Source organism: Stenotrophomonas sp. 80084_Sma (assembly GCF_056481995.1).
The window spans coordinates 280,959-322,500 of sequence record NZ_CM151177.1; the positions used below are offsets into that span (position 1 = coordinate 280,959).

At 68.0% G+C, this 41,542-nt stretch carries 40 protein-coding genes (2 of these 40 only partly in view); 13 read left to right on the top strand and 27 right to left on the bottom strand.

Annotation, left to right across the window (positions count from 1 at the left end):
* From ACZK3W_RS01255 to ACZK3W_RS01290, 8 genes are all read right to left on the bottom strand, one after another.
* Positions 1 to 496: the beginning of a catalase family peroxidase gene (locus ACZK3W_RS01255; RefSeq protein ID WP_478450318.1), read on the bottom strand. It extends 608 nt beyond the left edge of the window; only the first 496 of its 1,104 coding nucleotides appear in the window; it begins with the start codon at positions 494 to 496; the stop codon falls past the left edge of the window.
* Positions 497 to 631: 135 nt separating this feature from the next.
* A complete protein-coding gene (locus ACZK3W_RS01260; protein WP_049398105.1) occupies positions 632 to 1,999 on the bottom strand; it encodes a leucyl aminopeptidase family protein in 1,368 nt (455 codons plus the stop codon).
* Positions 2,000 to 2,002: 3 nt separating this feature from the next.
* Positions 2,003 to 2,722 (bottom strand): HAD family hydrolase, encoded by a 720-nt coding sequence (locus ACZK3W_RS01265; protein ID WP_478450319.1) that lies wholly within the window; start codon positions 2,720 to 2,722, stop codon positions 2,003 to 2,005.
* A gap of 31 nt (positions 2,723 to 2,753) precedes the next feature.
* Positions 2,754 to 3,863, bottom strand: a complete 1,110-nt coding sequence (locus tag ACZK3W_RS01270; RefSeq protein ID WP_032128161.1) for an AI-2E family transporter — start codon at positions 3,861 to 3,863, stop codon at positions 2,754 to 2,756.
* A 67-nt stretch (positions 3,864 to 3,930) separates the two neighbouring features.
* Entirely contained in the window at positions 3,931 to 4,392 is a 462-nt protein-coding gene (locus ACZK3W_RS01275; RefSeq protein ID WP_478450320.1) for a protein sip-5, read from the bottom strand.
* Entirely contained in the window at positions 4,389 to 4,859 is a 471-nt protein-coding gene (locus tag ACZK3W_RS01280) for a phage holin family protein (RefSeq protein WP_010486934.1), read from the bottom strand. Before ACZK3W_RS01280 ends, ACZK3W_RS01275 begins: the two co-directional genes overlap by 4 nt.
* 8 nt (positions 4,860 to 4,867) lie before the next feature.
* Positions 4,868 to 5,233: a hypothetical protein gene (locus tag ACZK3W_RS01285; protein ID WP_032128158.1), complete on the bottom strand. Its 366-nt coding sequence runs from the start codon at positions 5,231 to 5,233 to the stop codon at positions 4,868 to 4,870.
* Between the two features lie 101 nt (positions 5,234 to 5,334).
* Complete coding sequence (locus tag ACZK3W_RS01290; RefSeq protein ID WP_032128157.1) at positions 5,335 to 6,768, bottom strand: Do family serine endopeptidase; 1,434 nt, start codon at positions 6,766 to 6,768, stop codon at positions 5,335 to 5,337.
* A gap of 490 nt (positions 6,769 to 7,258) precedes the next feature.
* Between ACZK3W_RS01290 and ACZK3W_RS01295 the strand changes: the two genes are divergently transcribed.
* Positions 7,259 to 8,137 carry a histone gene (locus tag ACZK3W_RS01295; protein ID WP_478450321.1) on the top strand — a complete coding sequence of 293 codons (879 nt, stop codon included), beginning with the start codon at positions 7,259 to 7,261 and terminating at the stop codon, positions 8,135 to 8,137.
* A gap of 107 nt (positions 8,138 to 8,244) precedes the next feature.
* Positions 8,245 to 8,937 carry a hypothetical protein gene (locus ACZK3W_RS01300; RefSeq protein WP_478450322.1) on the top strand — a complete coding sequence of 231 codons (693 nt, stop codon included), beginning with the start codon at positions 8,245 to 8,247 and terminating at the stop codon, positions 8,935 to 8,937.
* Positions 8,938 to 8,952: 15 nt separating this feature from the next.
* On the opposite strand, the gene ACZK3W_RS01305 is transcribed toward ACZK3W_RS01300, so the two are convergent.
* Both ACZK3W_RS01305 and ACZK3W_RS01310 read right to left on the bottom strand, forming a co-directional pair.
* On the bottom strand, positions 8,953 to 9,312 hold the full coding sequence (locus tag ACZK3W_RS01305) for a DUF1428 domain-containing protein (protein WP_032130337.1): 360 nt from the start codon (positions 9,310 to 9,312) through the stop codon (positions 8,953 to 8,955).
* 91 nt (positions 9,313 to 9,403) lie between these two features.
* Entirely contained in the window at positions 9,404 to 11,806 is a 2,403-nt protein-coding gene (locus tag ACZK3W_RS01310; RefSeq protein WP_478450323.1) for a S9 family peptidase, read from the bottom strand.
* A 210-nt stretch (positions 11,807 to 12,016) separates the two neighbouring features.
* Here ACZK3W_RS01310 and ACZK3W_RS01315 point away from each other — a divergent pair, with 210 nt between their 5' ends.
* Positions 12,017 to 12,589: an OmpO family porin gene (locus ACZK3W_RS01315; protein WP_032130335.1), complete on the top strand. Its 573-nt coding sequence runs from the start codon at positions 12,017 to 12,019 to the stop codon at positions 12,587 to 12,589.
* 190 nt (positions 12,590 to 12,779) lie between these two features.
* Positions 12,780 to 13,451 (top strand): response regulator, encoded by a 672-nt coding sequence (locus ACZK3W_RS01320; protein ID WP_478450324.1) that lies wholly within the window; start codon positions 12,780 to 12,782, stop codon positions 13,449 to 13,451.
* A 7-nt stretch (positions 13,452 to 13,458) separates the two neighbouring features.
* On the opposite strand, the gene ACZK3W_RS01325 is transcribed toward ACZK3W_RS01320, so the two are convergent.
* On the bottom strand, positions 13,459 to 13,848 hold the full coding sequence (locus tag ACZK3W_RS01325) for a DUF6165 family protein (RefSeq protein ID WP_032130333.1): 390 nt from the start codon (positions 13,846 to 13,848) through the stop codon (positions 13,459 to 13,461).
* A 178-nt stretch (positions 13,849 to 14,026) separates the two neighbouring features.
* On the opposite strand from ACZK3W_RS01325, the gene ACZK3W_RS01330 reads away from it, so the two are divergent.
* Positions 14,027 to 14,725, top strand: a complete 699-nt coding sequence (locus ACZK3W_RS01330; RefSeq protein ID WP_100470168.1) for a TorF family putative porin — start codon at positions 14,027 to 14,029, stop codon at positions 14,723 to 14,725.
* Here the strand turns inward: ACZK3W_RS01330 and ACZK3W_RS01335 are convergent.
* Positions 14,722 to 15,870, bottom strand: coding sequence for an MFS transporter (locus tag ACZK3W_RS01335; RefSeq protein WP_336684602.1), 1,149 nt, complete (start codon positions 15,868 to 15,870; stop codon positions 14,722 to 14,724). The genes ACZK3W_RS01330 and ACZK3W_RS01335 overlap by 4 nt on opposite strands.
* 143 nt (positions 15,871 to 16,013) lie before the next feature.
* Between ACZK3W_RS01335 and ACZK3W_RS01340 the strand changes: the two genes are divergently transcribed.
* Positions 16,014 to 16,901: a LysR family transcriptional regulator gene (locus tag ACZK3W_RS01340; RefSeq protein ID WP_478450325.1), complete on the top strand. Its 888-nt coding sequence runs from the start codon at positions 16,014 to 16,016 to the stop codon at positions 16,899 to 16,901.
* Here the strand turns inward: ACZK3W_RS01340 and ACZK3W_RS01345 are convergent.
* On the bottom strand, positions 16,870 to 17,337 hold the full coding sequence (locus ACZK3W_RS01345) for a YehS family protein (RefSeq protein WP_005411992.1): 468 nt from the start codon (positions 17,335 to 17,337) through the stop codon (positions 16,870 to 16,872). The genes ACZK3W_RS01340 and ACZK3W_RS01345 overlap by 32 nt on opposite strands.
* 117 nt (positions 17,338 to 17,454) lie before the next feature.
* Between ACZK3W_RS01345 and ACZK3W_RS01350 the strand changes: the two genes are divergently transcribed.
* Entirely contained in the window at positions 17,455 to 18,207 is a 753-nt protein-coding gene (locus tag ACZK3W_RS01350) for an SDR family NAD(P)-dependent oxidoreductase (protein WP_019337645.1), read from the top strand.
* A 155-nt stretch (positions 18,208 to 18,362) separates the two neighbouring features.
* Here the strand turns inward: ACZK3W_RS01350 and ACZK3W_RS01355 are convergent, their stop codons facing one another.
* From ACZK3W_RS01355 to ACZK3W_RS01370, 4 genes are all read right to left on the bottom strand, one after another.
* Positions 18,363 to 19,268 (bottom strand): SPOR domain-containing protein, encoded by a 906-nt coding sequence (locus ACZK3W_RS01355; protein ID WP_049399052.1) that lies wholly within the window; start codon positions 19,266 to 19,268, stop codon positions 18,363 to 18,365.
* A 21-nt stretch (positions 19,269 to 19,289) separates the two neighbouring features.
* Positions 19,290 to 20,978, bottom strand: a complete 1,689-nt coding sequence (gene argS, locus ACZK3W_RS01360; RefSeq protein ID WP_012478915.1) for an arginine--tRNA ligase — start codon at positions 20,976 to 20,978, stop codon at positions 19,290 to 19,292.
* Positions 20,979 to 21,092: 114 nt separating this feature from the next.
* Complete coding sequence (gene radC / locus ACZK3W_RS01365; protein ID WP_032130338.1) at positions 21,093 to 21,797, bottom strand: RadC family protein; 705 nt, start codon at positions 21,795 to 21,797, stop codon at positions 21,093 to 21,095.
* Positions 21,798 to 21,867: 70 nt separating this feature from the next.
* A complete protein-coding gene (locus tag ACZK3W_RS01370) occupies positions 21,868 to 22,494 on the bottom strand; it encodes a response regulator (protein WP_293798007.1) in 627 nt (208 codons plus the stop codon).
* A 228-nt stretch (positions 22,495 to 22,722) separates the two neighbouring features.
* Here ACZK3W_RS01370 and coaBC point away from each other — a divergent pair, with 228 nt between their 5' ends.
* The 3 genes from coaBC to ACZK3W_RS01385 are packed head-to-tail and all read left to right on the top strand — an operon-like array spanning position 22,723 to position 26,813.
* Positions 22,723 to 23,985 carry a bifunctional phosphopantothenoylcysteine decarboxylase/phosphopantothenate--cysteine ligase CoaBC gene (gene coaBC, locus ACZK3W_RS01375; RefSeq protein ID WP_180838584.1) on the top strand — a complete coding sequence of 421 codons (1,263 nt, stop codon included), beginning with the start codon at positions 22,723 to 22,725 and terminating at the stop codon, positions 23,983 to 23,985.
* A complete protein-coding gene (gene dut, locus ACZK3W_RS01380) occupies positions 23,982 to 24,455 on the top strand; it encodes a dUTP diphosphatase (RefSeq protein WP_180838585.1) in 474 nt (157 codons plus the stop codon). The genes coaBC and dut overlap by 4 nt, the downstream gene beginning before the upstream one ends.
* A gap of 12 nt (positions 24,456 to 24,467) precedes the next feature.
* Positions 24,468 to 26,813: a phosphomannomutase/phosphoglucomutase gene (locus ACZK3W_RS01385; protein ID WP_478450326.1), complete on the top strand. Its 2,346-nt coding sequence runs from the start codon at positions 24,468 to 24,470 to the stop codon at positions 26,811 to 26,813.
* Between the two features lie 337 nt (positions 26,814 to 27,150).
* On the opposite strand, the gene ACZK3W_RS01390 is transcribed toward ACZK3W_RS01385, so the two are convergent.
* The 8 genes from ACZK3W_RS01390 to pyrE all read right to left on the bottom strand — a co-directional run bounded on the left by ACZK3W_RS01390 (position 27,151) and on the right by pyrE (position 36,608).
* Complete coding sequence (locus ACZK3W_RS01390; protein ID WP_004153862.1) at positions 27,151 to 27,864, bottom strand: response regulator transcription factor; 714 nt, start codon at positions 27,862 to 27,864, stop codon at positions 27,151 to 27,153.
* The gene (locus ACZK3W_RS01395; RefSeq protein ID WP_180838587.1) at positions 27,845 to 30,505 is read right to left on the bottom strand and encodes a sensor histidine kinase; all 2,661 of its coding nucleotides are present in this window, start codon (positions 30,503 to 30,505) and stop codon (positions 27,845 to 27,847) included. The genes ACZK3W_RS01390 and ACZK3W_RS01395 overlap by 20 nt, the downstream gene beginning before the upstream one ends.
* A 51-nt stretch (positions 30,506 to 30,556) precedes the next feature.
* Positions 30,557 to 31,207 (bottom strand): potassium-transporting ATPase subunit KdpC, encoded by a 651-nt coding sequence (gene kdpC / locus ACZK3W_RS01400; RefSeq protein WP_253146023.1) that lies wholly within the window; start codon positions 31,205 to 31,207, stop codon positions 30,557 to 30,559.
* Positions 31,204 to 33,261, bottom strand: a complete 2,058-nt coding sequence (gene kdpB / locus ACZK3W_RS01405) for a potassium-transporting ATPase subunit KdpB (protein ID WP_478450327.1) — start codon at positions 33,259 to 33,261, stop codon at positions 31,204 to 31,206. The genes kdpC and kdpB overlap by 4 nt, the downstream gene beginning before the upstream one ends.
* 10 nt (positions 33,262 to 33,271) lie before the next feature.
* Entirely contained in the window at positions 33,272 to 34,981 is a 1,710-nt protein-coding gene (gene kdpA, locus ACZK3W_RS01410) for a potassium-transporting ATPase subunit KdpA (protein ID WP_293797997.1), read from the bottom strand.
* Positions 34,982 to 34,993: 12 nt separating this feature from the next.
* Positions 34,994 to 35,086, bottom strand: coding sequence for a potassium-transporting ATPase subunit F (locus ACZK3W_RS01415; RefSeq protein ID WP_005407770.1), 93 nt, complete (start codon positions 35,084 to 35,086; stop codon positions 34,994 to 34,996).
* 174 nt (positions 35,087 to 35,260) lie between these two features.
* Entirely contained in the window at positions 35,261 to 35,929 is a 669-nt protein-coding gene (locus ACZK3W_RS01420) for a hypothetical protein (RefSeq protein ID WP_478450328.1), read from the bottom strand.
* A 19-nt stretch (positions 35,930 to 35,948) separates the two neighbouring features.
* Positions 35,949 to 36,608, bottom strand: coding sequence for an orotate phosphoribosyltransferase (gene pyrE, locus ACZK3W_RS01425; RefSeq protein ID WP_010486876.1), 660 nt, complete (start codon positions 36,606 to 36,608; stop codon positions 35,949 to 35,951).
* Between the two features lie 162 nt (positions 36,609 to 36,770).
* Between pyrE and ACZK3W_RS01430 the strand changes: the two genes are divergently transcribed.
* The 3 genes from ACZK3W_RS01430 to ACZK3W_RS01440 all read left to right on the top strand — a co-directional run bounded on the left by ACZK3W_RS01430 (position 36,771) and on the right by ACZK3W_RS01440 (position 39,250).
* Positions 36,771 to 37,571 (top strand): exodeoxyribonuclease III, encoded by an 801-nt coding sequence (locus tag ACZK3W_RS01430; RefSeq protein WP_032128444.1) that lies wholly within the window; start codon positions 36,771 to 36,773, stop codon positions 37,569 to 37,571.
* Positions 37,568 to 38,941 carry an AmpG family muropeptide MFS transporter gene (locus ACZK3W_RS01435; protein WP_032128445.1) on the top strand — a complete coding sequence of 458 codons (1,374 nt, stop codon included), beginning with the start codon at positions 37,568 to 37,570 and terminating at the stop codon, positions 38,939 to 38,941. Before ACZK3W_RS01430 ends, ACZK3W_RS01435 begins: the two co-directional genes overlap by 4 nt.
* A gap of 78 nt (positions 38,942 to 39,019) precedes the next feature.
* The gene (locus ACZK3W_RS01440; RefSeq protein WP_005420465.1) at positions 39,020 to 39,250 is read left to right on the top strand and encodes a hypothetical protein; all 231 of its coding nucleotides are present in this window, start codon (positions 39,020 to 39,022) and stop codon (positions 39,248 to 39,250) included.
* 70 nt (positions 39,251 to 39,320) lie between these two features.
* On the opposite strand, the gene ACZK3W_RS01445 is transcribed toward ACZK3W_RS01440, so the two are convergent.
* Together ACZK3W_RS01445 and ACZK3W_RS01450 are read right to left on the bottom strand one after the other, a co-directional pair.
* The gene (locus ACZK3W_RS01445) at positions 39,321 to 40,448 is read right to left on the bottom strand and encodes an anhydro-N-acetylmuramic acid kinase (RefSeq protein WP_478450329.1); all 1,128 of its coding nucleotides are present in this window, start codon (positions 40,446 to 40,448) and stop codon (positions 39,321 to 39,323) included.
* Between the two features lie 65 nt (positions 40,449 to 40,513).
* A protein-coding gene (locus ACZK3W_RS01450; protein ID WP_032128447.1) for a M23 family metallopeptidase crosses the window boundary here: on the bottom strand, positions 40,514 to 41,542 show its 3' portion. The gene runs 444 nt beyond the window's last position; 1,029 of the gene's 1,473 nt are visible here — the last part of the coding sequence; its start codon lies beyond the right edge, outside the window; its stop codon occupies positions 40,514 to 40,516.

The following is a 41,542-nucleotide window of genomic DNA, read 5'->3' on the forward strand; positions in this document are numbered from 1 at the left end:
TGGAGGCGCGCGTCTGCTCGTAGAACGCCTCGGCGTTGGGCACGGCGAAGAACGGGAAGCTGTTCATCGCCATCCGCCATTCCTGGCCGTCATCGCTGACCATCTGCACCGCGAGGCTGCGCACGCGTGCGGTGTTGTCGGCGCCGTACGGGTCGCCGCCGCCGATCGACAGGCGGCCCATCACCGGCACGCGGCGCTGCGAGAACACGCGGGCGCTGGACAGGGTGGGGGCCTGCGCACTGGGTTCGAACCAACCGCTTACACACACGCCCTTGCTGTGCGCACGGCGGAAGCCCGGATGGGCCGGGCCGGTGGCCTCGATGGTGTCGGTGAAGCGCTGCGCGGTCAGGCGGCCGCCAATCCAGCCGGCCAACCAGGCGAAGGCCAGCGCCACCGCACCCAGAATGAGTGCAATCAGTGCGATCCAGAGCAGTGGGGAATGCCTGCGCGGCGCGCCCGGTGTCTGGCCGGCGCGGGTGTAGCGGAAGAGCGACATGGTCGGAGTCCTGCCTTCACGGAGCGTGTGGGTGGTCGACCCACATATCCTCGCAGAACCCTTCCAGGCCCGGTATTCAATTTTTCGTCAAGTTTGCCGGGGACGGCGTGCCGACCAAGGTCGGCACCCACCCGATCAGCTGTAGCGCTGCTTCAGCATCGCCCACGCCGAACGCAGCGCCAGTGCTTCACCGCCAGCCGGCCGGCCCGGGCGTTCGCCGTCGTTCCAGGCATACACGTCCAGATGCGCCCAGCGCTGGCCGTCTTCCAGGAAGCGTTCCAGGTACAGCGCGGCGGTGACCGAGCCGGCCATGCGCGAACCGGCGTTGGCCAGGTCGGCGATGCCGCTGCTCAGGTAACGCAGGTAGGGGCGCCACAGCGGCATGCGCCAGACCGGGTCGCGGGTCGCGTCGCCGGCCTGCAGCCACTGCTGGGCCACGCTGTCGTCGTTGCTGAAGAGCGCCGGCAGGTCCGGGCCCAGCGCGATGCGCGCGGCGCCGGTGAGGGTGGCGAAGTCCAGTACCAGGTCCGGTTTCTGCTCGCTGGCGAAGGTCAGCGCATCGCACAGGATCACGCGGCCTTCGGCGTCGGTGTTGTCGATCTCCACGCTCAGGCCCTTGCGGGTGGCGATCACTTCACCCGGGCGGAAGGCATCGGGGCCGATCGCGTTTTCCACTGCCGGCACCAGCAGGGTCAGGCGCACCGGCAGGCCGCGCGCCATCACCAGGCCTGCCAGGGCCAGTGCATGCGCGGCACCGCCCATGTCCTTCTTCATGTTGCGCATGCCGTCGGCCGGTTTGATGTCCAGGCCGCCGGTATCGAAGCACACGCCCTTGCCGACCAGCACCAGTGCCGGATCGGTGTCCTTGCCCCAGCGCAGCACGACCAGGCGCGGTGCGCGGTGCGAGGCGCGGCCGACGGCATGGATGGCCGGGAAGTTCTGCTTCAGCAGTTCATCGCCGGTGATCGCCTCGACCTGCGCACCGTGCGCATCGGCCAGCGCGCGCGCGGCGTCTTCCAGCTGCTGCGGACCCATGTCTTCGGTCGGGGTGTTGACCCAGTCGCGCACGCGCAGGCTGGCGGCGATCAGGTCGGCCACTTCGCCGGTCGGCTCAGCTACCAGGCGTGCCGGTGCACGGTGGCGCTTGCGGTAGCGATCGAAGCGGTAGCTGCCCAGGCCCCAGCCCAGCTGCAGCAGCGCCAGTTCGGCGGCCGGCAGTTCGCTGGCCAGCTGCCACACGCTGCCTTCCGGCAGCGCGTGCGGGGCATGCGAGTAGCTGTAGGCATCGCCACGATCACCCACGCCGATCACCGCACCGGCCAGGCCATCGGCGCCCGGCAGCAACGCCGTGGTGAAGGCACCGGCGGTGAAGCCCTGCGACGCCAGCCATGCCTGGGTGGCGGCTGGCTGGCCGTCCTTCCAGGACGCGAACTGCTCGCGGTCCAGCACGTACAGCGGCAGTGCTGCGGCGGTGTCGGCAGTGAAACCAGTGATCTCGCTCATGCGTCAGGTACTCCGGGGTGCGGCAGCGTCGAGGTTGGCATCCAACCAGTCGGCCAGGCCGGTGAGGGTGTCGAACTGCAGGTCCGGCTGCAGCTGCGGATGGGTCCAGGTGGCTGCTTCGCGGTTGATCCAGCAGCCGCGCAGGCCGGCGGCGATCGCCCCGGCCACGTCCATGTCGGCGTGGTCGCCGACGTGCAGTACCTGTGCCGGCGCAACACCCAGGCGGGTGCAGGCGGCGTGGAAGATGCTCGCCTCCGGCTTCGCTGCGCCGTGTTCGCGCGCGCCCAGCTGGAAGGCGAAATGATGGGCCAGGCCGATCCGCTCCAGATCGGCATTGCCGTTGCTCAGCGCCGCCACCGGCACCCTCGCGGCAATCCGCGCCAGTGCGTCGATCGCATCGGGGTAGCACTCGACCTGGTTGCGCGCGGCGAAGAACACGTCATACGCCGGCTCCAGCAGATCCAGGCTGGCACCACTGGTGTGCAGCGCTTCGTGCAGGGTCAGCCGGCGCAGTGCGCTCAGGTCGTGATGGAGGTGCGGATGGGCGTGGTACAGGCGCTCGCGCAGTTCGCGCATCGCCGCCACCGGATACATCTCGGCCGTGGCGGGGCTGTGTTCACGCATCCACGCATGCAGGACCAGGTCGATGCGGGCGCCGATCGGAGCGAACGGCCACAGCGTGTCGTCAAGGTCGAGGGTAATGGCTTGGACGGGGAAATTCACCCCGCCATTCTACCCCTGCCCGCGCGGGCTTTCATTCCAGCAGACGCGCCCAGCCCTGCATCCCGTCCAACCGCGCCAGCACCAGCTTGATGCAGACCAGCAGCGGCACCGCCAGCAGCAGCCCGATCATGCCCCAGGCCCAGCCGAACACCATCAGCGCAAGGATCAGCACCAGTGGCGACAGTTTCATGCGACGGCCCAGCACGATCGGGGTCACCATCTGCCCTTCCAGAGTGTGCAGGCCCAGGTAGGCGGCGGCCGGCAGCAGGGCCTGCAGCGGGTCGCGGAATTCCACGAAGCCCATCAGCAGCATCAGCGCCACGCCGATCAACGGACCCACATACGGAGCGAAATTCAGCAGTGCGGCCACCGTGCCCCACAGCAACGCTTCCTGCAGGCCGATGCCGAGCAGCATCAGTACGCCGGCGAACACCAGCCCGACCAGGGTGTTGATCACGCTGATGGTCAACACATAGCGCGACACCTCGCGCTCGATCGAACGCAGGATGTCACTGGTGAAGCGCTGCTGCTGACGGTTCGGGAACAGGGCGATCGCCGCGCGTTGCAGGCTCTGCCCGTAGATCATGAAGAACAGGGTCAGCAGCACCACCGCCAGCACCGAGGCGGCCAGCCGCGGCGCACGGGTCAACATGCGGTACGGGTCATCGAGCTGGGCGCGGATCACCTGCACCTTGCGGTTGCTGTCGCCACCGGCCACGCGGGCGAAGTTCTCCGCGGCCTGGTTGGCCTGCTGCACCGGCTTGGTCAGGTCCTGCACCTGGCGGGCGATCTTGCGCAGCTGCTGCGGTGCTTCCTGTGCCCATTCCATTGCCGGGCCGATCAACTGCACCGCCAGCGAACCGGTCACGCCCAGGCCCGCGCCGAGGATCAGCAGAGCGCCCAGCGCACGCGGAATCCACAGCTTCTGCAGCAGGCGCAGGATCGGATTGCCGACCAGTGCGAAGAACATCGCCAGCAGCACCGGCAGGATGATGTCCTGTGCCGCCCACAGCGTGTAGCCCACCGCCAGGGTCGCCAGCACCACCAGCGACATCGGTCCGCGCGGACGCGACGGTGGCGGCAACGGGGCGTCGGGCTGTTCGGGGCCGGCCGGTGACGGGGACAGGAGGGACTCGCTCATCGACGCACCAACCGGGAAGGGGAGCGCATTATCCGCCGGCCGCGATCGGCGCGGCGGATTCCATGGATCAACGTTCGGACAGCTCGGTGGCCGCTTCGGCCGGATGCGGTCCGCGCGGGTCCGGCTCTGGCTCCGGCACGGAGCGTGGAGCCGGTGCCGGCCGTGGCTCGGCAGCGGAGGCCGCCGCCTGTACCTGTTCGCTGGCTTCGTCGGCTTCCTCAGCCGCGTCGTTGGCAGTGGCTGCGGCCTGCGCCGCCATCGCCGTGGCGAACGCCGCCTGTGCACTGGCGAACAGGTTCGAGACCGAACCCACCATCTGCAGCCAGCGGGCACCGTTGACCTTGCCCGGCACTTCCAGCTTGCCGGCGATGAAGCCACCGGCCAGGCCGACCACCACGATGCGCAGCGGCGACCAGCCCTTTCGCCAGACGTCGCTGAGCGTGGACCAGTGGTCCTGGGTTTCGCCCAGGCGCACGGTCACCACCTGTTCGCAGCGTTTCACCCGCCGTTGCAGCGCGCCGAACTTCATGGCTTGCCCTCGGGCAGCTGCACCTCGGCATCGGGATCGTCTTCGCTGGGTTCGTCGAACAGGCCCAGGCGTGACAGCTGGCGCCGGGTAGCGTGCATGCCGGTGTGGTGGAAGAAGTAGGACACCCGCCAGATCGCATAACCGGTGACGGCCAGGCTCAGCAGCGAGGTGATCAGCAGCGCCTGCAGCCAGCTCAGGCCCCAGCTCTGCAGCAGGGCGATGAGGGTGGCGGCCATCAGCAGCCAGGCCGAGGCACCGAACACGATCGCCACGCCGGCCCAGGCCAGCGCGCGACCGAATGCACTACGCGCCATCGCGAAGTCGGCCGAGGCCAACCGGCGCAGCGAGCGCAGCGTGTGCTTGGCAGAATCGGCAGCGGCACGACCGGCCGCGCCGACCTGGCGGATGCTCTCATCCAGCGGCGGGGTAGCCGCCGGATCAGGCGCTTGCGCGTTGTCTTCGCTCACGCCGCGGCTTACTTGTCGCTGCTGCCGCGGGCCAGCTTGGCGATGATCCAGCCGGCAGCGAAGGCGACACCGAACGAGGCCAGCGGACGTTCACGGATCAGCTCAGCGGCGCTGTCGATCAGGTCCTTGCCCTTGTCCATCAGTGCGTCGACCTGTTCCTTGGCGGCTGCACCACCAAACTCGGCGGCGGCCAGGCCGGACAGCGCGCTGTCGGACAGTTCAGCCTTGACGTTGGCCTTGCCGATGCGCAGTTCGTCGCCGGCTGCGCCGGTTGCACCCTTGATCGCACCGCCGGCGGCCGACGCGGCCTGCTTCAGGTGGGAACCGGCTTCACCCAGGTGTTCCTTCAGGTTCTCGGTATTGGTGGGGCTCATCGAATCACTCCTGTTGCGATGGGGGAACGGGAGTCGGCGGTGCCGACCTGGACTGACAGCAATAGCATTGCCGGGGTATAGGGGGTGTTACGGCAGGGCGATCAGCGCATCACGAGCTGGCCCTGCTGCTGGCCATTGTTGCGCAGCACGCGTATCACCAGGGTCGGCGGGCGCTGCTGGAAGTTGGCGCGCCAGCTGGCCAGGTCGGCGAATTCGCCCACGGTGGCATCGGTGATGATGTCGCCCTGCTGCAGGCCGTTGGTGGCCGCGCGGCTGCCGCGCTTCACCTCGCTGACCAGCACGCCACCGACACCGGACTGGCGCAGCGACTCGGGCAGGTCGACGAAGGTGGCCCCGGTCAGGCGCGGGTCCAGGCTCTCGCCGGTGACCGCGCGCGCCTGTTCCTTCAAGGTTGCCTTGATCTGCAGCGGCTTGCCCTCGCGGCGCACGTCCAGCGTCAGCGTGCTGCCGACCGCCGCCAGGCCTTCCACGTTGTGCAGGGCTTCTGCGCTGTCCACGCGCTGGCCGTTGGCCGAAACCACCACGTCGCCCGGCTTCAGTCCGGCGGTCGCAGCGGCCGAACCGGCCAGCACGCGTGTGATCAGTGCGCCACGGCTTTCGCCCAGGCCCAGGCCCTGCGCGATCTGCGCGGTCAGGTTCTGGCTCTCCACGCCCAGCGTGCCGCGCACCACTACGCCGTGCTTGACCAGCTGGTCGACCACGCTGCGCGCCAGGTTGGAGGGGATCGCCAGGCCCAGGCCGATGTTGCCGGCCATGCTGCCCTGCGGGTTGAAGCTGGCGGTATTGATGCCGACCAGCTGGCCCTGCAGGTCGACCAGTGCGCCACCGGAGTTGCCCGGGTTGATCGACGCATCGGTCTGGATGAAGTTCTGGTAGCCCAGCCCGCGGATGCCGCTGCGGCCCACCGCCGAGACGATGCCGGAGGTGACCGTCTGGCTGAAGCCGAACGGGTTGCCGATGGCCACCACGAAGTCACCGACCCGAAGCTGGTCGCTGTTGCCGAGCTTGATGTCGGTCAGGTTCTGCGCCGGGATGCGGATCAGCGCGATGTCGGTATCGCGGTCCGAACCGAGGAACTCGGCCTTGACCGTGCGCCCGTCGGCCAGTGTCACCTGCACGTCATCGGCGTTGTCGATGACGTGGTGGTTGGTCAGCACCAGGCCCTCCTTGGCGTCGATGATCACGCCCGAGCCCAGCGATTCGTTGATGCGTTCCTGCGGGATGTCCGGGAACAGGCGGCGGAAGAACGGATCGTTGAAGAAGGGGTTGCGCACGCGCACCACCTGCTTGGTGTTGACGCTGACCACGGCCGGCATCGCCTTCTCCAGCATCGGTGCCAGCGACGGCACCGCCTGTCCGGCCACCGAGGCCGGCAATGCCGCCGTGGTCGGCAGTACCGCAGGCAGCGGCGCGGCGTCGGCGCGGTTGTCCAGGTGGGCATTGATGCCGGTGGCAACGAAGCCACCGAAGGCGGCGGCGATTGCGAGCGTGAGCAGGGTGGGAAGCGGTCGCATGGGAGTCGGTTCGCTGGCGTGGGTGGGGGCGGTTCGGCCCTACGGTAAAACAAGCTGAATGAGTGTGTCGCGATCTGGATAAATGCGCCATGAAAACCGGGCGCCCGGAACGCGGGTCGGCGTCGCCATCTGTGGGGCGGTGGCGACAACGTCGGGCGTGCTTCGCAATGTGCCGACGTCTGCCGAAGCGCGTGTGGATACAGGCTGATACTTGCGCAGTTCTGCGCATCCTGGTGCCGCGATGCGCCATATCGCATGCCTTTCGCAGCACTCTGGCAGGTGCGCGCAGGCAGCACCTGCCGCTACCCGCACCGTGCGGCGCAGCACTGAAAAAAGGGGTTTCCTGTCAACCCACTGTGCTCGAGAGGGTGCTGGGCTACACCATTACCGTCGCAGCAGATGCGATTGCGGGCGCATGCCCCGTTCCACGATCGTCAATGTCGGTATAGCATCGCCCCGTTTTGATACTTAAGGCCCGCAGGAGGGCAACATGAGCAACGGTAATGGTGTGTCGGTCGTGACCGACGCCGTCGAGAACGTCAAAGAAACCGCCACCAACGTTGGCGAGACCATCGCCCACGCTGCCGAAGACGCAGTGAAGTCGGTCAAGAAGACCGTCAAGCGCGCCACCAAGGCTGCCGGCACCCGCGTTGCCAAGGCCAAGAAGGCCGTGGCGAAGGTCGAGAAGACCGTTGCCAAGAAGGCCGAGAAGGCTGCCAAGTCGGTCGGCAAGACTGTTGCCAACGCCAAGAAGAAGCTGGAAGCCGCCAAGAAGAACGCCAAGGCCGAAGCCGCTGCCCTGAAGAAGGAAGTGGCCAAGAAGAAGGCGGCTGCAGGCAAGGCCGTGACCAAGAAGGCCGCCGCTGGCAAGAAGACCACCAAGGCTGCCACCAAGGCTGCTGGCAAGAAGGTCGCTACCGTGAAGAAGGCTGCCACCAAGAAGGCCGCCGTCGCGAAGAAGACCGTTGCCAAGAAGACCGCGGCCGCCAAGAAGGTTGTCGGCAAGAAGGTCGCCACCGCCAAGAAGACCGTCGCCGCCAAGAAGGTCGCTGGCAAGAAGGCCGTGGCTGCGAAGAAGGTTGTCGGCAAGAAGGTTGCCGCTACCAAGAAGGTCGCCACCAGGAAGACCGCGGCCGCCAAGAAGGTTGTCGGCAAGAAGGCCGCTGTCGCCAAGAAGGCCGTCGGCAAGAAGACCGCTGCTGCCAAGAAGGCCGTCGGCAAGAAGACCGCCGTTGCCAAGAAGGCGGTGGGCAAGAAGGTTGCCGCCACCCGCAAGACGGTCGCCAAGAAGGCTGCGCCGCTGAAGAAGGTCGCCGCCAAGAAGGCTCCGGCCAAGAAGGCCGTGCGCAAGGTCGCCAAGCGCAAGTAATCGCGCCGTGACCGAAGGCCCTGCCACCCAACGGGTGGTGGGGCCTTTCGCGTTTCTGGGGCACGGTCTGGGGCAAGATGCAGGTTCTTCCTGCAGGAGCCCCGGGCATGCGTGGTATCGACTTCAGTTCCTGGCAGGGCGTGCTGTCCACGTTGGCCGGCCTGGTCCTGATCACCCTGCTGGGCGTGGGCATCCGCCTGCTGGTGATGCAGACCCTGCAACAGCGCCGCGAGCGCGAGAACCGGCAGATCAACGAACGGCTGCGCACGCTGATGGCGGCCTACAAGACCCTGGGCGGGTCGTTCACTGGCGAACTGGGTGTGGATCCCAGCCATCGCCGCGACCTGCGCCAGCGCGAAGATGTCGAAGGCATCGCCGAACCCCGCTCGGATCGCGCGCGCCGCATCCGCGATGCCGTCGAGGCCGCGTTGTCGGACATCCTGTTGTTGGGCACCGACGAGCAGGTGCGGCTGGCCGCGCGTGCGGCCAACGAACTGGCACAGGGGCGGCCGGTGCACCTCCACGAACTGGTGGTCTCGCTGCGCGACTTCGTGCGCGAAGCGCTGGATCTGGCGCCGATTCCGGCCGGACTGCAGATACCGCCGCAGGGGCCGACCCGGCCCGCTGCCAGTGGCGGTGGCAAGGGCCGCAACGATGGCGATGCCAAGGGCGGTCGTGCGGGTGGTGGCGGTGGCGGCGGTGGCGGAATGGGGGCCGGCATGGGCGGCATGGGCCTCGGCGCCGGCGCCGCACTGGGCGCCGGCCATGCGTCTGCCAGCGATGACACGGACGCGCGCTGAGCACGTCCGCCGGATTCAGCGCGTCAGCTCGTAGAGCGGCACGAACCCACCGTAGATCATCCGCGCGCCGTCGAACGGCATCGGATTCGTCGCCGGATCAAACCGCGGGTCTTCCATCATCTTCTTCATGCCGGCGTCGCGGGTCGGCTTGTCTGGCCATTCGATCCAGGAAAACACCACCGTCTCATCCGGCGTGGCTTTCACCGCGCCGAAGAAGTCGGTGGTCTTGCCGTGCGGTACGTCGTCACCCCAGCACTCGACCACGCGCAGCGCGCCGTATTCGATGAAAACGGGATCCCCTGTGCGTGCATGGGCGAGGAACTTCTCCTTGTTGGCGGTGGGCACCGCCAGGACGAAACCATCGATGTAGCTCATTGCCTGCCTCCGGATGGACCGTGCCGCATGCACGGCCTTCAAGTACCCGACGAACCAGGGCGCCGTGGATCGACATCCTGTGTGCGCCTGTTCAGCCCGGCCCACCGGGCAGCGGCGCCAGCACCGTCTCCGGTGGCTGCTGGCCGGCCAGGTGGCGCACGAAGTAGTCCCACATGCGGTGCGTGTAGGTGGCGTCGTTGCGGAACAGTTCGTGGTCCTGCCGGGCCAGGTACAGCAGGTCGTAGCTGCGCTGGGCCTTGTTCAGGGCGGCGGCCAGCTGCAGGGTCAGCGCCGGCGGCGCGTTCTCGTCCAGTTCGCCATAGACCAGCATCAGACGCCCACGCAGGTTGCCGGCCAACGCTGCATTGTCGAGCCCGGCAAACGGCGCCGGCACGCCATCGGCCAGGGGTGTTGGCGGCAGCACGCCACCGAACAGCCGGTCCATGCCGTGCAATGCACCGCCGTACATGCCCTGGAAATTGTGGCTGCCGGCCGAGGCCACGCCCACCTTGTAGAACGCCGGATAGCGCAGCAGGGCGCGCGCTGCACTGTAACCACCGAACGAATGCCCGTAGATGCCGACCCGCTGCAGGTCGATGCCCCGGTAGCGTTCGCCCAGCTGGCGCAGCGCAGCCACATGGTCATCCAGCTGCACATCTGCCCCGTGCAGGAAGCTGCTGTCATGGAACGCCTTGTCGCGGCCACCGGTGCCGCGCGCGTCGATGCTGACCACCACGAAGCCCAGTTCGGCCAGGCTGGCGCGTGACACCGGATTCAAGGCGGACACCGCCTCGGCGTAGGTCACCGGCGCATTGCTGACGAAGGAGCCACCGTACATCGCGTCGATCACCGGAAAGCGGCCGTCATCGCGATAGTCGCGGGGCAGGTAGACGGTGGCGAAGATCGGCGTTCGCCCATCGGCGGCCAGCAGCCGCTCGCGCCGTGGGGGGCGCCAGCCGGCAGCAACGATCGCGTTGTTATCGGCTGTTTCCAGCACCATCACTTCACGGCCGTCATCGCTGGCCCGCAGCACGGTGCGTGGTGGCTGGTCGAGACGGGAAACGGTATCCACCAGATAGCCACCGCCAGGCGACAGCGCCTGGGGGGCGCGCCCGCCGAACAACGCGCCGGTGCCGGCATCGGCCAGATGGTCGTTGCCATCGGCGGCCAGGCGCTGGACCGGTCCACCCTGCAGCGATACACGGTACAGGCCGCGTACGTAGGGGTCGCCACCGTCGACGCCGCCGGCGCTGAAGTACGCCCAGCCACCCGCAGCGTCCACGCCCAGCAGGTCGCGCACCGCCCATTGGCCGCGGGTGAGCTGGCGCAGCACCTTGCCGTCGGACAGGCGGACCCGGTACAGATGGCCCCAGCCATCGCGCTGCGAGAACCACACCGCCGTGTCCTGGCCGGGCAGGATGGCCACCGCTGGCCGGTTGTAGGAATACACGTTGAGCTGCAGCCGGGTGTTGCTGGCTTCTTCAAGAACGGTGCGCACTGCACCGCTGTTGGCATCGATCTCCAGCAGGCGCAGCCTGCGCGGTGCGCCGAAGTGCGCGATCACGGCATACAACCGGTCGCCGTCCCAGCCGAGTACGCCGGCTTCGCTGAGGGTGTTCCAGCCTTCCGGCAAGGCGATGTCATGCTGCTGGCCGTTGCGGGTGTCGACCACATACAGGCTGTCGCGCACCTGCCGGGTGTCACCCAGCAGCCCCAGCTTCACCGTATGCACGCGCGGCCGCGCGCTGTTGGCCGGGCTGCTTTCCAGATAGGGGTAGTCCTGCAGCGCGCGTTCGTCGTAGCGGATGCCGGCCACGTAGCGGCCATCCGGTGACCAGCCGACCGCGAACGGCCGCGTCGGCATCCGGCCCTGGCGGCGTGGAATGCCGCGCAGGGTGAAGTCCGGCAGCACGCCATAGCCATGATTGGATTCACCGCCGCTGGTCAGCGCTCGTGCTGCCGTTCCGGGCGAGTGCAGCCACAGGTTGTGATCGCGTACCTGCAGCCAGGCATCACCGCCGGGCGATGGCAGTGCATCGGCCGCTGGCGCTGCATCCTGCGAAGGCACGCACTGCAGGCGTGGCCATTGACAGCTGATCGCCGCCTCGCCGTTGAACTGCAGGCGCAGGCCTCCATCCAGTACCTGCACGTTGTTCAAGCGCAGGCGTGGTCCGCTGGCTCCGAGAGGTGCAACCGCAGCGTCCAGCGCATCGGGTTCGAACAGGATCTGGCGTGTGGCCTGGACTGGATCGACCAGTACCGCTTGGCGCCGGCCCTGCGTGGTTTCGCGTTCGTACCAGAAGCGCCCATCGGCCAGCCAGTGGGGCAGCACCGAAGCATTGCGCAGCGCACCGCGAAGGTGACTGTCATGCACGCGTTCGGCGCGCTGGTAGTCAGCGGCCTGCAGTGCGTGCGCAGCGTGGGTCGGAAACAGGGCAGCGCATGCCAGGAGCGCGGCGCGAACAGGTACCAGCGGCGGATCGGAAACGTACAAGGCAACCTCCTGTTGCAATCGACGACGAATCACAAATGCACGCGCGCCGCGCGCGTATGCCAGAGACAGCCTGAATCAAGGCAAAAAATTCAGCAATGCGAAGACCGCTGTTTTCAGGGAGCGTTGTGGCGAATAACGGAGAATTTACATTCCCGATGCGATGGCGCCCTGGCGCTGCTGCACACCATAAGAAAGTAAAGGTGTACCCCCATGAAGAATTCGCTGATTGCTCTGGCCCTGGCCGCTGCCCTGCCGTTCACCGCCTCGGCTGCTGAGAACCTGTCGTACAACTACGCCGAAGCCGACTACGCCAAGACCGACATCGACGCGTTCAAGGCCGACGGCTGGGGCGTGAAGGGTTCGTACGGCTTCCTGCCGAACTTCCACGCTTTCGGTGAGTACAGCCGCCAGGAAATCGACCACACCAACATCAAGCTGGACCAGTGGAAGATCGGCGCCGGCTACAACGTTGAAATCGCCCCGACCACCGACTTCGTTGCCCGCGTTGCTTACCAGAAGCGCGACCAGAAGCACGGCCTGGACTTCAATGGCTACAGCGCTGAAGCCGGTATCCGCACCGCCTTCGGTGCCCACGCCGAAGTCTACGGCATGGTCGGCTACGAAGATTTCTCGAAGAAGCACGGCATCAATCCGGAAGGCCAGTGGTACGGCCGCCTGGGTGGTCAGGTCAAGCTGAACCAGAACTGGGGCCTGAATGGCGAGCTGAAGATGAACCGCGACGGCGACAAGGAATACACCGTCGGCCCGCGCTTCAGCTGGTAATTGCTTCCTCGGCGCGCCTGCGCGCCGAAGATGCCTCGACAGGCCCGGCCCATGCCGGGCCTGTTGCGTTTCCGGCTGGGCAAACGCTACCTGACCGTGTCGCGGCGGAAGGGCGGCATTGCAACGAATTGGATTCCGCAGGCGTCGGCTGCGCCCTAGGGTGAGTGGCCTGTTCTGCAGGAATGCAACGATGCCCACGTTTCCGTCGCCCCGCGATTCTCCCTGCCGCCTCTTGCTGCTGGATCCACACCCGCTGTTGCGGCATGGCGTGCAGGAAGTCCTGGCCCGGCAGGCGGGCCTGCAGGTCGATGGAAGCTACGGCCGCAGCGGTGATCTGCTGCAGCGCCTGCAGCAGCAGGCGGCCGCGATCGATCTGCTGCTGGTCGACGCCTTGCCGATCGGTGACAGCGGCGAAGGCCTGGAACTGCTGCGGCACCTATCACGCCACTGGCCGGCAGTGCCGATCCTGGTGCTGACCGCACACTGCAACGCGGGTGTCATGTCCTTGGCCTTGCAGGCCGGTGCGCGCGGATTCCTGTCCAAGGCCTGCGCGCCGCAGATGCTGCTGCGGGCAGTGAGCGTGGTTGCCCGTGGCGGGCGCTTCGTGCCGCCGGAGCTGCGTGCACAGTTGAACCAGTCCCGTCGGCAGCGCCAGCAGTCCATGCGTTCACCACGGTTGAGTACCCGCGAGCGCACCGTCCTGCAGTGGGTGCTGCGTGGTTGCAGCACCGGCGAGATGGCACGCCGCAGTGGGCGTGCAGCCAGCACCATCAGCACGCAGAAGCGAGCGGCGTACCGCAAGCTGGGCATCCGCAACGATGGCGAGCTGTTCCGCTTCCGCCATCTGATCGACGCTGATTGAGGTGGCGTTACTCGCCCTGGTACTGCTTTTCTTCCACCAGGGCCGAACCGGCCACGCGGTTGATCTCGTTCTTCACCTGCACGCGCTCGCCATTGGTGCCATAGACACCACGCGCCAACTGGATGAAGGCATCGTCGAACACCTGGGCCGCTTCCTTGTCGCGCAGCTGGTCCTGGATGTCCCACATGCGCTCGTTGATCGCCTTCAGCTGCTGCTTCAGCACGGCCAGCGCCGGCTGAGCCTGCAGCTGCAGCTGCAGCAACGGCAGCAGGCCGTCCAGCTCGGTGCGCACGTTGCTCAGCTTGGCGGCATCGTCGATGCGCTCGGCCTTGATCTCGAGAATGGTGATCTTGTCGATCAGCTCGCCGATCGATACCGGAGTCAGGATGGCGTCCACGCGGTTGGTTCCTGGAAACAGGGCGCCATGATACCGCGCTGCTGGCATGTGGCCCCGGTCCGCGGGATTTACGCCGAATTTGCGCCACGGGCCCGGCAGCACCCTCGATCCGTTACGGCCACCGCCTCGACACTGCGGTCCCGGCGGCGTGACCGCCTTCGACGAGGAACACAGTGCAGTGAACAGCAAGGGGATGATGGCGGCAGTGGTGGCCGCCCTGGCAGGGCTGCTCGGCATCGGCACCGCCCAGGCGCAGGTGCAGGTGAGTGGCAGTGCCGCATTGACCAGCGATTACGTGTGGCGCGGCAGCTCGCAGAGCGACGGCGACCCGGCGGTGCAGGCCGGCGCGAAGGTCTCGATCCCATCGGGCTGGTACGCCAGCGTGTGGGGGTCCAACGTATCGTTCAAGCCGGACAACGGCGCGCGCAGCGAGTTCGACCTGGTGGCCGGTTGGAGTGGTGCACTGGCACCGGACTGGGCACTGGATGCCAACCTGACCCGCTACGTGTACCCGGGCACCGGCCGCGCGCTGGACTGGACCGAGCTCAACACCACCGTGACCTGGAAGCAGCGCGCCTGGCTGCAGCTGGCGCATTCCAACGACGCGCTGGCGGGCGGCCGTCGCGGCACCTACGCCCAGCTGGGTGTGCGGGTGCCGTTGCACGAACGGTTCCGCCTCGAAGCGGCGGTAGGCCAGTACTGGCTGGCCACCGCACAGGGGCCTGATTACCTGCATGGCCAGCTCAGTGCCATCGCCTCGCTGACCCCGGCATGGGAACTGCGCGCCACCGTGCATGACACCGACAACGCAGCGAAGCGGCTGTTTCCGGGCAATGCCGGCGGACGCTGGGAGCTGGCGCTGCAGGGCAGCTTCTAGTCAGTCACCGAAGCCTGGCGCGCGCGCAGCGCGCCGGGCAGCCACAGCAGCAGGGCGAGCATGGCCACCGCAGCACCGGCCACGCAGACGCCGGTCCAGCCGAAGCGCTGGTAGACCTGCGCCGACAGCAGCGAACCCAGCGAACCGCCGATGAAGTAGCCGGTCATGTAGCCGGCATTGAGGCGGTTGCGCGCTGCCGGTTGCAGTGCATAGATCAGGTTCTGGTTACTCACGTGCAGCAGCTGCGCGGCCAGGTCCAGCACCACCACGCCGACCAGCAGCGCCAGCAGCGAGTGTGCCGACAGCCCCAACGGCAGCCACGAGAGCAGCAACAGCATCAGTGCGATGGCAGTGGCACGTCCGGTCTGGCCACGATCGGACATGCGCCCGGCCAGGCCGGCCGCCAGCGTACCGGCGGCGCCGACCAGCCCGAACAGGCCGATGGTGGCATCGCTGTAGGCGTAGGGCGGTTGTGCCAGCAGGAACGCCAGCGGCGTCCAGAAGATCGCGAACATGGCGAAGCTGCAGGCGCCCAGCAGGGTGCGCTGGCGCAGCACCGGCTCCTGCACGAACAGCACGCCGATCGAGCGCAGCAATGCGAAATAGCCGAGGCCGGCGCTGTGGTGGAATCGCGGCAGGCCGCGCTGCAGCGCCAGTGCGGTCAGCACCAGGGTGCCGGCGGCGATCGCATACACCAGGCGCCAGTCGCCCAGGCTGGAAAGCAGGCCGGCCACGGTGCGTGCCAGCAGGATGCCCAGCAGCAGGCCACTCATCAATGTGCCGACCACGCGGCCACGATGTTCCGGCGCGGCCAGCGTGGCCGCAAACGGCACCAGTACCTGCGCCACCACCGAGAACAGGCCGGTGATCGCGGTGCCGACCAGCAACCAGGTCAGCGACGGTGCACAGGCACTGATCACCAGCCCGCCTGCCGACAGCAGGCTCATCACCACGATCAGGCGGCGGCGTTCGAACAGGTCTCCCAGCGGCACCAGCAGGATCAGTCCGGCGGCATAGCTCAGCTGTGCGGCAGTGACCACCATGCCGACCTGGCCGAACGGCACACCGAAGGCATCGGCAATGGTGTGCAGCAATGGCTGCGCATAGTAGTTGCTGGCCACGGCCACGCCGGTAGCCACCGACATCAGCAGCACCTGCCAGCGGTGCAGAGGGGGGAGGGACGGACTCACGCGGTATTCCACAAAGCGGGATGCACAGTGTCCGCCTGCTGCGGCCATGATGGAAATGAATCATCATCATCCATGCCATCTGTAAACGAGATAGTTGGATGAATCTCAAGCAGCTCGAGTTTGCCGTCGCCCTGGCCGAAGAGGGCAATTTCACCCGCGCCGCAGAACGCTGCCACGTGGTGCAGTCCGCGTTGAGCCACCAGATTGCCTACCTGGAGCAGGAACTGGGTACGCCCCTGTTCGAGCGCCTGCCGCGGCAGGTGCGGGCCACCGCCGCCGGCGAGGCGCTGCTGGTGCATGCACGCCAGGTGCTGGCCAGCCTGCGCCACCTGCGTGCCGACGTGGCCGCCGTCACTGGCGAGGTGCGTGGCCTGTTGGCGATCGGGCAGATCTCCTCGCTGACCGACATCGATGTGGTGGCGATGCTGGCGGCCTTCCAGCAGGCGCACCCGCAGGTGGAGTTCCAGCTGCGGGTCGACAAGAGCGAGGACCTGATCGCGCAGGTGCAGTCGCGAGAGCTGGACGTGGCACTGGTCGGATTGGCGCCGTCGGCGGGGCTGGACGGGGTCTGCCACCAGGTGCTGCAGGAAGAAGACCTGGTGGCGGTGCTGGCGCCATCGCACCGCTTGGCCCGGCGCAAGCGGCTGCCATTGACCGAACTGCAGGACGAGGCGCTGGTCGACTTTCCGCGCGGCACCGGTGCGCGGCGGCAGACCGACGATGCCTTCGCTGCCGCTGGCCTGCCGCACACGGTGCGCTTCGAGGTCAATCTGATGGAACTGATCGAGCGCTTCGTCCGCCATGGGCTGGCGGTTGGCATCGTGCCAGCGTTGATCGCCGACGGGTTCCAGGGGGTGGTACAGATTCCGCTGCAGCCGACCCCGACCCGCCGCGTGCACCTGGTCTGGCAGCGACTGCCGACACCGGCGGCGCGGGCGTTCGTCGAGGCCGTGCTCAGCCGCGCAGGCGCAGGCTCAGGCCCTTGAGGAAATTGCGCAGCATCTGGTCCAGGCAGCGCCGGTAGTTGGTGTGCCCGGGCTGGCGGAACAATGCGCCCACTTCCGACTTGGAGACGTTGAAACCGGCGCTGGCGAAGATCTCCATCAGATCGACGTCGCGCAGCTGGAAGGCCACGCGCAGCTTCTTCAGCACCAGGTTGTTGTCGATGCGGGTTTCCACCGCACGCTGCGGCTGGCTTTCGTCGCGACCGCGCAGGTGCACGATCAGGCCGTCGAGGAAGTGCGCCAGCGCGCTGTCGCTCATCGCCTCGAAACCGGCTTCGTCCTCGCGGCGCAGCCAGGCCTTCACCTGTTCCGGATCCACGGCGAAGGCCGGGTCGGCCATCTGGCACAGGGTCACCACGTGGTGGTCGCCCAGGTCCAGGGAGTAGCGCACGCTGCGCAGGACATCGTTGTTGATCATGGCCCCAATTGTACCGGTCACCCCGACAGGTGGGGCCGGATCTGGCCGATCAGGCAACGCAACCCCCGGCCGACGGTGCCAGAATGGGGGTCTGGTTTTTCCCCCTGGAGTTGCCTGATGACCCGCACTGTCCTGATTACCGGCGCCACGTCCGGCTTCGGCGCCGCCGCCGTCCACCGCTTCGCCCAGGCGGGCTGGAAGGTGATCGCCACCGGCCGCCGCGGCGAACGCCTGCAGCCGCTGGTCGAGCGCTACGGCAAGGACGTGGTGCATGCCGCCGCCTTCGACATCCGCGATCCGGTGGCGATGGAAGCGGCGCTGCTGGCACTGCCGCCGGCCTTTGGCGAGATCGATCTGCTGGTCAACAACGCCGGCCTGGCGCAGGGCACTGCGCCGGCACAGAGCGCCAAGTTGTCGGACTGGACCACGATGATCGACACCAACATCACCGCGCTGGTGACCCTGACCCACCGCCTGCTGCCGCAGCTGGTGGAGCGCAAGGGCGCAATCATCAACATTTCGTCGGTGGCCGGCGTCTACCCGTACCCGGGCGGCAATGCCTACGGTGGCACCAAGGCTTTCGTCAGCCAGTTCTCGCTCGGCCTGCGTTCGGACCTGCACGGCACCGGCGTGCGCGTGACCACGATCGAGCCGGGCATGGCCGAAACCGAGTTCACCGTGGTGCGTACCCATGGCGACCAGGCGGCGTCGGACAAGCTCTATACCGGCGCCAACCCGATGACCGCCGAAGACATCGCCGAACAGATCTTCTGGGTGGCCAGCCTGCCGCCGCACCTGAACATCAATCGCCTGGAACTGATGCCGGTCAGCCAGTCCTTCGCCGGTTTCCAGGTCGCCCGCGAAGGCTGACGTTCATTTGTAGAGTCGAGCCATGCTCGACTGCTCTTCGCCCTTTGTAGAGTCGAGCTTGCTCGACTGCTTTGAACGGCAGTCGAGCAAGCTCGACTCTACACAGACAAAAAAAAGCCGGGCTGTGCCCGGCTTTTTCATTCACTTCGGCAGACTCACTGTGCCTTGATCGCCATCGCCTGCAGGCCGGTGCCATCCAGCTTCTGCTTGGCTTCAGACAGTTCACCTGCACTGCCATACGGTCCCATGCGCACGCGGTACACGGTCTTGCCGTTGATCTGCGCCGATTCGACGCGTGCCGCCAGGCCCATCATCGCCAGCTTGGCCTTGGTCGCTTCGGCATCGCCGGAGGCACCGAACGCACCCGCCTGCAGGATGTAGCGGGCATTGTCGGCGGCAGCCGGTGCCGCAGCGGCGGGGGTAGTGGCCGCGGTCGGCGCGGTTTCCGCACGCGCTGCCGGAGTGGCGGCGGCGGTGCTGGTCGACGCCGTCGGCGTGCTGGCCGGAGGCGTTGCCGCAGCCGGTCGTTCGCTCAGCGGTGCCGGCAGCGGACGGCTGGTGGCGGTCACCGGCGCGGTGCTGGCCACGCTGGCGGTTGCCGTCGGTGCCGGCGCGGTAGCCGCTGGCGGCGGAACCGGCTTGCCTTCCAGTGCCGCCTGCGCGCGCTGCGCTTCGGCCTTGGCCCGGCGCTGGTCCTCGGCACGCGCGCTGGCAGCCAGTTCGGCGTCGGACATTTCAACTTCCTTGCCCGGCAGCAGGGTGTAGAAGTCGTACTGGGTGGCGGCCGGCTTTTCCGGTTCGGCCGGCTTCGGCGTGGCCGGCTGCGCGGCCGGCTGGGTGCCGACATCGCTGTCGGCATCAGCGACCGGGGCAGGCTGCGCGTTCGGGTTCGGCTGCGGACCGGCGCGAAGGAAGCCATCGCCTTCGCCCTTGAACAGGTTCGGCGCCGCCAGGAACACCACGGCCGCAATCGCCACGCCAGCGACCAGCCACACCCATCCGGGTGTGCCCTGGCTGCTGCTGTTGCGTCGTGCCTGGTTTTTGCCGCGTCGTGCTGCCATGTGTACTGCGTCTCCTGATGCTTACATTTTTTCCGGGGCGCTGACGCCCAGGAGTTCGAGGCCGTTGGCCAGCACCTGGCGCGCGGCGCAGGCCAGGGTCAGCTTGGCGTTGCGATCCGCAGCGTCTTCCACCAGCACCGGCGTCCCGTGATACCACGTGTGGAACGCGTGCGCCAATTCACGCAGGTACTGCGCCACCAGATGCGGTTCCAGCGCCACGCCGGCCGCCTCCACCACTTCCGGGTACCGCGAGATCTCGTTCATCAGCAGCAGCGAGGCGTCGTCGGCCAGGCGGCCGAGGTTGGCCAGGCCATTGCCCTGTTCGTACACCAGGCCCTTCTCCTGTGCCTGGCGCAGCAGGCTGCAGACGCGGGCGTGCGCGTACTGCACGTAGAACACCGGGTTGTCGTTGCTCTGCTGGCGGGCCAGGTCGATGTCGAAGGTCAGCTGCGAATCGGGCTTGCGCGCGATCAGGAACCAGCGGGTGGCATCGCGGCCGGCCTCCTCGATCAGGTCGCGCAGGGTGAAGTAGCTGCCGGCACGCTTGGACAGCTTCACTTCCTCGCCGCCACGCATGACGGTGACCATCTGGTGCAGCACGTACTCCGGCCAGCCCTGCGGGATGCCCACTTCCATCGCCTGCAGACCGGCGCGCACGCGTGCCAGCGAACCATGGTGATCGGCGCCGAGCTCGGTGATCGCGCGCTCGTAGCCGCGCTGCCACTTGGACAGGTGGTAGGCCACGTCCGGCACGAAGTAGGTGAAGGTGCCGTCGGACTTGCGCATCACGCGGTCCTTGTCGTCACCGAAGTCGGTGCTGCGCAGCCACAGCGCGCCACCTTCTTCATAGGTATGACCCGACGCCTGCAGCTTGGCGACCGCTTCGGCCACCTTGCCATCGGCGTACAGCGAGCTTTCCAGGAAATAGATGTCGAAGTCGACGCCGAACGCGGCCAGGTCCAGATTCTGCTCGTTGCGCAGGTAGGCCACAGCGAAGCGGCGGATCGCCTGCATGTCGTCCGGGTCCTTGGCACCGACCACGGTGCTGCCTTCCAGATCGACGCTGGCGCCGGCCATGTAGGCGCGGGCGACGTCGGCGATGTATTCACCGCGGTAGCCACCTTCCGGCCAGCCATCCTGGTCCGGCGCGATGCCCTTGATCCGCGCCTGGGTGGACAGCGCCAGGTTCTCGATCTGCACGCCGGCGTCGTTGTAGTAGAACTCACGCTTGGCGTTCCAGCCGTTGGCGTCGAGCACGCGCGCCACGCAGTCGCCGATCGCCGCCGCGCGGCCATGGCCGACATGCAGCGGGCCGGTCGGGTTGGCCGACACGTACTCCACGCCCACCGTGCGGCCATTGCCGGACAGGTTGCGGCCGTAGTCGTGGGCTTCCTTGATGACCGACGCGGCTTCACGCTGGTACGCGGCCGGCGCCAGGTGGAAATTGATGAAGCCGGGGCCGGCGATCTCGACCTTGCTGACGTCCTCGCTGCGCGGCAGTGCCTCGACCAGCGCCTGTGCCAGTGCGCGCGGATTGCTGCGCGCGGCCTTGGCCAGCAGCATCGCGGCATTGGTGGCGAAGTCGCCGTGGTCACGGGTCTTCGGGCGCTCGACCACGAAGTCCGGCGGCAGGGAGTCGGCGGGCAGGGTGCCATTGGCGCGCAAGGCTTCGATGCCTTGGCTGATCAGGGCGCGGAGGAGATTTTTCACGAGGCCTGCTGTGAGAATGAGCGGCGGAATCGCCCATTTTAGCGCAGATACCAGCGGCCACGCTGACCGAAACCTGCCTGTGGGGGCGACCGATGGCGCCTGGAGGGCGGGCGCTCAGCCGAACAGGCGGGGCTGGGGCGGCGACAGCAGGCCTCGTTCAGCAAACGAAACGGGGCGGCCCTCACCGACCACGAAGTGGTCCAGCAGGCGCACGTCCACCATCGCCAGTGCCTGCTGCAGTTCGTCGGTGATGCGGGTATCGGCGCTGGAGGGTTCCGGGTCGCCGGAAGGGTGGTTGTGGCTGAGGATCACCGCCGCCGCGTTGTGCAGCAGGGCGCGCCGCACCACTTCGCGTGGGTAGACCGGTGCGGCGTTGATGGTGCCGTGGAACAGTTCCTCGCAGGCGATCAGGCGGTGCCGGTTGTCCAGGAACAGGGCCATGAAGATCTCCCGGGCCTGCCCCCGCAGGCGGTGCTGCAGATAGCGGCCGACCGCGGCCGGGTTGTTGCCGACCGCTTCGCCGTGTTCCAGCTCGGCAGCCAGGTAGCGGTGGGCCAGTTCCAGCCCGGCAGCCAGCGTACAGCTGCGCGCCGGGCCGAGCCCGGGCAGGCGGGCCAGGTCACGCGCGGGGCGGTCCAGCAGCACCCGCAACGGGCCGTGCGCCTGCAGCAGGTCGCGCGCGGTCTGCACGGCATCGCGGCCACCGAACCCGGAGCCGAGAAACAGGGCCAGCAGTTCGGCGTCGGAAAGTGCCGTGGGCCCGCGCGCGATCAGCTTCTCGCGGGGGCGTTCCTGTTCGGGCCAGTCATGGATGGGCATGCCTGCATCATCGCCAGCCCGGGTGGCGGCTCCCATCGGTGCACACCGCAGCACCGGGTCGGGCGATGCCTCACCCGCGCCGGGTCTGCAGATAGTCGAACAGTTCCTGGTTGTTCTGCAGGCCCAGCTTGCGCTTGGCTTCGGCCTTCTGCCGGCTGATGGTCTTCGGGCTGCGCCCGCAGCGTTCGGCGACGGCATTCACGCTGAGCCCGGCCGCCAGCAGATCCAGCACTTCCTGTTCCCGCGCCGACAGCGGCGCCGGTTCGCGCGGGAACAGCAGGTCGCGCGCCTGCAGGTGGTGGCGCAGTTGTTGGGAAACGAACACCTGGCCGGCCAGTGCGGCGTTCAGTGCCTGCGGCAGTTCGGCGAAATCGGCGCATTTGTCGACCAGCCCACTGATGCCCTCGCGCAGCAGTCCGTCCAGCAGCCCGGGATGGCGGGCGCCGGTCAGCACCACCACCGGCAGCCCGGGGTGACGCACGCGCAGCGCGTCGATCAGCTCTGGACCGTCCGGGCCGTCACCCGGCATCGACAGGTCGGTCAGCACCGCATCGCAGTCGTGGTGGTCCACCAGCTCCAGCAGCTGGGCGCCGTCACGTGCACTGCCGACGATGTCCATCAGGTGGGTCTGCAGCACGATACGGATGCCATGCAGGACCACAGGATGGTCGTCGGCAATGATGATGCGTGGATGCACGAGGCTCCTCGAAGGTCGAACAGGCCACGGCAGACGGCAGCCAATGCCTGATTCTGCAAAAGCGCAGACCCGCAGAGGTATAGGAAAGGTCCGAAACCGATGCCCGGCAAACCCCGGGTCAAGCGCAACGTGCTCCATCTGCTGATAGCTGTCCGCTATGTGCACCCTGCACCGGGACATTACCGACCATCGGGTAAGCTAGCGCCCTCGTTTGCACAGGAATTCCAGGTGGCTGACTCCCCCAACGCTTCCCCCGCGCCGGCCCGCGCGCTGGAAGGTCAGAAACTGCTGTTGTGCGTCGGAGGCGGGATCGCGGCCTACAAGGCCCTGGAACTGGTGCGGCGCCTGCGCGACGCCGGTGCCCAGGTGCAGGTGGCGATGACCGCCGGTGCCCAGCAGTTCGTCACTCCGCTCAGTTTCCAGGCCCTGTCCGGGCAGCCCACCCGCACCACGCTGTGGGACAGCGCCGCCGAACAGGCCATGGGCCACATCGAGCTGGCGCGCTGGGCCGACCGCATCGTGGTTGCCCCGGGAACCGCCGATCTGCTGGCCCGGCTGGCCCAGGGCCATGCCGATGACCTGGTCAGCACGCTGTGCCTGGCCAGTACCGCGCCGTTGACGATCTGCCCGGCGATGAACCATCGCATGTGGCTGCACCCGGCCACCCAGGCCAACATCGCCCTGCTGCGCCAGCGCGGCGCGCAGGTGATCGGCCCGGTCGATGGCCCGCTGGCCGAAGGCGAGTCCGGTCCGGGGCGTCTGGCCGAACCGGACGACATCGTGGCCGCGCTGGCCGCCAATGGCAGCAGCGCGGCGTCCGTTGCCGCGCCGGAAACCCGCGCGCTGCAGGGCCTGCGCCTGCTGATCAGCGCCGGCCCGACCTATGAAGACATCGATCCGGTGCGCTATGTCGGCAACCGCAGCAGCGGCAAGATGGGCTTTGCCCTGGCCGCGACCGCCGCCGCGATGGGTGCTCAGGTGGTGCTGGTCAGCGGCCCGGTACAGCTGCCGACGCCGCCCGGCGTGCAGCGTGTGGACGTGCGCTCGGCTGCGCAGATGCGCGATGCCGTGCTGAAGTCGCTGCCGGCCGACATCTATATCGGTGCCGCTGCAGTGTCCGACTACACGCCGCGCCAGGTCGCGCCGCAGAAGCTGAAGAAGACCGCCGACAGCCAGTCGCTGGTGATCGAGCTGGTGCGCACGCCGGACATCCTTGCCGAGGTGGCTGCGCAGACGCAGTCGCTGAAGCTGGTGGTCGGCTTTGCCGCCGAAACCCACGACGTGGAGAAATACGCGCGTGGCAAGCTGGTCGACAAGCGCCTGGACCTGGTGATCGCCAACCAGGTCGGCATCAGCGGCGGCGGTTTCGAGAGCGACAACAATGCCGCCACGGCCTTCTGGCAGGACGGTGAACAGGTATTCCCGGCCACCTCCAAGCGCGAGCTGGCCGAACAACTGCTGGCGCTGATCGCGCGGAGACTCCAGGCATGACCCAGGCATCCACTTCCCAACCGCTGCAGGTCAAGCTGCTCGATCCGCGCTTCGGCGACAGCTGGCCGCTGCCGGCCTACGCCACCGAGGCCAGCGCCGGCATGGACCTGCGCGCGGCGCTGGATACCGCGCTGACCCTGCAGCCGGGCGACACCGCGCTGGTTCCCAGCGGCCTGGCCATCCACATCGCCGATCCGAACCTGTGCGCGGTGATCCTGCCGCGCTCGGGGCTGGGCCATCGCCACGGCATCGTGCTCGGCAATGGCACCGGCCTGATCGACGCCGATTACCAGGGCCCGCTGCTGATCAGCGTCTGGAACCGTGGCCGCGAGGCCTTCACCATCGAGCCGGGCGATCGCATCGCGCAACTGGTGATCGTGCCGATTGCCCGCGTCAGCCTGCAGGTGGTGGATACTTTCACCGACAGCGTGCGGGGAACGGGTGGATTCGGCCACACCGGGGTGCGTTGACAGGGGACATCGATGAGCGGCATCGGGGAAGGACAGCGGGGACGGTCGTTGGGACGCAGTGCGCCACTACTGGGGGTGCTGCTGATCCTGCTGGCCGGCTGGTTCGGATGGAGCGCAGTCCAGCAATGGCGCCAGGAGGCCAACGGCCAGGCGCTGGAAGCTGCACGTGACCAGGCCGTGCAGGGCCTGCAGGAGGCCGCTGCCGGCCAGCTGAAGCAGCTGCAGCAGCAGCTGAAGAACGAGCGCGTGCAGCAGGCGCTGCAGGCCGGTGATGCCGCTGCGGCGGCACTCGCGGTCCGCGAGAGCTGGACCGGCGTCGAGCACGCCGAGGTACTGGCCGCCGATCTGGCCAACGCCTACGCCGACCCGGCCGCCTTTGGCTATGCGCGATTGGCGCTGCTGGAAGCGGCATTGGCCGAAGGCAAGCCCAGCCTGCGCGTGGTCCGCGATGGCGGTGGCAATCGCCTGGGCCTGGCAGCGCCGGTTCAACTGGGCAGTCTCGGCCCGGCGGTGCTCTACGTGCGCCAGCCATTGCTGCGGCTGACCTCACCGCTGGACCAGGTGAGTGCGCCATCGGCCGGTTTCCTTGGCCTGCGCCAGGGCGCGCATGACCTCGTCGCCCAGGGCGATGCCGGCCTGGCCGAAAGCGCCGAAGCATTGGCGCGGCCGATTCCGGGGACGCCGTTGCGGCTGGTGGCCGCGGTACCCAATGTCGAACCTGGTCCGCTGGGCCTGGGTTCGCTGGCCAGCGCCATCGTTGCGCTGCTGCTGGCGTTCATCGCCGTGCTGCTGGTGGTGGGGCGCGGCCGCCTGCCGAAGTCGCTGCCGCTGCCGCGCCGGGCGACCGTGGCGGAAGCCGATCATGGCCCGACCCTGAGCGAGAGCCTGCAGATGGCGCCGCCGCCGGTGGCCGAGGCCAGCACAACTGAAAGTGCACCGCCGCCCCCGCCACCGGTTCCGACCGAGGAACTGGCGGCCGGTATCTTCCGCGCCTACGACATCCGCGGCGTGGTTGGCAGTGAACTGACGCCGAAAACGGCGGCGCTGATCGGCCAGGCCATCGGCACCGTGGCCCTGGAGCAGGGCCTGCGCGAGGTGGTGATCGGCCGCGACGGCCGCCTGTCCGGCCCGGAACTGGCCGCAGGGTTGGCCGAGGGCCTGAGGCGCGCCGGTTGCGCGGTGATCGACATCGGCCTGGCACCGACCCCGGTCGTGTACTACGCCGCCTTCCATCTGCGTACCGGCACCTGCGTGGCGGTCACCGGCAGCCATAACCCGCCCGAGTACAACGGTTTCAAGGTGGTCATCGGCGGCGAGACGTTGTCCGGTGATGCCATCACCGATCTGTACCAGCGCATCGTCGAAGGCCGCCTGGTACAGGCCGCCGAGCCGGGCGATTACCAGCAGCGCGATGTCAGCGCCGACTACATCCAGCGCATCGCCGACGACGTGCAGCTGGACCGCCCATTGAAGGTCGTGGCCGATGCCGGCAACGGCGTGGCCGGCGCGCTCGCGCCGCAGCTGCTGGAAGCGATCGGTGCGGAAGTCATCCCGCTGTACTGCGATGTCGACGGTACCTTCCCCAACCATCATCCCGACCCCAGCGAGCCGGCCAACCTGGAAGACCTGGTGCAGACGGTGAAGCGCTTCGGTGCCGATCTCGGCGTCGCCTTCGATGGCGACGGTGACCGCCTGGGCGTGGTCACCGGCGAAGGAAAGATCATCTATGCCGACCGCCTGCTGATGCTGTTCGCCGCCGACGTGCTGATGCGCAATCCGGGCGCGATGGTGATCTACGACGTGAAGTGCACCGGCAAGCTGTCCGACCACGTGCTGCGCAATGGTGGCAGCCCGCTGATGTGGAAGACCGGGCATTCGCTGATGAAGGCGAAGATGCGCGAGACCGATGCTGAGCTGGCTGGCGAGATGAGCGGCCACTTCTTCTTCAAGGAGCGCTGGTTCGGTTTCGACGATGGCCTGTATGCGGCTGCGCGCCTGCTGGAGATCCTGGCCCAGCGCGAGGAGACTCCGGACGAGGTACTGGCAGAGCTGCCGGAGATGGTGGCCACGCCGGAACTGAAGGTGCCGGTGGCCGACGGTACGCCGCACGCGCTGGTGGCGATGCTGGTGGCGGCGGCGCAGTCGCCGGACAACCCGTATGTGGGCGGTCGGTTGTCGACCATCGATGGCCTGCGCGTGGACTTCCCCGATGGCTGGGGCCTGGTGCGCGCCTCCAACACCACGCCGGTGCTGGTGCTGCGCTTCGAGGGCAATGACGAGGCGGCGCTGGAACGCATCCAGGCGCTGTTCCGCAGCCAGCTGCAGCCGGTGCTGGGCGACACCCCGCTGGGGTTCTGAGGTGGGGCCGGGCTGCGCCCGGCGCCCGCCGAAGCAACGGCAGCAGCAACATCAACATCAACATCAACATCAATAGCGAGCTATCCGCGAGATGGCGGGGCGGTGTCGGAGTGCGGGGACGCCGCAAGTACGTCCCTGTAGGCTTGGCAGCCGCATCCATGCGGCTGACACCCCGCACTCCGACACCGCCCCACCCCTGACAATTTCCGCGATCTGTCGGAACGGCATGGACCGCTGTTGGTAGGTGTCGACCTTGGTCGACACAGTAGATCCACGCCATGCGTGGATGCTCTTCCGGATTCGCTTTGGTGGGTGCCGACCGTTGGTCGGCACACCCTCACCCCTTGAACCGCAGCCCGACGCCCGGTTCGGTGAACAGGTAGCGCGAATCCAGCGCTGAATCGCCCAGCTTGTGCCGCAGCTTGCCGACCAGGATGCGCAGGTAATGGGTGTCGTGCTGGTGGGTCGGGCCCCAGATCTCCTGCAGGATCTGTGGCTGGGTCACCACCCGCCCGGCGTTGCGCAGCAGCAGCGACAGCAGCGCGTACTCCTTGCGGGTCAACGCTACCGGCTCGCCATCCAGCGCCACTTCACGGCGGACCAGGTCCACATGCAGGTGGCCATCGTCGAATACCGGTGGCGTGCCATCACTGGGTACGCTGCGCGTGCGCAGCAGCGCCCGCACCCGCGCCATCAGCTCCTGCGTGCCGAACGGCTTGGTCACGTAGTCATTCGCGCCGGTATCCAGCGCACGCACCTTCTCCGCCTCGCCGGCACGCACGGTCAGCATGATCACCGGCACCTGGCTCCACTGCCGCAGTTGTTCCAGCACCTCGTGGCCTTCCATGTCCGGCAGGCCGATATCCAGGATCACCAGATCCATGTCCTCGCTGGCGGCCAGCTGCAGGCCTTCCTGGCCGGTGGCGGCCTGCCGCACCTGGTAGCCCTGCGCGCGCAGGCTGATGTCCAGGAACCGGCGGATCTGGGTTTCATCATCGATCACCAGCACGCGCGCGGCCGGCACGCTGGCATCAATCGGGGTCGGGCTCATCGTGGGAGGCTGGCTTGAGCAGGGGCAGGGTGATGCGGATCAGGGTACCGCGACCGTCGCGTCCGGGCAGCGCCTGCACGCTGCCGCCATGCGCGCCGATCATGCCCTGGCAGATGGTCAGGCCCAGGCCGGTGCCATGGCGGCCACGGTCGCCACGTTCGACGCTGTAGAACATGTCGAAGATGCGCGCACGCTCGTCGTCGGGAATGCCGGGGCCGGCATCGATCACGTCGATGCGCAGCTGGCCGTCCAGTTCACGCGCCTGCACCTGCACGGCAGCATCAGGCGGTGAGAACTTGGCCGCGTTTTCCATCACGTTGAACACCGCCTGTTCGACCAGCGCCGGGTGTACCCAGATCGGCGCCAGCGTGGCCGGAATGTCCAACTCCAGCCGCACCTTGGGCTGGTAGCGCTGCAGGCGCCGTGCGGCCGAGCCGATCAGTTCGTCCACGCCGATCCAGTCGCGGTTGATCTTCAATCCCTCGTGGCCGAGGCGGGTCATGTCCAGCAGGTTCTGGATGTAGCGGTCCAGCCGTTCGCCCTCGACCAGGATGGTGTCGAGCAGGGCACGGCGATCGGCCGTATCCATTGCCGCACCATAGCTGGCCAGGCTGTCGGCCGAGCCGATCATCGCCGCCAGTGGCGAGCGCAGGTCGTGCGACACCGAAGAGAGCAGCGCCGAGCGCAGTCGCTCGGTCTCGTTGCTGACGTGCGCCTGCTCCAGTTCCGCCACCAGCCGCGTGCGCAGCGCGGCCTGCGCGATGTCATCGACCATCGCTTCGGCCAGCTGCCGTTGTTCGGGCAGCAGGCGCGCCTGTGCACCGGGCAGATACAGGCCGGCCACGCCGATCGCGCGGTCCTCGCCATCCAGCAACGGCAGGAACCACCACTGCGCGCCGGCCAGGGTATCGGTGAAGCGGCCACTGGGCTGGCCATGGCGCAGCGCCCAGTCGGCGGCGGCCAGGTCGGTGTCGCCGGGCTGGCTGCGGCCACCGGTTGCGGTATCGGCGCCGATCCGCAGCCACGCCGGCACGTCCATGGCCTGTTCCAGTGCATGCCGACCCGCCTGCGCCACCTCGCCGTTGCCGGCGGCACTGGCCAGTTGGCGGCCCAGCTGCTGGCGCGCACGCGCATGGCGATTGGCTGCACGCAGCGCGATCACCTGCATGCGCAGGCGCGAGGCCAGGCGTCCGGCCACCAGCGCGGCGGCCAGGAACAGGAATACAGTGATCACGCCCTGGCGCGCGCCGATGGCGAAGGTGAAGCGGGGTGCGATGAACAGGAAGTTGTAGGCGAGGAAACACAGGATCGCCGCCATCACCGCCACGCTGGCGCGCGTGCGCGCGGCCACCACTACCACCGCCACGATGAACACCATCGACAGGTCGGCCATGCCCACCCAGCGTTCGGCCAGCCATGCCACCGCACAGGCCAACGCGGTGGCGATCAGTGCCTGCGCCGGTTCGTAGCTGATGCCGCGCACCGGCGGCAGCAGGCCCTCGCGGCGCGAGCGCGCACGTGCCTGCGGGGTGCTGATGATGGTGATCTCGTAATGCGCGCCGCGCTGGATCAGCTGCTGGGTCAGGGTGCGGTTGAACATCCGCGCCAGCGGTCGCTCGCGGGTGCGGCCCAGTACCAGGGTCGACACGCCGTTATGTGCGGCATGGTCAAGCAGGGCATCGGCGATGCTCGATCCGTGCAGCAGTTCCGCGTCGCCACCCAGGCGCCGTGCCAGTGCGAAGGCCGCATCGATTTCGCGTCGGGTCGCGTCATCCTGGCGCCGGCCCTGAACGGTCACCACCGTCCACGGCGCGTCGCGGCGTTCGGCGATGCGACGCGCCACCCGCACCAGGTATTCGCTCTGACCGCCGCCATCAATGGCCACCAGCACGCCGCGACGCAGCGGCAGGTTGCTCTCGCCGCGTGCGGCGCGTGCTTCACGCAGGCTGCTGTCGACGCGGTCGGCGGCTTCCTGCATCGCCAGTTCACGCAGCGCGGTCAGGTTGGCCGGCGAGAAGAATGCCTGCAGCGCCTGCGCGGCCTGTTCGGGCACATACACCTTGCCCTGCTGCAGGCGTGCGATCAGTTCGCGTGGCGGCAGGTCGACCAGCACGATGTCATGCAGGCGGTCGAGCACGCCGTCCGGCACGGTCTCGCTCACGCGCACGCCGGTGATGCGCATCACCACATCGTTGAGGCTTTCCAGATGCTGGATGTTGACCGTGGTCCAGACATCGATGCCGGCATCCAGCAGCTCCATCACGTCCTGCCAGCGCCGCTCATGGCGGCTGCCCGGCGCATTGCGATGGGCCAGTTCGTCCACCAGCACCAGCGCCGGATGCCGTGCGAGCACGGCATCCAGGTCCATTTCCTGCAGGGTATGGCCGTGGTAGGCCACTGCCTTCAGCGGCAGCTGTGGCAGGCCCTCCAGCAGCGCCTGGGTATCGGCGCGGCCGTGGGTTTCCACCAGGCCCACCACCAGGTCGACACCGCGGCGCAGCTGTTCCTGTGCGCGGGTCAGCATGGTGTAGGTCTTGCCCACGCCCGGCGCCGCACCGAGGAACACGGTCAGCTTGCCGCCGGCTTCGCGTTGCAGGCCTTCAACCAGGGCATCGGCCTGGCGGGTACGCGCATCAGTCATGGGTGCCGCTGTCATGGCCGCCATTGTGCGCGCAGCCGGTGCAGGCCGGCATCACGGTGCCTTGGCCGCGTGGTCCAGCGCGAAGTTCAGCGTCACCACGTTCACCCGCGGCTGGCCGAACAGGCCCCACTGGCGCCCTTCGGTATGCGCCTGCACCAGTGCCTGCACGCGCTCCACCGGCAGGCCGCGGGCACGTGCCACGCGTGCCACCTGCAGGCGCGCCGCCGCCGGCGACAGCTGCGGATCCAGGCCACCTGCGGACTGCGTGACCAGGTCTGCCGGTACCTGCGCCGGGGTGACGCCTTCGCGCGCGGCCACCGCAGCGGTGCTGGCGGCAACACGCTCGGCCAGGGCCGGATTGCTGCGCGCCATGTTGGAACCGGCCGCGGCCATCGGGTCGTAGTTGGCTGCCGACGGACGTGCCTGGAAGTAGCCGTCACCGGTGAACGGCTGCGACAACCACGCCGAGCCGCGTACCTGGCCGTTGCCATCGCGCAGCAGGCTGCCCTCGGCCTGGGTCGGGTAGGCCAGGCCGGCAAAACCGGTGGCGATACCGGCGTAGACCGCACCGGCCAGCAGCAGGGTGGCGAGGCCCAGGCCGATCGCCGGGCGCCAGCTGGCACCATCCTGCAGGCTGGCCACGCGGGCCTCGGCCTTCTGTTCGCGCGGAAGGGAAGATGAAGTGGAAGTAGTACGGTTCATGCGCCGAATACCAGGACAAGAAGGAGGTCAATTACCTTGATCGCTGCGAACGGCAGCAGCACGCCGCCAAGGCCGTACACCAGCATGTTCCGGCGCAGCAGTGCGGTTGCAGTGGCCGGGCGGAAGCGCACGCCACGCAGGGCGAGCGGGATCAGGGCGGGAATCACCAGGGCGTTGAAGATCAGCGCTGCCAGCACCGCATTGCGCGGGCTCGACAGCTGCATCACGTTCAAGGCGGCCATGGTCGGAACGGCCGCGGCGAACAGCGCCGGCAGGATCGCGAAGTACTTGGAGACGTCGTTGGCCAGCGAGAAGGTGGTCAGCGCGCCGCGGGTGATCAGCTGCTGCTTGCCTACTTCCACCACCGCCAGCAGCTTGGCCGGGTCCGAATCGAGGTCGACCATGTTGCCGGCCTCCTTCGCCGCCTGCGTACCGGAGTTCATCGCCAGACCGATGTCGGCCTGGGCCAGCGCCGGCGCGTCATTGGTGCCATCGCCGACCATCGCCACCAGGCGGCCACCGGCCTGCTCCTGGCGGATGCGTGCCAGCTTGTCTTCCGGGCGGGCCTCGGCGATGTAGTCGTCGACACCGGCTTCGGCAGCGATCGCGGCGGCGGTTAGCGGGTTGTCGCCGGTGATCATCACCGTGCGGATACCCATCGCCCGCAGCTGCGCGAACTTCTCGCGCATGCCGTGCTTGACCACGTCCGACAGCTCGATCACGCCCAGCACGTGGCGGCCCTCGGCCACCACCAGCGGGGTGGCACCGTTGCGTGCGACCTGCTCCACGCGCCCGGCCAGTTCCGCCGGCACGTTGCCGCCCAGCGCCTGCACGTGGGCACGGATCGCATCGGCGGCACCCTTGCGGATCTGCCGCCCATGTTCCAGGTCCACGCCGGACATGCGGGTCTGCGCACTGAACGCCAGGTACTCGGCGTGGTGCGGTTCGGCGGTAGCGCAGCCCTGTTCGCGCGCCAGGCGCACGATCGACTTGCCTTCCGGGGTCGGGTCGGCCAGCGAGGACAGCAGTGCGGCCTCGCGCAGCTGGCTGGCATCGATGCCGGCCAGCGGATGGAAGTGGCTGGCCTGACGGTCGCCGTAGGTGATGGTGCCGGTCTTGTCCAGCAGCAGCACGTCGACGTCGCCGGCCACCTCCACTGCCTTGCCCGACTTGGCCAGCACGTTGGCGGCCAGCGCACGGTTCATGCCGGCGATGCCGATGGCCGGCAGCAGGCCGCCGATGGTGGTCGGGATCAGGCACACCAGCAGCGCGATCAGCACCAGCGGATCGACCTTGACGCCGACGGCGGCACCAATGGCCGGCAACGTGGCCACCACCACCAGGAAGGTCAGCGTCATCGCCGCCAGCAGCAGGGTCAGCGCGATCTCGTTCGGGGTCTTCTGGCGGTTGGCGCCTTCCACCAGCGCGATCATCCGGTCCAGGAAGCTGTGGCCGGGTTCGGCGGTCACCCGCACGATGATCTGGTCGGACAGCACTTTGGTGCCGCCGATCACGCCGGAGCGGTCGGTACCGGCCTCGCGCAGCACCGGCGCCGATTCGCCGGTCACCGCGGCTTCGTTGATGGTGGCCAGGCCCTGCACGATCTCGCCATCGGCCGGCACCAGCTCACCGGCGCTGACGATCACGTGGTCGCCCGGGCGCAGTTCGGCGGCCGGTACCTGGGTTTCGGCGGCACCCGGCTGCGGCGCCGCCAGCCGGCGTGCCACCAGGTCCTGGCGGGCACGCCGCAGCGAGGCGGCCTGGCCACGGCCACGCGCTTCCGCTACGGCTTCGGCGAAGTTGCCGAACAGCACGGTCACCAGCAGGATCGCGGTCACCGCCAGGCCGAAGCCCAGCGGCGCGTTGCCGGTCAGGGTGACGATCGCGGCCACGATCGTGCCGGCCATCACCACCGCCATCACGGGGCTGCGCACCAGATGCATCGGCGACAGCTTGAGAACCGCTTCGACCAGCGCACGGCGCAGGCCGGCGCCATCCAGCAGGGCAGGGCGCGCTGCATGGGTACTACGGGTTGAACTTGCTTGGGTACTCATCAGGGTGTCCTTAGTGCAGTCCCAGGCTCAGGTGGTCGGCGATCGGGCCGAGTACCAGCGCCGGCATGAACTGCAGCACGGTCAGGATGACGATCACCGAGACCAGGGTCAGGGCGAAGGTCGGGGTTTCGATCTGCAGGCTGCCGGCAGACTCCGGGGCCTGGCGCTTGGCAGCCAGCTGTGTGGCCACCACCAGCGGAATGATCAGCAGCGGGAAGCGGCCCAGCAGCAGTACCAGCGAGCAGCTCAGGTTCCACCACAGCGTGGCGTCGCCCAGCCCTTCGAAGCCCGAGCCGTTGTTGGCGTAGGCCGAGACGTACTCGTAGAAGACCTGGCTGATGCCATGGAAGCCGGGGTTGGAGGTGCCCGCCAGGCCGGGTACGGCCAAGGTGATCGCAGTGAACACCAGCAGGGTGATCGGCTGCAGCAGCACCAGCAGGGCCAGCAGGCGCACCTGTGGCGTCTCCAGCTTGCGGCCGAACAGCTCCGGCGTGCGGCCAGTCATCAACCCGGCTAGGAACACACCCAGCAGCAGATAGACGATGAACTGCTGCAGGCCACAGCCGATGCCGCCCCAGATCGCGCTGACCAGCATGTTGACCATCGCGATGCCACCGCTCAGCGGCGCCAGCGAATCGTGCATGCCGTCGACCGAGCCATTGGAGACCTGGGTAGTCACTGCCGCCCACAGCGCGGTGCCATCGGCGCCGAAGCGCACTTCCTTGCCTTCCATCAGCAGCGGCGTGGCGGCGCTGGCGCTATGTCCTTCGCTCCACATCATCGCGCCGGTGGAAAGCAGCGACATGCCCAGCATGCAGCTGAACACCAGGGCGCCGAAGCGACGTCGGCCGGTGAACGCACCGATCATGAAGATCACTGCCATCGGCACCAACAGGATGCCGACGATTTCCAGCGCGTTCGACAGCGGGGTCGGGTTCTCCAGCGGGAAGCTGCTGTTCGGGCCGTACCAGCCGCCACCGTTGGCGCCCAGCTGCTTGGCCGCGACCATCGCCGCGACCGGGCCCAGCGGCAGCTTCTGTTCGGCCATGCCGGCGCTGGCGTCGATCGGCGTGGCCTGCGGCCCACCGGTCATCGTCGACGGCACGCCCTGGCTGGTCAGCAGCAGGGTCCACACCAGGCACAGCGGCAACAGGAAGCGCACGCACAGGCGCACCACGTCCACGTAGTAGTTGCCCACCGCCACCTGGCGGTCATCACCGGCACCATTGGCCGCTGCGGCCTGCGGCGAACGCGCGAACAACGCGCGCAGTGTGGCCACCGCCAGTGCCAGGCCCATCATCGGCGTGACCACCTGCAGGCCGGTGATGCCGGTCATCTGCGAGAGATAGGACAGCTGCGCCTGACCCGAATAGTGCTGCTGGTTGGTGTTGGTCAGGAACGAGATCATCGTGTGCAGCGCGGTGTCCCAGCGCATGTTCGGGATCTGGTCCGGATTCAGTGGCAGCCAGGCCTGCGTCATGAACACCGCCTGGGTCAGTACCGCGACCACCACGTTGCTCAGCACGAAGGCCAGCACGTAGCCGCGCCAGGACATCGAGCGCGACGGATCGACCCCGAACACCCTGTACAGCGGTTTCTCGATCCAGTGGAACAGCACGTCGACCTTCATCGGCGTGCCACGCATCACGCGGGCCAGGTACAGGCCCAGCGGCCACGCCAGCAGCAGGCTGGCGGCAATAATCACAAGCATCTCAGTCATGGCCGGCTCCGCTCAGAACGACTCGGGCCGCAGCACGACATAAAGGAGATAGGCGGCGGCGACCAGCACCAGCACGCCACACAACAACGACAGCCATGGGGACATTGCAATAGCGTCCTGGTGGAACCCCTCCACCTCAGGCCGTCATCGTCGTCCTGCCCCCCATAAACGCACTACGCGCCGGACCGGGCCGACGCGTAAAGAGTGCATAAATTCCGTGGGCCAATCCGTAACCAGGCCCTGGGTAGCGCCGGGCCATGCCCGGCGACCGGAGCGTGGTCAGCCCGCCGGAGCCTGGCTCGCCGGCACCAGCCCCTTCAGCTCGCGATAGCGCTGCAGGGTGCTGTCGATCTCGGCCTTCAACGCCTGCTGCTGCTGCAGGAACCCGGCTTGCAGCCGTTGCTGCGACTGCAGTTGCACGTGCCGCTGGCGGATCGTCTCGGCCTGCTTGTCGGCCACCTTGCCACCGGCCAGTTCGCGGTCACCTGCGGCCGCCAGCAGCGCCACCAGCGACTCACGCAGGCTGGTGACGTTGTACTCGGCGGTCTTCAGGTTGTTGTCCAGCACTTCCTGGCGCTCGGCGAACACCCGGCGCAGGTCGTCCTCGCTGCCATAGGTGGTCAGCATCGCCTGCTCGGTGCGCTGGCGGGTCTGCGCGGCCATCAGGTCCAGCTGCTGCTGCGCCGCCTCCGTGCTGGCGGCGGCGCGCTCTTCGTCGGTCAACGCGCGCTGGACCTGCGCATTGCGCAGGCCACTCTTCGCGTTGAACTCCTCGCGGGCATGGTTGACCGCGTCGGCCGGCAGCGAATCACTGCAGATCCGCTCCTTGCCCTCGTTCCAGCAGTACAGCTTCTTTTCCGTCTTGCCGCTGTCGCGCGACTGCGCCGGTACGGTGAACGGCACGGCCAGCAGCAGGCCGGCAAAGAGCACAGCAGGAACTCGGGACATGACCTTTCCCCTGGGTCGGTCAGCGGATCGAACGGACGCCGTACTGGGCCCGGTAGGCTTCCAGCGGCTGCCGGTAACCCACAAGTTCCGGGTTGCCGGAGGCGAAATCAAGCAGGTCGGCCAGCGACGCCACGGCGATCACCGGAATGCCGGCTTCCTCGGCCACCGACTGCGCCGCCGAACGGCGATCGGTTTCCGAAGCGATCTCCTGGCGGTCCAGTGCCACCACGATGCCGGCCGGGGTGCCACCGGCGGCGCGGATGATGCCCAGCGCTTCGCGGATCGCGGTACCCGCAGTGATCACGTCATCGACGATCAGCACGCGCTTGCCGTTCATGTCGGCGCCGATCAGCTGGCCGCCTTCACCGTGGTCCTTGGCTTCCTTGCGGTTGAACGACAGCGGCAGGTCACGGCCACGCTGGGCCAGCTCGCAGGCCATCGCGGTGGCCAGCGGAATGCCCTTGTAGGCTGGGCCGAACACTACGTCGTACTTGATCCCGGTGGCATCGATGGCATCGGCGTAGCAGGCGCCGAGCTGCGACAGCAGCGAACCGGAGTCGAAACGACCGGCGTTGAAGAAATAGGGGCTCAGCCGGCCGGACTTGAGGGTGAACTGGCCGAAGCGCAGGGCGTCGGCGGTCAGGGCCAGCTGCAGGAAACGGTGGCGGTGGTCGCTCATCAAAACTCGATTCATCTTCATTTGGAGCACAAATCCTAATCCAGCTGGGCGTTTCGCGCTCGTCCGGGGCCCTGTGAAGGGTGTCGCGGCCCGGCCTGGCGGACTGCGCAGCCCCGCGGGCAACCGGTATGCTTGCCCGGTTTCCCGCCGCAGGTCCCCCGCATGCGCATCATCAGTTTCAACGCCAATGGCATCCGCTCCGCCGCAACCAAGGGCTTCCTCGACTGGTTCCGGTCCCAGGACGCCGACGTCCTGTGCATCCAGGAGACCAAGGCCCAGGAAGACCAGCTGACCGATCCGATGTTCCGTCCGGACGGCCACCACTGCTTCTACCGCGACGCCATCACCAAGAAGGGCTACAGCGGCGTGGCGATCTACAGCAAGCGCGAGCCGGACCAGGTCATCACCTCGCTGGGCTGGGCCCCGTTCGACGACGAAGGCCGCTACATCGAGGCGCGCTACGGCAACCTCAGCGTGGTCTCCTTCTATATCCCGTCCGGCAGCTCGGGCGACCTGCGCCAGGGCTTCAAGTTCGAAGTGATGGAATGGCTGCGGCCGATCCTCGAGGAATGGGCGCGCAGCGGCCGCGACTACGTGCTGTGCGGCGACTGGAACATCGTGCGTTCGGCGCTGGACATCAAGAACTGGAAGTCCAACCAGAAGAACTCCGGCTGCCTGCCGGAAGAGCGCGACTGGCTCAATGCCCTGTGCGCCGACCATGGCCAGGCCACCGATGTCGCCGCCGGCCGTGGCTGGGCTGACGCCTACCGCCTGCTCAACCCCACCGGCGAGGACTACACCTGGTGGAGCAACCGCGGCGCTGCCCGCGCCAACAACGTCGGTTGGCGCATCGACTACCAGTTCATCACCCCGGGCCTGCGTGACCGCCTGCGCAGCTGCTCGATCTACCGCGACGAGCGCTTCTCCGACCACGCGCCGTTCATCGTGGACTACGACCTGTGACCGAGGCTGCCAAGCCGCGTCGGCCGTGGCAGCAGGTGGTGTCCAACCTGAGCCAGCGCAAGGTGCTGGCGATGCTGCTGCTCGGCTTCAGTTCCGGCCTGCCGATCTATCTGGTGGGCAACACGCTCGGCTTCTGGATGCGCAAGGAAGGCATCGAGCTGAGCACGATCGGTTTCCTGTCATGGGTCGGGCTGGCCTACACCATGAAGTTCCTGTGGGCGCCGATCGTTGATAAGACCGACGTGCCTCTGTTCGGTCGCTTTGGCCGCCGCCGTGGCTGGATGCTGCTGTCGCAGCTGGTCGTGGTGGTGGGCCTGGTCGGCATGGCGCTGGTCCAGCCCAAGGGGGGCCAGATCCAGTTCCTGGGTATCGCCTGGCAGCACATCGTCGTGTTCGGCGTGATGGCCGTGATCGTGGCGTTTGCTTCGGCCACCCAGGACATCGTCATCGATGCCTGGCGCATTGAAAGTGCTGACAACAGCGAGCAGCTGGGCCTGCTGACCTCATCCTCGGCGCTGGGCTATCGCACTGCGTTGCTTGTGACCGATGCGCTGATCCTGATCATCGCGGCCCGTGTCGGCTGGCAGGTCTCGTACGAGATCATGGCCGTCCTCATGGCGCTTGGCGTGGTGGCCGTGGTCATGGCCCGTGAGCCCGCGCGGGAAGTGGCTGCCGTGCAGGCTCAGGCGACCTCGCTGTGGACGCCGCGGGGCCTGTTCGACGCCGTGGCGGGGCCGTTCATCGCCTTCGTCCGCGAGCATCGTAGTGGTGCGATCCTGATCCTGGTGGCCATCAGCGTCTATCGCATGGCCGACTTCGTCATGGGGCCGATGGCCAACCCGTTCTACGTCGATCTCGGCCTGGACGAGGACACCGTTGGCGCTGTGCGAGGCTCGGTGGGTCTGGTCGCGACCTTCGTCGGCATTGCTGCGGCGGGCCTGGTCTCGGTGCGCTGGGGGGTGCTGGCGGCGCTGATGGTGGGTGCCGTGCTGGGTCCGGCCTCCAACCTGGCGTTTGCCTGGCTGGCCTATTCGGGCCCGGACACGACCCATTTCGCGGTGGCCATGGCAATCGACAACTTCGCCAGCGGTTTCGCCGGTACGGCGCTGATCGCCTATATGTCGAGCCTGACCAGCATCGGATACACCGCAACCCAGTACGCGCTGCTGAGTTCGTTCTACGCGATGCCAGGCAAGGCGCTCAAGGGGCTCTCGGGGTGGTCGGTACAGACGCTCGCGCAGGGCCGGACGCTGCTGGAAGGCTACGCGCTGTTCTTCGTCGGTACCGCGCTGGTGGCGATCCCGGTGGTGATCCTCTGCGCCCTGCTGATCCTGCAGCAGCGTCGTCGCCAGGCCGCAAGCGCCACCTGATTGCCTGCCCGCCCGGTCTGCGGGATCATCGCCCCCGACGCGCCGAGGGGGCGGTGCCTTGCGAACGGGGAAGTGAGCATGGCCGACGTTGTGCTGCGGGACCTGGACCCGCTGCTGCTGGAACGTATCCGACGTGTCGCGGTTGCCCGCGGCTGGACCCACGAACAGACCTGCGCCGCCTTGCTGGAGCAGGGCCTGTTCAGCAGTGAACTGGAGGTCCGCTCCGGCTTCGGCGATCCCGAAGTGGACGCGCTCTCCGATGCCATCGCCGCCCTGCAGGCCCTGCCCGCAGGGCAGGGCTTCGATTAACGCCCTTGTAGCGTCGAGCTATGCTCGACCGCCGTTCCCGGTAGATCCACGCCATGCGTGGATGACCACCTCACGCCAGGTGGATCGCCCCCAGGATCCGCGGCCCCGTTGCCCCGGTCACGCCCGGCAGGTTGCCGGCCAGCCCGTCCATCGTCCGCTGCGCCAGCCAGGCGAAGCCCATCGCTTCCACGTACTCCGGGTCCAGCCCATGCACCGCGCTGGACTCCACCTGCACCCCCGGCAGCCGTGCAGCCAGCCGCTTCATCAGCTGCCGGTTGCGCACCCCGCCGCCGCAGACCAGCAGGCGCCGGGTCTGCGGCTGCTGCGCCAGCAGCGCATCGGCCACCGTTGCCACGGTCAGCTCCAGCAGGGTGGCCTGCACATCGGCGGCAGTGTACTGGCCTTCGCCCATGTGGGCCTCGGCCCAGGCCAGGTGGAACTGTTCGCGGCCGGTGCTCTTCGGCGGCGGCAGCGCGAACCACGGCTCCGAACGCCAACCCGCCAGCAGGCTCTCGTCCACCGCGCCACTGGCGGCATACGCGCCGTCGGCATCAAAGGTGCGGCCGGTGTGGCGCTGGCACCAGGCATCCATCAGCGCGTTGGCCGGGCCGGTATCGAAGCCACGCACCGCGCCTTCGCGCGGGATCAGGGTCAGGTTGGCGATCCCGCCCAGGTTGAGCACGGCGCGGTCTTCATCAGCCGTGCCCAGCATGCCGAGGTGGAAGGCCGGCATCAGCGGCGCACCATGGCCTCCGGCTGCCACGTCGCGGCGGCGGAAATCACACACCGTGGTGATCCCGGTCAGCTCGGCGATGCGGTTGCCGTCGCCCAGCTGTACGGTGAAGGCCGGATTGGCCAGCGGGCGATGGCGCACGGTCTGGCCGTGCGAGCCGATCGCGCGGACCTGGCTGCGGTCCACACCGGCCTCGGCCAGCAGTTGATTGGCGGCTTCAGCGAAGCTGATCGCGATCCGCGCGTCCAGTTCGCCCAGCTCCTCCAGCGAGTCCAGCGGGCCCCCTTCGCCCAGTGCCACCAGCCGCGCCCGCAGCACCGGCTCCCAGCGGGCGGTCAGGCCATGCACGAAGCGGCAGCCAGCGCCGCTGGGGAACTGCACCAGCGCGGCATCGATGCCATCGGCGCTGGTGCCCGACATCAGGCCAAGGTACAGGGGGGCGTCAGCGTCGACAGTTGTGTTCATGGCAGGCATAAAAAAAGGACGCGGCAAGCTTGGGCTGCCGCGTCCTTCTTCGTCAACGCAGGGGCTCAGCCGCGCTTGCGGCCGGTTGCCTGTTTGTCCTTGGCGCTGGCAACCTCGGGGGCGGCCTCGTCGCGGCTGGTCGGTGCCGGGCTGGCGTCGGCGTAGATCAGCTTCTCCATGCCCTGGATGCGCGCCATCGCCGGTGCGGTCTGCGCGCGGAAGGCGACCAGCTCGGCGCCCTTCAGCGGCTCCGGCGGCGGCATGGTCACGGTCAGCGGGTTGCGGTGCTCGCCGTTGACGCGGAATTCGTAGTGCAGGTGCGGGCCGGTCGCCAGGCCGGTCGAGCCGACATAGCCGATCACCGTGCCCTGGGCCACACGCTGGCCGGTCTTGATGTTCGCAAAGCGCGACATGTGGCCGTACAGGGTGGTGTGGCCGCGGCCGTGGTCGAGGATCACCACGTTGCCGTAGCCGCGCTGCACCCCGGCGAACTGCACGCGGGCGTCGCCGGCGGCCATGATCGGGGTGCCGGTGCGCGCGGCGTAGTCCACGCCCTTGTGCATGCGCATTTTGCCCAGCACCGGGTGCTTGCGCGCGCCAAAGGTCGAGCTCAGCCGTGCGAACGGGATCGGCATGCGGATGAAGCTCTTCTTCAGCGAACGGCCGTTGATGTCGTAGTACTCGGACTTGCCGTTGCGGTCGAAGCGGAAGCCGGAATAGGTCTTGCCACCGGTGGTGAAGGTCGCCGCCAGGATCTTGCTGGTGTCCACCTTCTCGCCTTCGCGCCAGGTTTCATCCATCACCACGCTGAAGCGGTCGCCCGGCTGCAGGTCCTTCGAGAAGTCGATGTCGTACTTGAAGATGTCGTCGGTCATCGTCGCGATCGCCGACGGCGACAGCCCGGCGCGGCGGGCCGCGGCATACAGCGAGCTGGTGATCTCGCCGCTGGTGACCACCGTGCGCGTGGAGGTCTCGCGTTTGGTCACCTTCTCCTTGATGTCATCGCCGGCCAGGCTCAGTTCCACCCGGTTGTCGGCATCGCGGTCGAAGCGGATGCTGCGCAGGTCACCGGACAGCGGCATGTCGAAGGCGAT

Excerpts from the sequence above, each read along its gene's own strand:
- ACZK3W_RS01445 (WP_478450329.1), bottom strand. The coding sequence starts at position 40,448 with ATGAACACAACTGTCGACGCTGACGCCCCCCTGTACCTTGGCCTGATG.
- ACZK3W_RS01295 (WP_478450321.1), top strand. The coding sequence starts at position 7,259 with ATGAGCAACGGTAATGGTGTGTCGGTCGTGACCGACGCCGTCGAGAAC.
- ACZK3W_RS01285 (WP_032128158.1), bottom strand. The coding sequence starts at position 5,233 with ATGAGCCCCACCAATACCGAGAACCTGAAGGAACACCTGGGTGAAGCC.
- ACZK3W_RS01335 (WP_336684602.1), bottom strand. The coding sequence starts at position 15,870 with ATGTCGGTGGCTACCGGCGTGGCCGTGGCCAGCAACTACTATGCGCAG.
- ACZK3W_RS01320 (WP_478450324.1), top strand. The coding sequence starts at position 12,780 with ATGCCCACGTTTCCGTCGCCCCGCGATTCTCCCTGCCGCCTCTTGCTG.
- ACZK3W_RS01340 (WP_478450325.1), top strand. The coding sequence starts at position 16,014 with ATGAATCTCAAGCAGCTCGAGTTTGCCGTCGCCCTGGCCGAAGAGGGC.
- ACZK3W_RS01305 (WP_032130337.1), bottom strand. The coding sequence starts at position 9,312 with ATGAGCTACATCGATGGTTTCGTCCTGGCGGTGCCCACCGCCAACAAG.
- ACZK3W_RS01430 (WP_032128444.1), top strand. The coding sequence starts at position 36,771 with ATGCGCATCATCAGTTTCAACGCCAATGGCATCCGCTCCGCCGCAACC.
- ACZK3W_RS01395 (WP_180838587.1), bottom strand. The coding sequence starts at position 30,505 with ATGACTGATGCGCGTACCCGCCAGGCCGATGCCCTGGTTGAAGGCCTG.
- ACZK3W_RS01315 (WP_032130335.1), top strand. The coding sequence starts at position 12,017 with ATGAAGAATTCGCTGATTGCTCTGGCCCTGGCCGCTGCCCTGCCGTTC.
- ACZK3W_RS01385 (WP_478450326.1), top strand. The coding sequence starts at position 24,468 with ATGAGCGGCATCGGGGAAGGACAGCGGGGACGGTCGTTGGGACGCAGT.
- ACZK3W_RS01415 (WP_005407770.1), bottom strand. The coding sequence starts at position 35,086 with ATGTCCCCATGGCTGTCGTTGTTGTGTGGCGTGCTGGTGCTGGTCGCC.
- radC (WP_032130338.1), bottom strand. The coding sequence starts at position 21,797 with ATGCCCATCCATGACTGGCCCGAACAGGAACGCCCCCGCGAGAAGCTG.
- ACZK3W_RS01270 (WP_032128161.1), bottom strand. The coding sequence starts at position 3,863 with ATGAGCGAGTCCCTCCTGTCCCCGTCACCGGCCGGCCCCGAACAGCCC.
- kdpB (WP_478450327.1), bottom strand. The coding sequence starts at position 33,261 with ATGAGTACCCAAGCAAGTTCAACCCGTAGTACCCATGCAGCGCGCCCT.
- ACZK3W_RS01290 (WP_032128157.1), bottom strand. The coding sequence starts at position 6,768 with ATGCGACCGCTTCCCACCCTGCTCACGCTCGCAATCGCCGCCGCCTTC.
- ACZK3W_RS01345 (WP_005411992.1), bottom strand. The coding sequence starts at position 17,337 with ATGATCAACAACGATGTCCTGCGCAGCGTGCGCTACTCCCTGGACCTG.
- dut (WP_180838585.1), top strand. The coding sequence starts at position 23,982 with ATGACCCAGGCATCCACTTCCCAACCGCTGCAGGTCAAGCTGCTCGAT.
- ACZK3W_RS01350 (WP_019337645.1), top strand. The coding sequence starts at position 17,455 with ATGACCCGCACTGTCCTGATTACCGGCGCCACGTCCGGCTTCGGCGCC.
- kdpA (WP_293797997.1), bottom strand. The coding sequence starts at position 34,981 with ATGACTGAGATGCTTGTGATTATTGCCGCCAGCCTGCTGCTGGCGTGG.
- ACZK3W_RS01355 (WP_049399052.1), bottom strand. The coding sequence starts at position 19,268 with ATGGCAGCACGACGCGGCAAAAACCAGGCACGACGCAACAGCAGCAGC.
- ACZK3W_RS01420 (WP_478450328.1), bottom strand. The coding sequence starts at position 35,929 with ATGTCCCGAGTTCCTGCTGTGCTCTTTGCCGGCCTGCTGCTGGCCGTG.
- ACZK3W_RS01390 (WP_004153862.1), bottom strand. The coding sequence starts at position 27,864 with ATGAGCCCGACCCCGATTGATGCCAGCGTGCCGGCCGCGCGCGTGCTG.
- ACZK3W_RS01300 (WP_478450322.1), top strand. The coding sequence starts at position 8,245 with ATGCGTGGTATCGACTTCAGTTCCTGGCAGGGCGTGCTGTCCACGTTG.
- ACZK3W_RS01440 (WP_005420465.1), top strand. The coding sequence starts at position 39,020 with ATGGCCGACGTTGTGCTGCGGGACCTGGACCCGCTGCTGCTGGAACGT.
- pyrE (WP_010486876.1), bottom strand. The coding sequence starts at position 36,608 with ATGAGCGACCACCGCCACCGTTTCCTGCAGCTGGCCCTGACCGCCGAC.
- kdpC (WP_253146023.1), bottom strand. The coding sequence starts at position 31,207 with ATGAACCGTACTACTTCCACTTCATCTTCCCTTCCGCGCGAACAGAAG.
- ACZK3W_RS01260 (WP_049398105.1), bottom strand. The coding sequence starts at position 1,999 with ATGAGCGAGATCACTGGTTTCACTGCCGACACCGCCGCAGCACTGCCG.
- ACZK3W_RS01275 (WP_478450320.1), bottom strand. The coding sequence starts at position 4,392 with ATGAAGTTCGGCGCGCTGCAACGGCGGGTGAAACGCTGCGAACAGGTG.